Raw genomic sequence first — 55,061 nt, 5'->3', positions numbered from 1 at the left:
CCTCTGGCGCGGCTGCCGAGACGGTGCTGGACTTCTACAAGCAGGCCATCCCGGCGGCATCGGTGGCGCGTGCTATCGCGTTCGCTGTCGAACAACCTGATGACGTCGACGTCAACGCGATCGTCATCCGGCCGACCGCACAGCAGTTCTGATTTCGACGAGGAGGCGGGGCCGCGTGTGCTTCGCCTCATGGGGAACCTACCGGCCCGCTCGTCCGTTACTTTGCAGAATAATATTTGTCCCTTTCACTTGAGGAGTCATTCATGCCCAAACTTGCCCTGTATGTACCTCTGAAGGCCAAGCCCGGAAAAGAGCGTGATGTCGCCAATTTCCTGACCTCGGCATTGCCGCTCGTTCAAGCTGAGGCGGGCACTCTGACCTGGTATGCGATCGAGGAAGGTCCCGGTGCGTACGCGATCTTCGATACGTTCGACACAGAGGAGGATCGGCAGGCCCATCTTGACGGCAAGGTTGCCGCCGCACTGATGGGCAAGGCAGAAGAACTGTTTTCTGAACCGCCGCAGATTCACAAGTTCACCCTGCTGGCCGCGAAATAGCGGAGCGGTCGGCACCCTAGCGCGTCGCTCTCATCGCCCGCGTGCAGAATACCGCCGTGAATCGATCCCAGGACGGGACGGCCCTACGGGAAGGAACCTCTCAGGTAGCAGAGGGTTCAGTAAACTGAGATCACTCGGAAGGGTGCGATGTCCTCCGCCGTTGCGATGGAGCAAATCATCATTAAGCTCTCGATTTGATGACGCGTCGAGAAGAGCTGCGAAAGGAGAAGATCCATGAAAGCTGTCGTGTACAACGGGCCCAAAGATGTTTCTGTCAGTACCATCGATGATCCCAAGATCGAAAAGCAGACCGATGTTATCATCCGGCTGACCACGACCAATATCTGCGGGTCGGACCTTCACATGTATGAGGGCCGCACCAGCTTCGAGAAGGGCAGGGTCTTCGGTCACGAAAACCTTGGCGAGGTCATCGAAGTTGGCGCTGCCGTAGATCGTATCAAGAAGGGCGATCGCGTGTGCATGCCGTTCAATGTCGGTTGCGGTTTCTGCGAAAATTGCGAACGCGGTTTGACGGGGTTTTGCCTCACGACCAACCCCGGAACCGCCGGCGCAGCGTATGGCTTTGCCGAGATGGGGCCGTGGCAAGGCGGACAGGCCGAATTGATGCGCGTTCCTTATGCGGACTTCAATTGTCTGAAGCTGCCCGAGGACGCCGAAGAGAAGGAGGACGACTATGTCATGCTCTCCGACATCTTCCCGACAGGTTGGCATGGCGTCGAACTGTCCGGTTTCCTGCCCGGCGAAAGCATCGCGATCTACGGCGCTGGTCCGGTCGGTTTGATGGCCGCGCACTCAGCCCAAATCCGCGGTGCCGCTCAGATCTTCGTGGTCGATTCTCACGATGACCGCCTGAAACTGGCCGAGGCGGTGGGCGCGATTCCGATCGACATGCGCAAGGGCGATCCCGCCCAGCAGATCCTTGACGCAACCGGCGGCCTCGGGACCGACCGTGGGGTCGAGGCGGTAGGTTACCAGTGCTGCGATCGCCACGGCAAGGAGCGCAGCAATTACACGATGAACTGCCTCGTCAAAAGCACGAAGGCCACTGGCGGAATCGGCGTCGTCGGCGTGTTCATTCCGGAAGACCCGAACGCGCCCGACGATCTTCAGAAGGAAGGCAAGATGGCGTTCGACTTCGGCAACTTCTGGTTCAAGGGCCAGAAGATCGGCACCGGCCAGTGCAATGTAAAGCACTACAACCGGCGATTGATGAAGCTTATCGAGCAAGGCCGGGCCAATCCTGCCCAAATCATCTCGCACCGACTGCCGCTTGATCAGGCACCAGACGCCTACAAGCATTTCGACGAGCGCGATGCTGGTTGGACGAAGGTCGTGCTCAAGCCGGGCACCTGACCTTAGTCTTCGACGGAATAGGAAATAAATTATGCCTTTGGAAGGCAAATCAGTTGCCATTCTGATCGCACCTCGCGGAACGGAAGAGCCAGAATTCTCGAAGCCCAAGCAAGCTATCGAGGAGGCTGGCGGCAAAGTGACCGTGGTCAGTTTTGAAACGGGCGTGGCTCGTACGGTCAATAGCGACCTTGACGAGGGCGGCAGCTATACTATCGACAAGACGTTTGCCGAGGTCAAAGCCGACGATTTCGACGGCCTTGTCGTGCCCGGAGGGACTGTCGGCGCCGACAAGCTGCGCGGCAGCGGCGAGGCAATTGGTTTCATCCGGGCCTTCTTCGATCAAAAAAAAACCGGTTGCGGCTATATGCCATGCACCCTGGACATTGATTGAGGCTGACGTGCTTAAGGGGCGTTCCCTGACGTCCTACCCAACGCTGAAGATCGATATCGAGAACGCCGGCGGTACATGGATCAATGAGGAAGTGGTAGTCGACAACGGCCTTGTCACAAGCCGCGACCCCAACGATTTACCCGCCTTCTGTGCCAAACTCGTGGAGCAAGTCGCGGCAGGTGTGGCGCTGGGCTCGCAGCCGGGAATTAAAGACTGGGCGTTTCGACGAACCATGTGAGGGCCCTCTCCCTGGAGAAGGTCTGCACAAAGCAAGCGTGGCGGATGGCCAGCGATTGGCCGTCCGCCACGCCGCGTATCACACGAACACGGCGCACCTGACGGGCACTCAAACCCTAAGCCGCGTCAACCGCGGTGACACATCGCCGGCTCCCGCTTCCAGATTCGACCCATTCCAACGTGTGGTTGAGATGCACCTGATCGAACGTGCGTTTCCAACGTGTGGTTGAGATGCACCTGATCGAACGTGCGTTCGGCCAGATTTACGACCTACAGTGCCGCTTTAAGATAGGGGGCGGTGAGACTGCCTTCCGCTTCCGCAACGACGCCAGGGACGCCGCTGGCAACGATACGGCCACCATCTTCCCCGGCCCCCGGTCCCAGATCGATGATCCAATCCACCTGTGTGATGGCGCGCATGTCATGTTCGACGACGACGACCGTATTGCCGGCGTCGACGAGGCCCTGCAGATGTTGCATCAGCCGGTCCGCATCGGAGGGTTGAAGCCCCGAAGTTGGCTCGTCGAGGATGTAGATCGCGTTGCCGCGTTGAGCGCGTTGCAGTTCAGTCGCCAGCTTGATGCGCTGAGCCTCCCCGCCTGACAGCTCGGTTGCCGGCTGTCCGAGCCTCAGATAGCCAAGACCGATCTCCCGCAGCACGTCGAGGGAGCGCATCACAGATGCCTCGCCAGCGAAGAAATCGCACGCATCGTCCACCGTCAGTTCGAGCACCTGGGCGATATTGCGCCCGTTCCATTCGACTTCGAGCGTTTGCGGGTTGTAGCGAGAGCCATGACAGGTCGAGCACGGCGCAAAAACGCTTGGCAGGAACAGCAGCTCCACCATGACGTATCCCTCGCCTTCGCACACAGGGCAGCGGCCTTGCGCGACGTTGAACGAGAACCTTCCCGGGCTGTAGTGCCGCCGGCGGGCGAGCGGCGTATCAGCGAAGATCCTTCGCACATGGTCGAACATGCCGCTGTAGGTGGATAGGTTCGAGCGCGGCGTGCGGCCGATCGGTTTCTGATCGACCCGCACCAGCCTGCGAACATGCTCCATGCCTGCGACAATGCGTCCTTCAGTTTCGTTCTGCGCAACATCGAGCAGCGGATCGATATCCTCCTCCTCGGCCACGGGGGGGGGGCGCCGAGGTGTTCCGTGACGAGCTCGGGCAGCGCCTGACTGACAAGACTGGATTTGCCCGATCCCGAAACGCCGGTGACAGCGGTGAAGCAGCCGATGGGAAACTCGACGTCGAGACCTTGAAGATTGTTACGCCTGATCCCTTCCAGGCGTAGCCATGCCTTGGGATCGCGCGGTGTGCGCTCACTGCGGAGCGGCTCTGCGAACAAGTAGCGGCGGGTGATCGAAATCTCGACGTCGGCAAGAGAAGTGGCCCCGGATATCTGAACAGTCCGGTAGGTGGATTTCCTGCTCACTGAGGCGATGATGATCGCCGCACAAGGAGCAGATGTATGGCAAGACGACCCCGCCGCAACCACTCGCCGGCGTTCAAGGCCAAAGTGGCCCTGGCCGCCATCAAGGGCGACAAGACGCTGGCCGAGCTGGCTCAGCAGTTCGACCTGCACCCCAACCAGATCACGCAGTGGCGCAGTCAGCTGCTGGAGAACGCAGCCGGCGCGTTCGGCGCTGCCGGGCCCTGCCCGCCGCCACCTGGGCCACTTCGCCCTGACCGCGCAGTTGCTTCCGCTGCTGCACAAGGGCGTGGACGCGCGTGTCGTCACGCTGTCGAGCGTGGCCGCCCGGCGCGGCGCCATCGACTTCGACGATCTGCAGTCCGCGCGACGCTACCGCCCGATGGTCGCCTACGGCCAGTCCAAGCTCGCCTGCCTGATGTTCGCGCTGGAACTGCAGCGCCGCAGCGAGGCCGGCGGCTGGGGCATCCGCAGCATCGCCGCGCATCCCGGCGTCTCGCGCACCGATCTCATCCTCAACGGCACCGGCGCGGCCAGCGTCGCCGGGCGCCTGCGCCGGGCGCTGTGGTTCCTGTTCCAACCCTCCGCACAGGGAGCCCTGCCGACTCTCTATGCCGCGACCTCGCCGCGGGCGCGCGGCGGCGGCTACTACGGCCCCGACCGGCTCGGCGAGACGCGCGGACATCCCGTCCGCGCACGCATGCCCCCGCGGGCGCTGGATGCGCGCGTTGCGGCAAGACTCTGGGCCGAGTCCGAAACCCTGACCGGCGTGGCCTTTCCCTGACGCGCGGCGCGGCGCGTCCGTCATCGCCTGCCTCCGCCGGACGCAGGCGTCTTCCCGACCCGAGGTCCCCTCCGATGAACGAGCAGCTCAGCTTCCTCTGCAACTGGGTCATCGCACCGCGGCGCGTCGCCGCGATCGCGCCCTCGAGCAGGGCGCTCGCCGCGCTGATCACCCGCGGCATCTCGGCCGCGGACGCGCCGGTCCTGGAACTCGGCGCGGGCACGGGCGTGTTCACGCGCCGGCTCGTCGCCGTTGGCGTGCCGCAGGACCAGCTCGTCCTGGTCGAGTCCGGCCCGGGATTCGCACGCCGCCTGCGTCACGAATTTCCGTCGAGCCGGGTCCTGCAGATGGACGCGGCGCGGCTCGGCGGACTGGATCTGTTCGCCGGCACCGGCGCCGGCGCGGTGGTCAGCGGGCTGCCCCTGCTGTCCATGTCGTCCCTGCAGGTCGCGCGCATCCTGAAGGGTGCGTTCTCGCAGCTCCGCGACGGCGGCGCGTTCTACCAGTTCACCTATGGTCCCGGCTGCCCGGTGCCGCGAGCCGTGCTGGAACGTTACGGGCTGCGCGCCCGCCTCGTCGGCCGGACGTTCGCGAACCTGCCGCCCGCCGCGGTCTTCCGGATCTCGCGCAAGGCGGTCGCGACCCGGCTGTTCTGATCGGGGCATCGCTGCGACAGGTGTCTCTGCAGGCTGTCGCAGCGCCGCCCTGACGGCGACAGGTGTCGCATCCTCGCGGCCGCGAGCGCGACCGGCATCGTCTGCATTTCTCCTTTTTTGTCCGTAGCTTGCGATCCGCTCCCCCCGGTAGCGACGAGCTGGCATGTCCGTTGCTGTGAAGAACCCGCAGAAAGTTTCTGATGAAACTGCTGCAGCGCAGCATGACACGACATGACAGCGGCGACGACGCCGCGCTTCGGGGAGGACACCAATGCCTGCAGGGCACACGCACACCCGGCGTCCGCGCCGCCTGGCTCCGGCCGTCCTGGCGCTCGGCGCCGCTGCGGCGCTGCCTGCCGCGCATGCCGGCGTCACCTTCGACGTCATCGGCCCGCACGAGTACGAGCTGCCGGTCGGCTTCGAGCCGTTCAACGTCTTCGTCCAGTACGGCTTCGTGCAGCAGAACGACCGCGTCTACGACGCCGGCGGCGACCGCGTCTCGGGCGACGGCTCGCAGCAGATCGTCGGCCAGTCCAAGTACGTGCGCTTCTGGACGCCGGAGTCCAACCCCGACGTCGGCCTCGCCTGGGAGGTCATCGTGCCGGAGATCGCGGTGCGCAACCGCGAGGCCGCCGAGGGCGAGCGCCGGCGCAGCGGCATCGGCGATCCGCTCACCGGCTTCGCCACCTGGATCAAGCCTGCCGACGGCCTCGTGCTGGGCCTGCAGTCCTTCGCCTCGGTGCCGGTCGGGGCCAGCGAGGTCAGCGACACCAACTGGAAGAACCTCACCAGCGTGTTCTGGGACTGGCGCGGCGAGGCGCTCGGCTGGACCGGCGACGCCGGCTTCGTCTGGCAGGGCGAGCGCGACGACGGCACCCGGCCGGGCCTGACCTGGCACACCAACAACCGCTTCGGCTGGCGCGCCAGCCGGCACCTCGAGCCGTTCCTGGCGCTCGACTACGAGCACACCCGCGCCAGCGACGACTACGACAGCTCCTGGGTCGTCGACGGCGGCGCCGGCCTGATGCTGCACACCTTCGAGAACCAGTCCCTCACCTTCCGCTACTCCACCAGCCTCGACGGCCGCAACCACGTGGTCGCCGACAGCTGGAACCTGAAGTACGCCTACGCCTGGTAGGCGCCCGGCGCGCATGCGCGCCACCCGTTCGCAAGCTAAGGAGTCACACGTTCCATGACGACCACGTACCAGGACTACATCGACGGCGCGTTCGTCGCCGGCCAGGGCGAGACGATCGACGTGCTCAACCCGGCCACGCAGGCGCTCCTGGCGCGCATCCCCGACGGCGGCCAGGCCTCGGTCGATGCCGCGGTCGCCGCCGCGCGCCGCGCGCAGCCGGCCTGGGAGGCGCTGACCAACATCGAGCGCGCGGGCTACCTGCGCCGCATCTCCGCGAAGCTGCGCGAGAAGGTCGACCACTTCGCGTCGATCATCGTCGCCGAGCAGGGCAAGCTGCGCGGCCTGGCCGAGGTCGAGGTCAACTTCACCGCCGACTACATCGACTACATGGCGGAGTGGGCGCGGCGCATCGAGGGCGAGATCATCCCGAGCGACCGCAAGGGCGAGAGCATCTTCCTCGACTACAGGCCGATGGGCGTGGTCGCCGGCATCCTGCCGTGGAACTTCCCGTTCTTCCTCATCGCCCGGAAGATGGCGCCGGCGCTGGTGACCGGCAACACCATCGTCGTCAAGCCCAGCGAGGAGACGCCGATCAACGCCTACGAGTTCGCCAGGCTCGTGGCCGAGACGGACCTGCCGGCCGGCGTCTTCAACCTCGTCGGCGGCCGCGGTGCGACCACCGGCGCGGCGCTCTCCGGCCACACCGGCATCGACCTGGTGACCTTCACCGGCTCGGTCGCCACCGGCGTGCGGATCATGCAGGCCGCCGCGAACAACCTGACCCGCGTCAACCTCGAACTCGGCGGCAAGGCGCCGGCCATCGTGCTGGCCGACGCCGACCTCGATCTCGCTGCCAGGGCCATCGTCGACTCCCGCGTGATCAACACCGGGCAGGTCTGCAACTGCGCAGAGCGCCTCTACGTGGAGCGCCCGGTCGCCGAGGCGCTGGTGGCGAAGATCGCCGAGCGCATGCAGGTGGTGACCATGGGCGATCCGTCCGCGGACGCCTCGGTGGGCATGGGCCCGATGATCAACGAGGCCGGCCTGAAGAAGGTCGAGGCCATGGTCGAGCAGGCCCGGGCCGACGGTGCCACCGTGGTCACCGGCGGCGCGCGCGGCGACGACGCCCGCGGCTGGTACTACCCGGCGACGCTCGTCACCGGCTGCCGTGCCGACATGGAGATCATGCGCAAGGAGATCTTCGGGCCGGTGCTGCCGGTGCAGGTCGTCGACAGCCTGGACGAGGCCATCGCCCTGGCCAACGATTCCGAGTACGGCCTGACCTCGTCGATCTACACCCGCGATCTCGCCGCCACGATGAAGGCGATGCGCGAGCTCAAGTTCGGCGAGACCTACGTCAACCGCGAGAACTTCGAGGCCATGCAGGGCTTCCATGCCGGGCGCCGCAAGTCCGGCATCGGCGGCGCCGACGGCAAGCACGGGCTGATGGAGTTCGTCGAGACCCACGTCACCTACATCCAGAGCTGACGGCGCCCGCCATCCGCCACCAACACCGGCGGCGCCGGCCCATCCGCCGCGCCGCCCGATTCACGAGAGGGAGGAAACCACCGATGAAGCATCCCACCCAGGCGCCTGCGTCCGCGGACCAGCGCCCAGGCACGTCCCGTCGCCTCGCCGGCCTCGCGCTCGGCGCCTTCGCCCTGGCCCTGGCCACGTCCGCGTGGGCGGCCGACCGCGCCCCGGCCGACGTCGACGGCGCGCGCATCCGCAACGCCGACGCCGAGCCCGGCAACTGGATGAGCCACGGCCGCAACTACGGCGAGACCCGCTTCAGCCCGCTGAAGCAGATTACCGACGAGAACGTCGACCAGCTCGGCCTGGCCTGGAGCTACAAGCTCGACTTCGACCGCGGCGTCGAGGCCACGCCACTGGTCGTCGACGGGGTGATGTACACCACCGGCGCGTTCTCGGTGGTCTACGCCTTCGACGCCCGCACCGGCGAGCTGCTGTGGAAGCACGATCCCGAAGTCGACCGCCTCAAGGCCGGCGAGTTCTGCTGCGACGCGGTCAACCGCGGCCTGGCGGCATGGGAGGGCAAGCTCTACGTCGGTACCCTCGACGGCCGCCTGGTGGCCATCGACGCCAAGACCGGCAAGCGCCTGTGGGACATCGACACCATCATCGACCGCACGCGCAGCTACGGCATCACCGGCGCGCCGCGCGTGGTCGGCGACAGCAAGGTGATCATCGGCAACGGCGGCGCCGAGTTCGGCGTGCGCGGCTACGTCACCGCCTACGACGCCGAGACCGGCGAACAGGCCTGGCGCTTCTTCACCGTGCCCGGCGATCCGGCCAAGCCGCAGGAGAACGCGGCGCTGGAGATGGCGGTCAAGACCTGGCACGGCGACAACTGGGTCGCGCAGGGCGGCGGCGGCACGGCGTGGGACTCCTTCGCCTACGACCCGGAACTCAACCTGCTCTACATCGGCGTCGGCAACGCCTCCTACTGGAACTACGGCACGCGCAGCGAGGGCAAGGGCGACAACCTGTTCCTGTCGTCGATCGTCGCGGTCGATGCCGACACCGGCGAATACGCCTGGCACTACCAGACCACGCCCGGCGACGCCTGGGACTTCACCGCCACCCAGCACATGATCCTGACCGAGCTGGAAATCGACGGGCGCACGCGCAAGGTGCTGATGCAGGCGCCGAAGAACGGCTTCTTCTACGTCATCGACCGCACCGACGGCGAGCTGATCTCGGCCGAGGCCTACGTGCCGATGAACTGGGCCGACGGCGTCGACCTAGAGACCGGCCGCCCGAACTTCACCGAGCAGGGCAAGTACTGGCTCGAGGAGAACGGCAAGAAGTACGTGCAGCCTGGCTTCTGGGGCGGCCACGACTGGCAGCCGATGTCCTACAACCCGCAGACCGGCCTGGTCTACATCCCCGCGCACATCTTCGGCGTGGTCTACGAGAACGTGAAGGATCCCGGCTACTCGCCGCGCAAGCACTTCTACCAGCTCGGCGTGGCCGCGGCAGGCATGGAGGACGATGCCGACGACATGAAGCGCTGGGCCGACCAGTGGAAGGGCATGCTGATCGCCTGGGATCCGGTCAAGCAGGAGAAGGTCTGGGAGCAGCCCTACATCACCATCTTCAACGGCGGCACGCTGACCACCGCCGGCAACCTGGTGTTCGAGGGCACGGCCGACGGGCGGGTGGTGGCCTACGCCGCCGACAGCGGCCGCAAGCTGTGGGAGTCGCCGGCGCACACCGGCGTGATGGCGGCGCCGGTGACCTACACCGTCGACGGCGAGCAGTACGTCACCTTCATGGCCGGCTGGGGCGGCGCGTTCTCGACCTTCGCCGGCGGCGCCTCGCTCAATGCCGGCGTGCGGCCGTGGGCGCAGGTGCTGACCTACAAGATCGGCGGCGACGCGGTGCTTCCCGAGCCGGACTTCCCGGACCTGGCCGATCCCGAGCCGCCGGAAGCCACGGCCGACACCGCCACCGTCAACGCCGGCCGCGGGCTCTACAACGACAACTGCTCGCAGTGCCACGGCATCAATGCGGTCAGCGGCGGCATCGTGCCGGACCTGCGCCGCCTGTCGGCCGAGAACCACGTCGCCTTCCCGGGCATCGTCTACGGCGGCCGCGCGAACAAGGGCATGCCGTCCTACGCCGAGACGCTGACGATGGACCAGGTGCAGACCATCCACGCCTACCTGGTCAAGCGCGCCTGGGACCTGAAGAAGGACCTGGCCGCCGGCCGCGTCGAGGGTGCCGAGCGCGAGGTCGAGGGCGATGCGCTGCCCAGCGGGCTGACGCCCGAGGCGCTGGAGACGCTGAACGGGCCGGCCCGCGGCACCAAGCTGGCGCCGCAGGCGGACGACAAGCTCTGACGTCTCGCAGCACAGGCGGCAACCAGAAGGCCCGGCTCGCGCCGGGCCTTCTTCTTTGCGCCGCCGTCGCGACGCGCGTGCGCAGGGGTGCGCTGCGCCTCAGTGCACCTGGTCGATCGGCGACACGATGCCGAGGCGCTGCATGCGGCGGTACACGGTGGCGCGGCACAGACCGAGCTCGCGGGCGGCCGCGCTGACGTTCCAGCGGTGCCGGCACAGCGCCGCATGCAGGCGCGCACGCGGGTCGGCGTCGGGCCGTGCGACAGCTGCCGCTTCGCCCGCCTGCACCGCGGGTTGCGCCGCGCGCGGCGGCTCGGCAGGCATCGACGGTGCCGACAGCACACCCGCCTCCGTCGACGGCGGCAGGTCGGCGACGCCGATGCAGGCGCCGTCGCACATGGTCAGCGCGAAGCGCAGCGCGTTGCGCAGCTCGCGCAGGTTGCCCGGCCAGGGGCGCCGCGCCAGGTCGGCGCGCGCCGCTGGATCCAGCGCCACCTCGCGCCCCAGGGCCGCGCATTCCTGCGCGAGCTGGCGCTCGACGAGGCGGTCGAAGTCGCGCCGGGCGCGCAGTGGCGGCAGGGTCAGCGTGGCGCCGCCGAGGCGGAAGTAGAGGTCCTCGCGGAAGCGACCCTCCGCGACCAGTTCGCGCAGGTCGCGGTGCGAGGCCGAGACCACCTTCAGGTCGACCCTGACCGGGCGGTCCGCGCCGAGCGGCAGCACCTCGCCCTCGGCCAGCACGCGCAGCAGGCGCGTCTGCAGGGCGAGCGGCATGTCGCCGATCTCGTCGAGGAACAGGGTGCCGCCGTCGGCGCGCTGGACCAGGCCGGTCATGCCGCGGCTGCGCGCGCCGGTGAAGGTGCCGGCGGTGTAGCCGAACAGTTCGCTCTCGATCAGCGACTCCGGGATCGATGCGCAGTTCACCGCCACGAACGCCGCCTGCGCACGCCGGCCGCTGTCGTGCAGGGCGCGCGCGAGCACCTCCTTGCCGGTGCCGGTCTCGCCCTGGACCAGCACCGGCAGCGGCGCGTCCGCCAGGCGTGCCGCCTGGGCGAGCACCCGCGCCATGTGCGCGTCGTCGCCGGCCAGCAGGGCGAGCGGCTCCGGCAGCGCGCTGCCGCAGGCCGGTACCTCGGCGACCACGCGCGTGGCGGCGCGCGGCGCCGTCGCCAGACGCGGCGCGAGCACCGCCCCGCACCAGTCCTCGCCGTCCCAGGTGGACACGCGCAGCTGCTCGCGGTTGCGCAGATGCGCCATGAGGAGGGGGACGGGCGTGCGGAAGATCCCGCTGAGATGGCCGCCGACCGGGGCATCCGCGCCGGTGCCGGCGCCGGCGAGCGTGCGCAGGCGCGCGCGCGCCTGCCGGTTGGCGCCGACCACCACGCCGTCGTCGTCCACCGCCAGCAGCAGCTCGCCGGCGACCTCGATCAGCGCGGGCGCGGCGCCCAGCCGCAGGATCCAGCGGTCGGCGAAGGCCTGCAGGAAGTTCGCCTCCTCGATCATGCCGCCGTAGAGCTGCACCAGGTGCCGCACCATGTGCTGGCTCTCGCGGGCGTCCGGCGCCATCACCGCGGAGACGTCGAGCGCGCCGAGGAGGCCGCCGTGCGGGTCGAACAGCGGCGTGGTGGTGCAGCTCAGGCCGATGGTGTCGGGGAAGAAGTGGTCGTCGCGATGGCAGGTCAGCGGCCTGCGGTCGGCGATGCAGGTGCCGATGCCGTTGGTGCCGGCGAAGCGCTCGCTCCAGTTGGCGCCGGGGGCGAGGCCGATGCGGCGGAACAGCGAGCCTGGCGCGCTGTCGCCGAGGTAGTCGACGGTGATGCCGTCCGGGTCGGTCAGCATCGCCACGTAGCCGAGGTCGGCGACGTGGGCGAACAGCTTCTCCATGCCCGCGCGCGCGGTGCGCAGCCAGCCGCCGCCGCGGTCGCGGCTCTCGCGCACGCGCCCCGCGCTCTCGACCTGGATCACCGCGCTGCCGCCGGGATCGAGGCCGTGGCGCTGCGCGCAGCGGCGCCACGAGCGCGCGATGAGCGCGTTCTCGCTGGCGTCGGCGGCCTGCGCATGCGCGGGTTCGGCGACGACGCGCAGCACGCGCTCGATGTGGTGTCGGGCAGTTGCCATGGAATCTCCTCGCCGCCGCGGCGGCCGCTGTCCGGTATGGGCCCGCTCAGCCGGCCCTGGTGCGCGCCGAGTCTACGCGTGCCTCCGCGCGCGCCCGCAGTCGTTCCCGCAGCGGCCGCGCCGCGGGGCGGATCGGCACGCGCGAGCGGGTCCAGCCCGCCTGCCGCGGCGGCGCGAGCGCGCGGAAGGTCGAGGCCAGGCGGACGAAGGCGCGGTACAGGCGCGGGTGCACGTTGAGCGTCCGCCATGCCTTCCAGGTCATCCGTTCGCGCCAGGAGGCGACGCTGCCCTGGCCGGCCAGCGGGGCGTCCTGGCCCGGGGCGGGGCGGTCGTGGCGTCCGGCCTCGCGCAGCCTGGTCAAAAGCTCCGGGATCGGGATGCCGACCGGGCAGACCTCGCCGCAGGCGCCGCACAGGCTCGAGGCCGTCGGCAGGTGGCGGGTCGCGTCCAGGCCCATCAGGTGCGGCGAGATGATCGATCCGATCGGGCCGGGATAGGTGGTGCCGTAGCTGAGCCCGCCGACGCGTGCGTACACCGGGCAGTGGTTCATGCAGGCGCCGCAGCGGATGCACTGCAGCGTCTCGCGGAAGCGCGCCTCGCGGTAGGCCTGGGTGCGGCCGTTGTCGAGGAGCACCAGGTGCAGCTCGCGCGGGCCGTCGCGCTCGCCCGTGCGGCGCGGGCCGGTGATGACGTTGAGGTAGGTGGTCACCGCCTGGCCGGTCGCGGAGCGGGTCAGCAGGGTGTAGAGCGGGGCCACGTGCTCGAGCTTCTCGATCACCTTCTCGATGCCGGTGATCGCGACATGGACGTCGGGCACGCTGGTCGCCATGCGCCCGTTGCCCTCGTTCTCGACCAGCACCAGCGACCCGGTCTCGGCGACCAGGAAGTTGACCCCGGACACGCCGATCCGCGCGTCCTTGAAGCGGCTGCGCAGGCTGCGGCGGCCGATGGCGATCAGTTCGTCGACGTCCTCGGTGTAGCCGGCGCCCGGGAGGTGGGTGTCGAAGATCGCGGCCACGTCCTCCTTGGTCTTGTGGATCGCCGGCATGATGATGTGGCTGGGGCGGTCCCCGTCGAGCTGCAGGATGTACTCGCCCATGTCGGTCTCGACGCACTCGACGCCGCGCTCGGCCATGCGGTGGTTGAGCTCGATCTCCTCGCTGACCATGGACTTGCCCTTGACCATCGTCGCCGCGGCGTGGCGCTCGGCGATGGCGGCGAAGATGCGGTTGGCGTCCGCCGCGTCCTCGGCCCAGTGCACCTGCACGCCGTTGGCGGCCAGCCGCTCCTCCAGGCGCTCGAGCAGGGCGGGCAGGTTCGCCAGCGCGTGCTGGCGGATCGCGCGGCCGAGGTCGCGCAGCGCCTCGAAGCCGGCGCGCTCCGGGAACTGCGCGGCGCGCTTGTCCATCAGGAAGTCCATCGCCCCGCGGAAGCTGCCGCGCAGGTGCGGGTCGGCCACCGCGCGGCGGGCGTTGCGGTGGAAGGCCGCGGGATCGGCGAGCGGCAGGGTGTCGGTCATGACGGGTCGTTCCGGATCAGGACGATGGCCAGCCGCTTCGGGCCGTGCGCACCGTAGACGAGCAGGCGCTGGATGTCGGCGGTCTTGGAGGGGCCGGTGACGAGCAGGGCGTTGGTCGGCAGGGCATCGGCCCAGCGCTGGCCCGTCATCGCCTCGTGCAGGGTGTCGACCAGGGCGTCGGCGTGGAGCACGGCGATGTGCATCGGCGGCACCAGCGACAGCGTGCGCGGTTCACGTGCGTCCGGCCACAGCACCAGGCTGCCGGTCTCGGCGATACCGCCGCGGGCGGTGGTGACGCCGCAGTCGACGGTGTCGAACAGCAGGTCCTTGTCCGTCTCCAGGTCGCGCGCATACCAGTGCAGGCGCGCGGCCGTCCGCGCCAGGCGCGCGTCGAGCGCGGCGGCGATGGCGGTGTCGGGGCCGGCCATGGGATTACGGATGCCGTGTTCGGCGACGAGATCGGCCACTGCGTCGGCCCAGGCGGTCGGCGTCGTCTCGACCACCTGCGCGTGCCAGGCGGTCGCGGCCGCCACGAAGCGCGCGACGCGGTCGGTGCCCGTATGCGCGGCGGCCTGCGCCGCATACCAGGGTGCCAGCGCCGGCGCGGGCTTCGGCACCGGCGGCGTCGCGTCGCCGAGCCGGTCGAAGATGGCCGCACGGGCGCGGCGGCCGTGGGCGGCGAGGTCGCGGCTCATGCGCGCGTCCCCCCGGCGGCATCCATGCGCTCGCGCAGGAAGCTGGCGACGTGGCGGCCGCGCAGCGGCGCGCCGCGCTTCTCCAGCGTGCCGTTGAGGTTGAGCAGGCAGCCGCAGTCGCCGCTGACGAAGCCGTCGCTGCCGGTGGCCAGCAGGGCGTCGGTCTTGTCCTGCGCCATCGCCGCCGAGATCTCCGGGTGCTTGACCGAGAAGGTGCCGCCGAAGCCGCAGCACTCCGGCTCGTGGTCGTGCACCGCAAGCTCCACGCCGGGCAGCGAGCGCAGCAGCTCGCTGCCGGTGCGGTGCGCGCCCATCTCGCGGCGCGCGGTGCAGGAGGTATGCAGGCACACCCGGGTCGGCGGCGCCTCGGCGAGCAGGCCCGGGTCGAGCCGCGGCGCGACGAAGGCCATGAACTCGACCACGCGCGCGGCGATCGCGTCGGCCTTCGGGCCGCGCACGGGATCGCCGGCGAACAGGCGCGGCCAGTGATGGACCATCATCCCGCCGCAGGAGCCGGAGGGCACCACGATCGGCCAGGGCTCGGGGAACAGGTCGAGCTGCGCCGCCGCCACCCGGCGCGCCTCCTCCGGGTAGCCGGTGGTGTAGGCGGGCTGGCCGCAGCAGGTCTGGTCCTGCGGGAAGTGGACGCGGACGCCGAGCCGCTCCAGCACCTCGACCGCGTCCTCGCCGGCATCCGGGCTGACGAGGTCGATGACGCAGGTCGCGAACAGGTAGACGTCGCCGGGGGTGTCGGGGCTGGGCATGAGGGGCAGCCTTGCTGCGGGACCGGTGCAGCCTGCCGCGCGCGGCCGCGGGCGTATCATTGGTCCGACCAATCCGGGAAGCGCCGCCATGTCGCCTGCGTCCATCGCTGCCATCGCCGATCCCGCGCCGCCCCCCGAGCGCGCGGCACGGCTGGTTGCCGCGCTGGAGGCGGAGATCGCCGCCGGACGCTTCGGCGCCGCGCAGCGGCTGCCCTCCGAGCGCGCGCTCGCGGCGCTGCACCGGGTGTCGCGCGCGACCGTCCGCGATGCCGTCGCAACCCTGGTGGCCCGTGGCATGCTGGTGCGCCGCCGCGGCGCCGGGACCTATGTCGCCTCGCGCGACGAGCGGCATGCGGCGCAGGTATGGAGCGACATGGCGATGCGCCATCCGGCGCTGCAGGGCGACCTGATCGAGTTCAGGCACATGCTCGAGCGTCGCGCCACCGGCCTGGCCGCGATCCGCCACACCGAGGCCGACCTGCCGGTGCTGCGGCAGGCGTTCGAGGCGGTCGACGCCGCGTACCGCGGCAACGACCGGCGCGGGCAGATCGAGGCCGACATCGGCTTCCACCGGGCGATCGCCGGCGCCAGCCACAATCCGGTGTTCGTGACCCTGATGAACTCGCTGCTGACGCTGCTGCACGACCACATCCAGCTCAGCCTGGCCGGTCTGGAGCCGCAGTCCGAGGCCGCCGCGGCCCTGCGCGTCCAGCATCGGGCGATCCACGAGGCCATCGTCGCGCGCGATGCGCCGCGGGCGCGCGAGCTGGCCGGGCGGCACATCGACTTCGTCGCGGTCCGCCTCAACGCCCTGCCGCGGACGCCGCTGGCCGACCAGTTCTGAGGGTCGCCCGCGCGCGGGCGAACGGGCGCGCAGTCCGTCCGGCGGGCGTCGTGGCCATCGGCGGTCTTCGCGGAGGGCTGTGGCAAACTCGTTCGATGGGGAGCAGGGGGCAGGGCGCCGGGATGCGTGGCCCGAACGAAATGGTGATCAGCGAGCGTTACCTCGGGTCGATCGTCGAGGTGCGGCTGGTCCACGTCGGCGGCGGGACGCCCTGGGGCGCCCGCGTGGCGGTGCTCGACGAGGCGATGCGTCCGTTGGCCGCGGTCGACGACGAGCTCGACTACTTCCCGACCCTGGCCGCCGCGGTCGACGCCGCGATGGAGGTCGGCAGGCGCCGGGCCGAGCAGCGCAGCATCGCGAGCCGGTCCCTTGGCGGCGCCACGGGTCCTGTCTCGCCCTGAGCGACGTCGCGCTCCTAAGCTGCGCCTCTTCCTTCGACCCGAGTCCGCCATGGCCAAGGCCAAGACCGCCTACGTCTGCTCCGAATGCGGGGCCAGCTTCAACAAGTGGCAGGGCCAGTGCGGCGAATGCGCGGCCTGGAACACGCTGTCGGAATTCGTCGTCGAGCCGGCTGCCTCGGCCAAGGGCGGCGCCGCGCCGGCGCGGCACGCCGGCTGGGCGGGGCGCGTGGACGAGGCGCGGATCACCTCGCTGGCCAGCGTCAGCCAGGCCGCCGAGGTGCGGGTGTCGACCGGCATCGGCGAGCTCGACCGCGTGCTCGGCGGCGGCCTGGTGGAGGGCTCGGTGGTCCTGGTCGGCGGCGACCCGGGCATCGGCAAGTCCACGCTGCTGACCCAGGCGCTGGCCTCGATCGGCCAGGCCCTGCCCAGCCTCTACGTCACCGGCGAGGAGTCGCTCGGCCAGATCGCCGGTCGCGCGCAGCGCCTGGGCCTGCCGCTGGACAGCCTGCAGGCGCTGGCCGAGACCTGCATCGAGAAGATCATCGCCCGCTGCGTCGAAGGCGGGCCGCGGCTGATCGTGGCCGACTCCATCCAGACCCTGTGGAGCGAGCAGCTCACCGCCGCGCCCGGCTCGGTCAGCCAGGTGCGCGAGAGCGCGGCGCGGCTGGTCCGTTTCGCCAAGGAGACCGGCACCAGCGTGCTGCTGGTCGGCCACGTGACCAAGGAGGGCGGCATCGCCGGGCCGCGCGTGCTCGAGCACATGGTCGACGCGGTGCTGTACTTCGAGGGCGAGTCCGGCAGCCGCTTCCGCGTGCTGCGTGCGTTCAAGAACCGCTTCGGCGCGGTCAACGAGCTCGGCGTGTTTGCCATGGGCGACAAGGGCCTGCGCGAGGTGCCGAACCCCTCGGCGATCTTCCTCTCCGGCGCCGCGGCCAATCCGGGCAGCGCGGTGATGGTGACCCGCGAGGGCACGCGCCCGCTGATGGTCGAGGTGCAGGCCCTGGTCGACCAGTCGCCGCTGGCCAATCCGCGCCGCGTGGCGCTGGGCCTGGAGCAGAACCGCATGGCGATGCTGCTGGCGGTGCTGCACCGGCACGGCGGGGTCGGCGTGTTCGACCAGGACGTCTTCGTCAACGTGGTCGGCGGCATCCGCGTGCAGGAAACCGCCGCCGACCTGCCGGTGCTGCTGGCGGTGCTGTCGAGCCTGCGCGACGCGCCGCTGCCGGAGAAGACGGTCGCCTTCGGCGAGGTCGGGCTGTCGGGCGAGATCCGCCCGGTGCCCAACGGCGAGGAGCGGCTCAAGGAGGCCGCCACCCACGGCTTCCGTCGCGCGATCGTGCCGAAGGCGAATGCGCCGAAGAAGAACGCGTTCAAGGGCCTCGAGGTGATCGCGGTCGAGCGCCTGGCCGAGGCGCTGGAGGCGGCGGTATGAGCGCGGCCCGGCTGCCGCTCGCCTTCGGCGCCGGCTGCCGGATCCGGCCCTGGGCGCCGGCGCGCGACGCCGCCGACCTGCTGCGCCACGCCGACAACCCGAACGTGCCGCGCTTCCTGTCGACACGTTTCCCGCACCCCTACACGGCGGCGGACGCGCAGGCCTGGTTCGACTTCGTCGCCGTGCAGGCGCCGGCGACGAACTGGGCGATCGAGGTCGACGGCGCGGCGGCCGGCGGCATCGGCCTGCGCCTGGGCCGCGACGAGTTCGCGCATTCCGCCGAGCTGGGCTACTGGCTGGGCGAGGCCCACTGGGGACGCGGCATCGTCAGCGCGGCCGTGGCGGCCCTGCTGCCGTGGGCGGAGCAGTCCTTCGGGCTGCGCCGCGTCGCGGCCTACGTCGCCACCGGCAATCCCGCCTCGCTGCGGGTGCTGGAGAAGAACGGCTTCCAGCGCGAGGGGCTGCTGCGCATGCGCGCGATCCGCGACGGCATCGCCCAGGACCACGTGGCGCTGGCGCGCATCCGTTGACCGCTCAGGCCTGCGCCAGGACCAGCTCCTGCACGAACTTGCTGCCGAAGAAGGCCAGCAGCAGCAGCGCCATCGCCAGCAGGGTCAGGCGCACGGCCTTGGCGCCGCGCCAGCCGTAGCGCCAGCGCCCGACGAGGAGCACGCCGAACACGATCCACGACAGCACCGACAGCACGGTCTTGTGCCACAGGTGCTGGGAAAACAGGTCGTGCACGAACAGCGCGCCGGTCAGCAGGGTCGCCGAGAGCAGGGCGAAGCCGACGCCGAGCGTGTCGAACAGCAGGGTCTCGGTCTGGGTCAGCGGCGGCAGGGCGCGCAGCCACGGCCCGAACCGGCGCCGGCGCAGGGCGCGTTCCTGCAGCCACAGCAGGATCGCGAGCAGGGCCGCGATCGCGAGCGTGGCGTAGGCCAGCAGGGCCAGCCACGCGTGCAGCAGCAGACGCCAGTCGAGCTCGAGCTCGCGCCCGTGGCCGAAGTGGTGGTAGAGCAGCAGCATCACCGCGGCCAGCGGGTAGATGATCACCCCCAGCGCATCGAGGTTGCGCAGCCGCGCCAGCGCCGTGCTCAGCGCCGCCATCCCCAGGCCGACCAGCGACAGCGCCGAGAAGAAGTGCAGGTCGGCGCCGTGTGCGCGCGGCCACACCAGCAGGTGGTCGGTCGCGTGCAGGACCACCGCGACCACCGCCAGCGCGGTCGCCACCGGCGGCAGGCGACCCTCGCCCCCGGCCACGGCGCGCACGCCGAGGACGGCCGAGACGAGGTAGGCGACGGCGGCGAGGTAGGGCAGGAAGGGCATCGCGGCAGTGTCGCACAGCGCCCGGAAGCCGAGAATCGTTCTCGCGGCCGGCGCCGGGCCGGCAGCGGCGAACCGCTATAATGGGCGGCCCTCCTGCCTGCACCCGTTGCCATGTTCGAGTCCCTGACCCAGCGCCTGTCCGGCACCATCGAGCGCCTGCGCGGGCGCGGCCGCCTGAGCGAGGAGAACATCCGCGAGGCCCTGCGCGAGGTGCGCATCGCGCTGCTGGAGGCCGACGTCGCCCTGCCGGTGGTGCAGGCCGTGGTCGAGCGCATCAAGGTGCGCGCGGTCGGCCAGGAGGTGCTGAAGAGCCTGACCCCGGGCCAGGCGCTGATCAAGGTCGTGCGCGACGAGCTCACCGCGGTGATGGGCGCGCAGAGCGCGGAGCTCAACTTCAACGTGCCGGCGCCGGCGGTCATCCTCATGGCCGGCCTGCAGGGCGCGGGCAAGACCACCACCGTCGGCAAGCTCGCCAAGCACCTCAAGGAGCGCCGCAAGAAGAAGGTCATGGTGGTCAGCTGCGACGTCTACCGTCCGGCGGCGATCCAGCAGCTCGAGACCCTGGCCAGGCAGGTCGACGTGCTGTTCCACCCCTCGCTCGGCAGCGACAGCCCGGTGGCGATCGCGAAGTCGGCGATCGACGCGGCGCGCAGGAACCACGTCGACGCGCTGATCGTCGACACCGCCGGCCGCCTCGCCATCGATCAGGCGATGATGGACGAGATCAAGGCGCTGCACGCCGCGATCGACCCGGTCGAGACCCTGTTCACCGTCGACGCGATGACCGGCCAGGACGCGGCCAACACCGCCAAGGCCTTCGCCGAGGCGCTGCCGCTGACCGGCGTGGTGCTGACCAAGACCGACGGCGACGCCCGCGGCGGCGCGGCGCTGTCGGTGCGCTACATCACCGGCAAGCCGATCAAGTTCATCGGCACCGGCGAGAAGGTCGACGGGCTCGACGTCTTCCATCCCGACCGCATCGCCACCCGCATCCTCGACATGGGCGACGTGCTGTCGCTGGTCGAGCAGGTCGAGCGCGACGTCGACCAGGACAAGGCGCGCAAGCTCGCCGAGAAGGTCGCCAAGGGCAAGAAGTTCGACCTCAACGACATGCGCGACCAGCTCCAGCAGATGCAGGGCATGGGTGGCATCAATGCGCTGATGGACAAGCTGCCCGGCATCGGCCAGGTGCCCGAGCATCTCAAGCAGCAGGTCACCGGCAGGGAAGTGCCGCGGATGATCGCGATCATCGACTCCATGACCAAGAAGGAGCGCCGCCATCCGCAGCTCCTCAACGGCTCGCGCCGCGCGCGCATCGCCAAGGGCTCGGGCATGACGCCGGCCGACGTGAACAAGCTGATGAAGCAGTTCATGCAGATGGAGAAGATGATGAGCAAGCTCTCCAAGGGCGGCATGAAGGGCCTGATGCGCAGCATGCGCGGCATGGCCGGGATGATGGGCGGGGGCGGCGGCGGGATGCCGTTCCGCTGAAGCGCGCGCCGGCGTGGAGCGGATCCGGCTCAACGGCGGCGCGGCCACGCCCGCGGCGCTCGCGCAGGCGGCGCTGGTCAACTACGGACACTTCACCACCCTGCGCGTCGCCGGCGGCGCGGCGCGCGGCCTCGGCCTGCACCTGGCGCGCCTGGCCGCGGCCACGCAGGCGCTGTTCGGTTGCGCGCTGGACGTGGGCCGGGTGCGCGACTGGATGCGTGCGGCGATGGCCGGCATCGACGGCGAGCGGATGCTGCGCGTGACGGTGTTCGCCCGCGCGTTCGACCGCCGCGACCCGCTGCGCCCGGTCGTGCCCGACGTGCTGGTCTCGGTGCATCCAGCGCCGGCCGCAGCGGCGGCTCCGCTGCGCGTGCGCAGCGTCGTCCATGGGCGCGCGCTGCCGGCGATCAAGCACGTCGGTGCCTTCGACCTGCTGTACCGGCTCAGGCAGGCGCGCCTGGCCGGCGCCGACGACGCGCTGTTCGTCGACGCCGACGATCGCATCGCCGAGGGCACGACCTGGAACATCGGCTTCTGGGACGGCGCGACGGCGGTGTTCCCGGATGCGCCGGCGCTGCCCGGCATCACCGCGCACCTGGTCCGCGAGGGACTGGCGCGGCGCGGCATGGCCTGCGCCGAGCGGACGATCCGGCTGGACGAGCTGGGCGATCTCGACGGCGCCTTCGCCATGAACGCAGGCGGCATCCGGGCGATCGTCGGCATCGACGACCGCGCCTGGCCGGCGGCCGGTGCGCGGATCGGAGCCGTGGAGGCGGCCTGGGCGGCGGCACCGCCCGAGCCGCTGTAGCCCTTCGTCGCCCGGGCTTTCCTCCACTGGCCCGGTGGCCTACACTACGCGGCTTACCTCGCCATCCTGGCGACTGGGCAACACGGGAAGCAGAGCACCATGGTCAAGATCCGACTGACCCGCGGCGGCGCCAAGAAGCGTCCGTTCTACCACATCATCGTGACCGACCAGCGCAGCGCGCGCGACGGCCGCAACATCGAGCGCGTGGGGTACTTCAACCCGATCGCCGCCGGTGCCGAGAAGCGCGTCGAGATCGACGTCGAGCGCGTGCAGCACTGGATCAACAACGGTGCGCAGATGTCGGACAAGGTGCGTGGCCTCCTGAAGGAAGCCGCCGCCCAGACTCCGGCCGCGGCCTGAGGCGCTCGGTCGCGTCCCGTACGCGGCCGGTCTTCGCGACATGACCGACGAACGCCGACTCCTGCTGGGCAGGATCGTCGGCGTGTTCGGGCTCCGCGGCGAGCTCAAGCTCGAATCGAGCACCGAGCCCCGCGACGCCATCTTCCGCTACCAGCCCTGGACCCTGCGTGCCGGCACCGCCGAGCGCGAGGTCTCCGGCGTGCGCGGGCGCGACACCGGCAGGAACGTGGTCGCCCGGTTCCCGGGCGTCGACGACCGCGATGCCGCCGAGGCCCTGATCGGGCACGAGATCTGGGTGCCGCGCTCGGCGCTGCCCGCGGCGGCGCCCGACGAGTACTACTGGGTCGACCTCGAGGGGATCGAGGTGGCGACCGTCGACGGCATCGCCCTGGGCCGCATTTCCCATCTCTTCGCCACCGGCGCCAACGACGTGATCGTGGTGCGCGGCGACCGCGAGCGCCTCATCCCCTTCGTCCGCGACCAGGTCGTGCGCGAGGTGGACCTGGCGGCCGGGCGGATGGTGGTGGACTGGGATCCGGAGTTCTAGAGCCGGGAAGAGGGAAGGGTGGAGCGGGAATCGGGACCTGCGGGCGGCAATGATCCGCCGGCTTCCGTCGCAGTCCTAAGCCTCCGCGCGGCCCCGCCATTCCCGATTCCCCATTCCCGCCTCACCCTTCCCGCTTCACCCCCCACCCATGCGCCTCGACGTCGTCACCCTGTTCCCCGACTTCATCCACGCCAGCGCCGCGCTGGGCGTGGTCGGGCGTGCGTGCGAGCGGGGGCTGCTGGAGGTCGTGGCGCACAATCCGCGCGACTTCGCCGCGGGCAACTACCGGCGCGTGGACGAGCGGCCGTTCGGCGGCGGGCCGGGCATGGTCATGCTGATCGACCCGCTGCGCGCCACGCTGGCCGCGGCGCGCGCCGCCGACCCGCGGCCGGCGCCGGTGGTGCTGCTGTCGCCGCAGGGCGAGCGCCTGACCCAGCGCCGGGTGCGCGCGTTCGCGGCGATGCCGCGTCTGATCCTGGTGTGCGGGCGCTACGAAGGCCTGGACGAGCGCTTCGTCGAGGCCGAGATCGACCACGAGCTCTCGATCGGCGACTACGTGCTGTCCGGCGGCGAGCTCGGCGCGGCGGTGGTGATCGACGCGGTCGGCCGCCTGCAGGAGGGCGCGCTCAACGACGCCGAGTCGGCCGCGCAGGACAGCTTCGAGGACGGCCTGCTGGACTGCCCGCACTACACGCGCCCGGAACGGCACGAACTGGGCGAGGTGCCCGCGGTGCTGCACGGGGGCGATCATCGCGCCATCGCACGCTGGCGGCGCCGTCAGTCGCTGGGCCGGACCTGGCTGCGGCGGCCCGACCTGCTGGCGCGCATGCAGCTCGACAGGGTCGACCGGACGCTGCTGGAGGAATTCCAGCGCGAGTGGCGGGCCGCGCGAGGCAGGGACACAAACCCCTAGCGCGACAGTGATTTCCCGCGCTATACTGCGCGACTTTCCGACGCCCCGGCACGCTGGGCGCAACAGAACAACTCCAGGTCGGTGACCGTCATGAACAAGCTCATCCAGGAATTCGAAGCCGCTCAGATCCAGCGCCAGCTGCCTGATTTCGGCCCCGGCGACACCGTCGTCGTCAACGTGAAGGTGAAGGAAGGCAACCGCGAGCGCGTCCAGGCCTACGAGGGCGTGGTCATCGGCAAGAAGAACGCCGGCCTCAATTCCGCCTTCACCGTGCGCAAGATCTCGCATGGCTTCGGCGTCGAGCGCGTATTCCAGGTCCACAGCGCGCTGATCGACTCGGTCGAGGTCAAGCGCCGCGGCAAGGTCCGCGCCGGCAAGCTGTACTACCTGCGCGGCCTCGAGGGCAAGAAGGCGCGCATCAAGGAAGACCTGGCCGCCACCGCGCGCGCCTCGGCCGCTGCACAGGCCGCCGCCGCTGCCGCCGAATAATCCGGCTCCAGCGCGTCGCCGAACGGCCACCTCCGGGTGGCCGTTCGCGTTTCTGCGGGATGGCCCCGGGCGTGCCGGTAGTCGGCCTCCTGTAGGAGCGGCTTCAGCCGCGACCGGGCGGGGGCACAGGGCTCAGGGCACCCGGGGGCATGGGGACATGCGGCGGCGGCTGGAGGTGGGAGGGGCTTCAGCCCCGACTGCGTGGCGTCGAGGCCCGTCGGCGTTGAAGCCCTTCTCCACAGGTCGCGGCTGAAGCCGCTCCTACGGATCGACGTCCGGCGCCGGGCTCGAACCCGAGCCACTCGCACTGGCCCGTGCGCTTGAAAACGGCACCCGTGCGTCCCACCTCCGGCTGCAGTCTTCCACTCCATCCGACTGCCACCATGACCGTCGAGACCCATGCCTTCCAGGCCGAGGTGAAGCAGGTTCTGCACCTCGTCATCCACTCGCTGTACTCCAACAAGGACATCTTCCTGCGCGAGCTGGTGTCCAACGCCTCCGACGCCTGCGACAAGCTGCGCTTCGAGGCGATCAGGCAGCCGGAGCTGCTCGGCGACGACAGCACGCTGGCCATCGACATCCGCTTCGATGCGGATGCCCGCACCGTCACCATCGCCGACAACGGCATCGGCATGAGCCGCGACGAGCTCGCCGAGCACCTCGGCACGATCGCGCGCTCGGGCACGAAGAAGTTCCTCGAGAACCTGAGCGAGAACGACAAGTCCAACGCCCAGCTCATCGGCCAGTTCGGCGTCGGCTTCTATTCCGCCTTCATCGTCGCCGACCGGGTCAGCGTGACCTCGCGCCGCGCCGGCAGCGACGAGGCCTGGACCTGGGAGTCCTCGGCCGACGGCGAGTTCACCCTGGCCGGCGCCGACAGGGCGACCCGCGGCACGACCATCGTCCTGCACCTGCGCGAGGGCGAGGACGAGTACCTCAACGGCTGGAAGCTCAGGAGCCTGGTGCACAAGTACTCCGAGCACATCGACTTCCCGATCCGCCTGCCGGCGGAGAAGGCGGGCGAGGAGGGCGACGGGGACGAGAGCGACGAGCTCGAGACGGTGAACGAGGCGACCGCGCTGTGGACGCGCGCGCGCAGCGAGATCAGCGACGACGAGTACAAGGCCTTCTACAAGCACGTCTCCGGCGACTTCGGCGACCCGCTGGTGTGGACGCACAACCGGGTCGAGGGCAACCAGAACTTCACCTCGCTGCTGTACGTGCCGGCCAAGGCGCCGTTCGACTTCATGGGCGGCGGCCGCGACGAGCGCAAGGGCCTGAAGCTCTACATCAAGCGCGTCTTCATCATGGACGCGGCCGAGCAGATGCTGCCGCCCTACCTGCGCTTCGTGCGCGGCGTGGTCGACTCCGACGACCTGCCGCTCAACGTCAGCCGCGAGCTGCTGCAGTCCAGCCGCCAGGTCGAGCGCATCAAGGGCGCGCTGACCAAGCGCGCGATCGACCTGCTCGAGAAGCTGGCGCGCGAGGAGCCGGAGCGGTACGCCGGCTTCTGGAAGGAGTTCGGCGGCGTGCTGAAGGAGGGCGTCGCCGACGATCCCTCGTCCGCCGAGCGCCTGATGAAGCTGCTGCGCTTCCCGTCGACGCAGAGCGCGGGCCCCGACGAGCTGGTCGCGCTGGAGCAGTACGTCGAGCGGATGAAGCCGGGGCAGGACGCGATCTACTACCTCACCGCCGACGGCTGGAACGCGGCCAGGAACAGCCCGCAGCTCGAGGCGCTCAAGGCGCGCGGCATCGAGGTGCTGCTCATGCACGAGCGCATCGACGAGTGGATGGCCGGCTACCTGACCCGCTTCGCCGACAAGCCGTTCCGCAACGTCGCCAAGGGCGAGCTCGACCTCGACGCGCTCGAGGGTGCCGACGACGCCGGGACCAGGGCGAAGCGCGAGGAAGCGGCCAAGGCGGCGGAGCCGGTGGTGGAGAAGATCAAGGCCGCGCTCGGCGAGCGGGTGAAGGAGGTCAAGGTCTCCAGCCGCCTGACCGATTCCGCCTCCTGCCTGGTGCTCGGCGAGTACGACATGGCCCTGCACATGCAGCGCCTGCTCAAGGCCGCCGGGCAGATGGTGCCGGGCACGCAGCCGTCGCTGGAGATCAATGCGCAGCATCCGCTGGTGCAGCGGATCGGCACCGCGGACGAGGCGACGGCACAGGATCTGTCCCTGCTGCTGTTCGAGCAGGCGCAGATCGCCGAGGGTGCGCAGCTGGAGGACCCGGCGGCCTACGTGCAGCGCGTCAACCGCCTGCTGCTCGGCTGAGCCCCGCGGGGCGCAAGCCGCATCGCCGCCAGGACGGCGCACATCGCAGGATGTGCGCCGTTTCCGTATCCGCGGGTGCGTTCAGCCGCGCGGAGGCGTTCGCGCCGTGCCACCCGCGTCCGGCTCCGGCGGTGGGTCGGCCAGCACCGTCGTCGGTTGCGTTCCCAGTTCCGCGGGCGCCGCGACCGGCTCCGCCTGGTCCGGCCCGAGCATGCGCGCCCGCCGCCAGCCGCCCCAGCGGTAGTAGGCCAGCGACAGTCCCATCGACACCGCGGAACTCACCGGAAACGCCCACCACAGCGCGTCGGCGCCGAGCCAGGGCTGGGCGAACTTCGCGAACGGCACGCGCACGCCCCACAGCGCCAGGCCCAGCATCAGCAGCGGCGGCACCACGGCGCCGGTCGAGCGCACCACGCCGGAGACGACGAAAGTCACGCCGAAGAACAGGAAGGACCAGATCGCGATGTGGTTGAGGTGCCGCGCGATCTCCACCGCCTCGCTGCCCGGCGGCAGGAACAGGCGCAGCGCGAGCCGGTCCAGCAGCACGATCGCCACGACCAGCGTGCCGGTCATCGCGAAGTTGCAGGCGACGCCGGCGCGCGCGGTGGCATGCACCCGCGGCCAGCGGCCGGCGCCGACGTTCTGCGCGGCCATCGACGAGGCGGCCGCGCCGATCGCCATCGCCGGCATCTGCACGTAGGTCCACAGCTGCAGGGCGGCGCCGTAGCCGGCCGCGGTCCCGCTGCCGAAGCCGTTGACCATCGAGATCAGCGCGATCATCGACAGCGAGATCAGCACCATCTGCAGGCCCATCGGCACGCCCTTGACCACCAGCGCGCGCAGGATCTTCGGGTCCGGGACGAGCAGGCGGCGCTCGCCGCGCCCGATCCACAGCGGATGCCGGCGCCGGCGCAGGTGCGCCAGCAGCGCGGCGAGGCCGATCACGTTGGCCAGCAGCGTGGCCGTGGCCGCGCCGGCGATGCCGAGCTCCGGGAACGGGCCGAGGCCGAACAGCAGCAGCGGGTTGAGCGCGATGTCGAGCACGACCACGCCCGCCAGGAACAGGAACGGCGTGCGCGCGTCGCCGGCGCCGCGCAGCACTGCCGAGACGAAGGTGAAGGCGAACAGCACCGGCACCGCGAGGAAGATCACCCGCAGGTAGGCCTCGGCCAGCGGCAGGGCGTCCGCCGGCGTATCCATCCACACCAGGATGTGCCGCGCCAGCGGCAGGCCCACGGCGGCGATGGCGACCGCGGTGCCGATGAAGAAGGTCGCGCTGGTGCCCATCACCCGCCGCGCCTGTGCGAGATCGCGCGCGCCCATGGCCTGCGCGACCAGGATGGTCGCGGCCATGCCCACGCCGAACACCGAGCCGAGCAGGAAGAACAGGATGTTGTTGGCATTGGTGGTCGCGGTCAGCGCGGCCTCGCCGAGGAAGCGGCCGACCCAGACCGCATTGACCGAGCCGTTGAGCGACTGCAGCACGTTGCCGGCGAGGATCGGCAGGGCGAAGACGACGAGCGTGCGCGCGACCGGGCCCTCGGTAAGGCGGCGGTCGCGCTGCGGCGGGCGTGCGGGCATCGATGGCGGCGGCTGCGGACGGCCGCCCATGATGCGCGGAGCGGATGCGGCAGGCGTGAGCGCAGGCGTATCCTGACCGCCCACCGTCCCTCGTCGTGTGCGATGCGCGCATCCTTCCCCATCGCGGTTTCTTCCGGCGCCCCGCAAGCCGGCTGCGGCAGCACGCCGCGCGGATCCGACGCCGCCGCGCAGCCTCGCGCATGAGCGACGAGCTCGTCCCCAGCGTCCGCCTCGACGTGTGGCTGTGGGCCGCGCGCTTCTTCAAGACCCGCGCGCTGTCCAAGCAGGCGATCGAGAACCACCGCGTCGAGGTGGCCGGCGCCGCGGCCAAACCGTCCCGCGCCGTGCGCGTGGGCGACCGCGTCGCGGTGACCCGCGGCAGCGAGCGCTACGAGATCGACGTCCTCGGCCTGTCCGACACGCGCGGCCCGGCGCCGGTGGCGCAGGCGCTGTACGCCGAGACCGCCGCCTCGGTCGCCGCGCGCGAGGCCGAGCGCGAGCGCCGCCGCGCCGAGGGCGGCCCGGTGGCACCGCCGAAGCGTCCGGACAAGAAGGCGCGGCGCCAGATCAAGTCGTTCAAGGGCGACAACGACGGCCTGCCGCCGTGGTTCCCGCGCTGAGCCGACGCCGCCTCAGCCGGCGCGCCGCCGCGCACCCGCCCTGGCGATCCAGCCCACGCCGACGAGGCACGCCAGCACCGCGGCGCGCACGTCCGGACGGATCAGCAGGGCGACCAGTCCGATCGCGGTGGCGACCAGCAGCAGCCCCAGGAAACCACGGCCGGCCAGGGGACTGCCGTTGTAGCGCAGCGGTCCGGTGCCGCTCGCGCCGCCGCCGTAGACGTGCCGGTCCAGGCGCGGGATCAGCGTCCGGCAGAATTCGAGGTAGGACGCATCCGGCAGGACCTGCCGGTAACCCAGGCGGCGGCCGTCGGCGAGGTGCAGGCCCAGGACGGGACCGCTGCGGAAGTCGTCGTGGATCGAGTAGCGCCTGATCGCATCGAACGGCACCGCACCATGCAGCGCGGAGACGAATCCGTCCGCGCCGAGCTCGATGCGCTCGGGGCGGAGGATCCACCGGCGCACGGCGATCGCCACGGCGACACCCGGGGCCAGCACCAGAAGCACGATGAGGGCGATGCCCGACGGCGCGTCCAGCGCCCGAGGGACGACGAGCAGCAACACACCGCTGCCGAGCAACATGGCCACCGTCATGCCCGCGACGGCGGCGAGCAGGCGCCGCGCGTCGACGCAGCGGAAACGGAACACGTGGGGCGTGGTCATCCTGGAAGCGGCCGCCAGGGCGCGGCCCCGCTGAAGACGAGCTCCTCATGCTAACGCCCCCGCGGCGCGGGTCGAGCGCGCGCCGCGGGGGCGTTGCGTGTCAGTGGAGGTCGAAGCGGTCCAGGTCCATCACCTTGCACCAGGCCGCGACGAAGTCGCGCACGAACTTCTCCTGCGCGTCCTCGCTCGCATAGACCTCGGCGAGCGCCCGCAGCACGGCGTGGGAGCCGAACACCAGGTCGGCGCGGGTGCCGGTCCACTTCACCTCGCCGGTGCCGCGGTCGCTGCCCTCGAACACCTCCTGCGCATCCGACGTCGCCCGCCACACCGTGCCCATGTCGAGCAGGTTGACGAAGAAGTCGTTGCTCAGGACCCCGGGACGCGCGGTGAACACGCCGTGCGGCGACTGGCCCGCGTTCGCCCCGAGCACGCGCAGGCCGCCGAGCAGCACGGTCATCTCCGGCGCGGTCAGGGTGAGCAGCTGGGCGCGATCGATCAGCAGCGCTTCGGCCGGGACCGACCAGCGGCGCCTGCTGTAGTTGCGGAAGCCGTCCGCCGCGGGCTCGAGCACCGCGAACGACTCCACGTCGGTCTGTGCCTGGCTGGCATCGGTGCGGCCGGGGGCGAAGGGCACGGTGACCGCTACGCCCGCCGCGCGCGCGGCCTGCTCCACGCCGGCCGCGCCGCCGAGCACGATGAGGTCGGCCAGCGAGATCTTCCTGCCGTCCTCGCGGGCGTTGAACTCCGCCTGGATGCCCTCCAGCACCGCCAGCACCTTCGCCAGCCGCGCCGGTTCGTTGACGTCCCAGTCCTTCTGCGGAGCGAGCCGGATGCGCGCGCCGTTGGCACCGCCGCGCCTGTCGGAGCCGCGGAAGGTCGAGGCCGAGGCCCAGGCGGTGGCGACCAGGTCGGCCACGTCCAGGCCGGAGCCGAGGATCTTCTCCTTGAGCGCCGCGATGTCCTGCTCGTCGGCCAGCGCGTGGTCGACCGCCGGCACCGGGTCCTGCCAGATCAGTTCCTCGGCCGGCACCTCGGGGCCCAGGTAGCGCGCGCGCGGTCCCATGTCGCGGTGGGTGAGCTTGAACCAGGCGCGGGCGAAGGCGTCGGCGAACTGCTCCGGGTGCTCCAGGAAGCGCCGCGAGATCGCCTCGTAGGCCGGATCGAAGCGCAGCGCGAGGTCGGTGGTGAGCATGGTCGGCCGGTGCTTCTTCGATGCGTCGTGGGCGTCGGGAACGACCGGCGCCGCGTGCTTGGCCACCCACTGGTGTGCGCCCGCGGGGCTGCGGGTCAGCTCCCATTCGTAGCCGAACAGGTGTTCGAAGAAGTCGTTGCTCCAGCGCGTGGGCGTGCGGGTCCAGGTCACCTCGAGGCCGCTGGTGACGGTGTCGCCGGCTTTGCCGGAGCCGAAGCCGTTGCGCCAGCCCAGGCCCTGTTCCTCCATGCCTGCGGCCTCGGGCTCGGCGGCGACGTGCGCGGCATCGCCGGCGCCGTGGGTCTTGCCGAAGGTGTGGCCGCCGGCGATGAGGGCGACGGTCTCCTCGTCGTTCATGGCCATCCGCGCGAAGGTCTCGCGGATGTCGTGCGCGGCCGCCACCGGGTCGGGATTGCCGTCGGGGCCTTCCGGATTCACGTAGATCAGGCCCATCTGCACGGCCGCCAGCGGGTTCTCGAGCTCGCGGCCGGCGTCGGTGCGCGAGGTCTCGCTGCCGTGCAGGTCGGCGTCGGCCACGAGCACGCCGGTGTCCGCCTCGGGCTTGCCCCTGCCGTAGCGGATGTCGCCGCCGAGCCAGGTCGTCTCCTTGCCCCAGTACACGTCCTGGTCCGGCTCCCAGGTGTCCTCGCGGCCGCCGGCGAAGCCGAAGGTCTTCAGGCCCATCGACTCCAGCGCCACGTTGCCGGTCAGGATCATCAGGTCGGCCCAGGAGATCTTCTGGCCGTACTTCTGCTTGATCGGCCACAGCAGGCGCCGCGCCTTGTCCAGGTTGACGTTGTCCGGCCAGCTGTTGAGCGGGGCGAAGCGCTGCTGCCCGCGGCCGCCGCCGCCGCGGCCGTCGCCGACGCGGTAGGTGCCCGCGCTGTGCCAGGCCATGCGGATGAAGAGCGGACCGTAGTGGCCGAAGTCGGCCGGCCACCACTCCTGCGAATCGGTCATCAGCGCGTGCAGGTCGCGTTTCACCGCGTCGAGGTCGAGGCTCCTGAAGGCCTCGGCGTAATCGAACGCCGGGTCGAGCGGGTTCGACCTGGCCGAATGCTGGCTGAGCAGGTCGACGCGCAGCTGCTGCGGCCACCAGTCGCGGTTGGTGGTGGCCTCGCCGACGACGGCGTGGTTGAAGGGGCACTTGGCGGGAGCGTTCATGGCTGTCTCCGGAGGAGTCGTGTGCTTCGATGCCGTGCAAGCGGCGGCGGCCGCAGGGTGTCGTGCGGGTCTGGGAACGCTAAGAGCCTGCGATCAGAAAGTGAATTTCAATTGTTCTACGCAATCGATAGTGCGCAGCTATCGCCGATCGAATCCTGATCATGGGGTGCCTGGGTTGTCGCCGTGCCGGGCGCCCAATCGGCCACGATGCAGACTCCGGCGCTGAAGAAGTAGGCCGATCGTGCCGATCCGACGCCTTGCCCGCACATCGGATGCTGCGCTACAAGGTCGCCATGGCCGCCGCCCGCATCTCCGCTTCTGCCGCCCCGTGCATCGCGCACGGGCCGGACACGCGTGGCAGCGTCCCCGTCGTCGTCCGCACCACCACCATCGGCGGTACCGGTACCACCGGTAGGCCGGGGTGCGTGCGGTCGGGAGCCTGAAGATCCCCCACCGCCGCACCCGGAACGGGGTGCGGCGACGACGATCGCGGCCCCACCGGCGCGGCCTTGCAGAAGGTCCACGCCATGTCGCTCGTCACCGCTGCTCCAGATCCCTCCGCTCCCGTCGCTGACGCCGTGCCCGGCCTGCGCTGCCGTGCGCACAAGTTCGGTGGATCGAGCCTTGCCGATGCCTCGCGCATCGCGGCCGTGGCGGTGATCCTGCAGGAGGACGCGATCGCTCCCCGGCTCGTGGTCGCCTCGGCCATGCGTGGCGTCACCGACGCCCTGGTCGACCTGGCGGCGCGGGCCTGCGCCGGCGACGACGGGTGGACGGTCGCGCTCGACGCACTGCGCGCCCGCCATCGCCAGGCGGCCGAGGCGCTGGGTGCGAGCGCAATGCCCGGGGCCTGGCTGGACGAGGCCTTCGACGCCCTCGCAAGGCAGGCGTCGGCACTGGCAGGCGCCGCGCCGGCGCCTGCGGACGTGCTCGCCGCGATCCACGGCAGCGGCGAACTGTGGTCGTCGCGCCTGCTGCACGCGGCGCTCGGCGGCGAGGCCGCAGGCTGGGCGTGGCTGGATGCGCGCGAGGTGCTGGTGGTCGCCCACGGCGAACTCGGCGCGACCGTCGACTGGGCACGGAGCGCGGCGCAGCTCGCGGCCTGGCGCGCGGCGCATCCGCAGCGCGACGTGGTGGTGACCGGCTTCCTCGCCTGCGACGACGGCGGGCGCACCACCACGCTCGGCCGCAACGGCGGCGACTATTCGGCGGCGATCTTCGCCGCGCTGTTCGAGGCCGAGGCGCTCACCATCTGGACCGACGTCGACGGCGTGCTCTCGGCAGACCCGCGGCGCGTGCCCGACGCCGTCTGCCTGCCCGGCCTGTCCTATGCCGAGGCCTGCGAGCTCGCCTACTTCGGCGCCAAGGTCATCCATCCGCAGACGCTGGCGCCGGTGATGGCGCGCGGCATGCCGCTGTGGATCCGCAACAGCCTGCGGCCCGGGGCGCCGGGCACGCGCATTGGACCGGACGCGGTGGCCGCGACCAGCCCGGTGAAGGGCATCAGCCTGGTCCACGACCTCGCGGTGCTGGAGGTCAGCGGCGCCGGCATGATCGGCGTGCCCGGCACCGCCGAGCGCGTGTTCTCGGCGCTGCACGCGGTCGCCGTGTCGGTGGTGATGATCTCGCAGGGCTCGTCCGAGCATTCGATCTGCTGCGTCGTGCGCGCCGCCCAGGCCGCCCGCGGCGAGGCGGCGGTGCGCGATGCGTTCGCGGCCGAGATCGCCAGCGGCCAGATCCAGGGCGTGCGCGTGGATCCGGACATCGCCGTCCTCGCCGCGGTCGGCGACGGCATGGTCGGCACGCCGGGGGTGGCCGCGCGCCTGCTGGGCGGGCTGGCGCGGGCGCACGTCAATGCGCGCGCGATCGCGCAGGGGGCATCCGAGCGCAGCATCTCGGTGGCGATCGCCGCGGCCGATGCCGAACGTGCGCTGCGCGCCGCGCACGCCGCCTTCTGGCTGTCGCCGCACACGCTGTCGATCGGCGTGGTCGGCGTCGGCAACGTCGGCCGCGCCCTCGTCGCCCAGCTCGCCGCGGCGGCGCCGCGGCTGCGCGAGGAGCGCGGCATCGACCTGCGCGTGCGCGCGCTCGCCACCAGCCGGCGCATGCGCCTGGCCGCCGGTGCGCTGGAGCCCGCGGCGCTGGCGCGCGATCTCGGCGACGCCGACGCGGAGGCCGACCTCGACCTGCTTGCCGCGCACGTGCGCGGCGGCGACCTGCCGCACGCGGTGATCGTCGACTGCAGCGCGAGCCCGCAGGTGGCCGCGCGCTACGCCGACTGGCTCGCCGCCGGCATCCACGTGGTGACGCCGAACAAGCAGGCCGGCAGCGGCGACCTCGCGCGCTGGCGCGGCATCCGTGCGGCCGCGGCCGCGGGCAACGCGCGCTTCCGCTACGAGGCGACGGTCGGCGCCGGCCTGCCGGTGATCCAGACCCTGCGCAGCCTGCTCGACACCGGCGACGAGCTGGTCGCGATCGAGGGCCTGCTGTCCGGCACGCTGGCCTGGCTGTTCAACCGCTTCGACGGCAGCCGTCCGTTCTCGGAGCTGGTGCGCGAGGCGCATGCGCAGGGCTATACCGAGCCCGACCCGCGCGACGACCTCGGCGGCATCGACGTCGCGCGCAAGGTGGTGATCCTGGCGCGCGAGGCCGGCTGGCCGCTGTCGCTGGACCAGGTCGAGGTCGAGGGCCTGGTGCCGGCGGCGCTGCTCGAGGTCGAGCGTGCGACCTTCCTCGCGCGGCTGGAGGAGCTCGACGCGCCGATGGCCGCGCGGCTGTCCGCGGCGCGTGCGGAGGGGCGGGTGCTGCGCTATCTCGCGCGCCTGGAGCGCGACGGGACCGCCCGGGTCGGGCCGGTCGCGATCGACCCCGCGCACGCCTGCGCGCACGGGCGCCTGACCGACAACCTGGTGCAGTTCACCACCCGCCGCTACGCCGAGAATCCGCTGGTGGTGCAGGGGCCGGGCGCCGGTCCGGACGTGACCGCGGCGGGCGTCTTCGGCGATCTTCTGCAGGTCGCGCACGGCCTGGGAGCCTCGCTTTGAGTTCGATCGTCCGTCCGGCGCCGCCGCGCGCCGCGCTGCGCACCGAGGCGGTGGCGCGTGCGCCGGCCAGCGTCGGCAACATCGGCGTCGGCTTCGACCTGCTCGGGCACGTCTTCGACGGTCCCGCCGACCGCGTGCGGGTCCGCCGCATCGACGCGCCCGAGGTGGTCATCGCCGGGATCGGCGGCGTCGTCGAGGCGCTGCCGCTGGAGGCGGCGCGCAATACCGCCGGATCCGCCCTGCTGGCGATGCGCCAGGCGCTGGGGCTGCCGTTCGGCTTCGAGCTTTGGATCGACAAGGGCATCGCGCTGGGCTCCGGGCTCGGTGGTTCGGCGGCCTCGAGCGTGGCCGCGGTGGTCGCCGCCAACGCGCTCCTGGACACGCCGCTGCCGCGCGAGGCGCTGTATCCGTTCGCCCTCGCAGGCGAGGCCGTGGCCAGCGGCAGCGTGCACGGCGACAACGTCGCGCCGATGCTCCTCGGCGGCGTGGTGCTGGCGACGCCGACGCGCCTGCTCAGGCTGGACGCGCCCGACTGGCTGCACTGCGCGGTGGTGCATCCGGACCTGGTGCTGGAGACCCGCCGCGCCCGCGCGGTGCTGGCCGAGCCGTATCCGCTCGCCGATGTCGTCACGCAGACCGCGCACCTGGGGCTGTTCCTCACCGGCCTGGCGCGCGGCGACCGCGCCCTGCTCCGCGAGGGGCTGGTCGACGTGCTGGTCGAGCCGCGACGCAGGGCGCTGATCCCGGGCTTCGACGCGGTCAAGGCCGCGGCGCTCGACCACGGCACCCTCGGCGCCAGCATCTCCGGCGCGGGACCGAGCGTATTCGCCTGGTTCGACGACGCCGCGCGTGCCGCGGCGGCCGGCGCGGCCATGCGCGCGGCCTTCGCCGAGGCCGGGCTTGCCGCCCGGGCGTGGAGCGCCCCGGTCGCCGGCCCGGCAGCGGAGCTGGTGGCATGAGCGCGATGCGCTACGTGAGCACCCGCGGCGGCGTGGCGCAGACGCCGCTCGCCGATGCCCTGGCCGCAGGGCTGGCGTCGGACGGCGGCCTCTTCGTGCCGGCGCGGCTGCCGCGCTGGACCGGCGGCGACGCACCGCCGGAGACGCTCGCCGGGACCGGCCTGCGCCTGCTGGCTCCGTTCTTCGAGGGCGACATCCTCGCCGATGCGCTGCCGGCGATCTGCGCCGAGGCGTTCGCGATCCCGCTGCCGCTGGTGCCGCTGCATGGCGAGGGTGATTTCGTGCTCGAGCTGTTCCACGGCCCGACCGCGGCGTTCAAGGATTTCGGCGCGCGTTTCCTCGCCGGCTGCCTGCAACGCCTGCCGCGTGCGGACGGGCGCGAGGTGACGATCCTGGTCGCCACCTCCGGCGACACCGGCGCGGCGGTCGCGGGCGCCTTCCACCGGCGGCCGGGCTTCCGCGTGCTGATCCTCTACCCGGACGGACGCGTCTCGCCGCGGCAGGCGCACGGGCTGGAGGCCTGGGGCGACAACGTCGAGGCGCTGCGCGTGGCCGGCAGCTTCGACGACTGCCAGCGCATGGTAAAGGCCGCGCTCGGAGACGCCGCGCTGCGCGCGCGGCATCCGCTGGCCGCGGCCAACAGCATCAGCCTCGGGCGCTGGCTGCCGCAGGCGGTCTACTACGCCGACGCCGCGCTGCGCCATCGCGCCGCCAGCGGGCGCACGCTCAACCTGGTGATCCCGACCGGCAACCTCGGCAATGCCATGGCCGCGCTGCTGGCGCGCGCGATGGGCATGCCGATCGGCGAGGTGGTGCTGGCGAGCAATGCCAACCGCGCGCTGCCGGATTTCCTCGCCGGCGCCGATTACGCGCCACAGCCGACCGTGGCCACCCTGGCCAATGCGATGGACGTCGGCGCGCCCAGCAACATCGAGCGCCTGCGCTGGCTGGAACCGGACGACGCCGCGCTGCGCGCCGACCTGCGTGCGCAGGCGGTCGCCGACGACGCCATCCGCGCCACCATCGGCGCGGCCGCGTCGCGGCACGGCATCGTCCCGTGCCCGCACACCGCCTGCGCGCTGCATGTGCTGGAACGGCTGCGCGCCGACGGCGCGACGGGCGACTGGGCGGCGGTCGCCACCGCGCACCCCGCGAAGTTCGAGGGCACCGTCGAGCCGCTGGTGGGCCATGCGGTCGAGGTGCCGGATGCGCTCGCGCATCTGCTGGCGCGCCCGGCGCGGGCGCGACGGATCGAGGCGACCGATGCGGCGCTGCACGGCGTACTCGACCTGGCGGGCGCGACGCCCTGAGCGCAGGTCCGCGCCGGTGGATCCTCTCCCCGACCGGCGCGGCGGACGCGCGCTACAGCAGCCCCTTGAGCCGATACAGCGCCTCCAGCGCGGCGCGCGGGGCGAGGCTGTCGGGGTCGAGTTCCGCCAGCGCGGCCAGGGCGGGCGAGGGCGGGGCGGCGAACAGGCCCATCTGCTGCGGAGGCGGCCCGGCCGGCGCCGCGCCGGCCTGCTGTTCGCCGCGGCGCTCGAGGTCGGCCAGCGTGTGCCGCGCATCCTCGATAACCGCCGGCGGCAGGCCGGCCAGCGCCGCGACCTGCAGGCCGAAGCTGCGGTTGGCGGGGCCGTCCTTGACCGCATGCATGAACACCAGCTTCTCGCCGTGCTCGACCGCGTCCAGGTGCACGTTGCCGATCCCGCTGCCGGCCTCGGCCAGCGCGGTCAGCTCGAAGTAGTGGGTGGCGAACAGCGTCCAGGCGCGGTTGTGGCCGGCGAGGTGGCTGGCGCAGGCCTGGGCCAGCGCGAGGCCGTCGTAGGTCGAGGTGCCGCGTCCGATCTCGTCCATCAGCACCAGCGACTGCGCCGTGGCGTGGTGGAGGATGTAGGCGGTCTCGGCCATCTCGACCATGAAGGTCGACTGCCCGCGGGCGAGGTCGTCGCCGGCGCCGATGCGGGTGAGGATGCGGTCGATCGGGCCGATGCAGGCGCTGGCCGCCGGCACGAAGCTGCCGATGTGGGCGAGCAGCACGATCAGCGCGTTCTGGCGCATGTAGGTGCTCTTGCCGCCCATGTTCGGGCCGGTGATGACCAGCATCCGGCGCGCGTCGTCGAGGTCCAGGTCGTTCGGTTCGAAGGGCTCGTCGCGCACCGCCTCGACCACCGGATGGCGGCCGCGCTCGATGCGCAGCACCGGGTGTTCCGACAGCTCCGGACGCGACCAGTCCAGCGCCTCGGCCCGCTCGGCGAAGGCGCACAGCACGTCGAGCTCGGCCAGCGCCTGCGCGGCGCGCTTGAGCGCCTCCAGCACCGCCGCGAGGCTGTCGAGCAGCTCCTCGTACAGGCCGCGCTCGCGCGCGAGCGCGCGCTCCCGTGCGGAGAGCACCTTGTCCTCGAAGGCCTTGAGTTCCTCGGTGATGTAGCGCTCGGCGTTGGTGAGCGTCTGCCGCCGCGTGTAGTGGGTCGGCGCCTTCGCCGCCTGCGCCTTGCCGAGCTCGATGTAGTAGCCGTGCACGCGGTTGTAGCCGACCTTGAGCGTCGTCACGCCGGTCGCCTCGCGCTCGCGCCGTTCGAGGTCGACGAGGAACTGGTCGGCATGGGTCGACAGCCGGCGCAGCTCGTCGAGTTCGGCGTCGAATCCTTCGGCGATGGCGCCGCCGTCGCGCAGCAGCGCCGGCGGCGTCGGCGCGACGGCGGAGGAGAGCAGCTCGCAGGTCGCGGCATGCTCGCCGAGTTCGCGGGAGAGCGCGTCCAGGCGCGGCGAGTCCAGCGGCGCGAGCAGGTCGCGCAGCTCCGGCAGCGCGCGCAGGCCGTCGCGCAGGGTGGAGAGGTCGCGCGGCCGCGCCGAGCGCAGGGCGACGCGGGTGAGGATGCGCTCGACGTCGCCGATGCCGCGGAAGCGTTCGCGCAGGTCGTCGCCGGCGCGCGATTCGACCAGCGCGGCGACGGCGTGGTGGCGTTCTTCCAGAGTGCGCCGGTCGCGCAGCGGGCGATGCAGCCAGCGCCGGAGCAGGCGGCCGCCCATCGGCATCACCGTGGCGTCGAGCACGCCCAGCAGGGTGTGGCGGGTCTTGCCGTCGACGCGGGTGTCGAGTTCGAGATGGCGGCGGGTGGCCGCGTTCATCGCGATGGTCTCCGCCGTCGACTCCACCGCGATCGCGGTCAGGTGCGGCAGGCGCTGCTTCTGCGTCTCCTCCACGTAGCCGAGCAGGGCGCCGCAGGCGGCGACGGCGGCCGGCAGCTCCTCGATGCCGAAGGCGGACAGGTCCTGCAGGCCGAAGAAGCGCAGCAGCTGGCGGCGCGCGCTGTCGGCGTCGAACAGCCACGGCGGGCGCCGGCGCACGCCGCTGCGCGCCAGCGCCGGCTGCGGCCAGCCGTCCTCGTCGGGCACCAGCAGTTCGGCGGGCTCCAGCCGCGCGAGTTCGGCGGCCAATGCGTCCTCGTCGGCGATCTCGCAGCACAGGAAGCGCCCGCCGGCGAGGTCCGCCCAGGCCAGCCCGTAGCCCGAGCGGCCTCGCGCCACCGCCATCAGCAGGGTGTCGCGGCGCTCCTCGAGCAGGGCCTCGTCGGTCACCGTGCCCGGCGTGACGATGCGCACCACCTTGCGCTCGACCAGGCCCTTGGCCTGCGCCGGGTCGCCGATCTGCTCGCAGATGGCGATCGACTCGCCCAGCGCCACCAGCCGCGCGAGATAGCCCTCGACCGCATGTACGGGCACGCCCGCCATCGGGATCGGCGCGCCGCCGGAGCTGCCGCGCTGGGTCAGGGTGATGTCGAGCAGCTCCGCCGCTCGCCGTGCGTCGTCGTAGAACAGCTCGTAGAAATCGCCCATCCGGAAGAACAGCAGGATGTCCGGATGCTCCGCCTTGGCGGCGAAGAACTGCTTCATCAGCGGCGTGTGTTCGGCCGGCTTGCTCACGGGCGGGTCGGGGGTCGGAAGGTGACCCGCCATTGTGCCCCCTCGACCGGCGGGCGTGGGCCTGCCGGCGGGCGCAGCCGTTCCATGGGGCGCGGCGTTGCAGCCTCTGCGCAGGCATGAAAGAAGGGCGCGCGCCTCGCGGCGCGCGCCCTCGTGTGCGGACGAGGCCGCTCGTCAGACCATGCTGCCCGGTCGGTCCGGGTTGGTCTGCGACCGCGTCTGCGGGGGCGCGGAGGAACCGCTGCCGCCGTCGCCACGATGGGCGACGCGCTCCTGCGCGCGCTCGACGGCGCGGCTGCCGGCCTCGGCGGCGCGGCCGAGACCTTCCTGGGCCGAGCGGCGGGCGCGATCGCCGGCGCGATCGCTGTACTCGCCGAGCAGCCGATCCTCCTGTTCCGTGGACGGCAGCAGTGCGCCGAGCAGCGCACCCGCGGCGATGCCGACCGCGCCGAGCGCCAACGGGTTCGAGCGGAACGCGCTCTGCACGCTGTCGGCGGTGCGGCGGCTGCCGTCGCGGATCGCGCGGCCGGTGTCGTGCATGGTGTTGCCGGCGCGGTCGCGCGCGTCGTTCCAGCGTGCCGACGCGTTTTCGCCGAGGCGGTGGGCGCGGTCGCCGAGGTCGTGGGCGCGACCGGAGGCGTCCTCGCGCAGGTGCCGCGCGCGTTCGGAGAGGTCGTGCCCCGCCTGGCCTGCACGCTCGCCGACGCTCGGTCCCGTGTTAACGCCGGACGCGGCGCCCCGATAGGGCACCGGCGGCGCGCGGTCGCTGCCGGCGTACAGCCAGAGCAGGCCGGCGGCAGTGAGGATGGTCGGGACCGGATTGGCTTTCACCGTGTTGCCGAGGTTCTGGGCGAAGTCGCGGCCGTGCCCGCGGGTGTAGCCGAGGACGCGCTCGAACATCTCGCCGGGGGAGAGCTTGTTCTCGAGTGCGCCGACGAGTTCGCCGATGTGGTCGCGCTGCGCGTCGATCTCGCGTTCCAGCTCCTCGGGCGACTTCTGCGACTGGCTCTGGAATCGGTGCTGGGCGTTCATGTGGTCCTCCGGGTCACGGCGTCGGCGTCCTTGTGCAGGGAATCGATGGTGTGCCTGGGCTTGAGCGAGCGCACCTCGAACTTCTTCTTGCCGGCCTGGACCATGCCGAGGCCGATGACGAGCACCACCGCGCCGACGATCAGCGCCGCCAGCCAAGGCGCGACCACCGTGCTCAGGCCGTAGACTGCGGCCAGCAGCAGCATCAGGAAGCCGCCCAGGGCGACCACGCCGCCGGTCGCGACGGCGCCGGCGCCGGCCTTGGTCGCGCTCAGGTTCTCCTGCATCTCGCTCTTGGCCAGGGCGAGTTCGTTGGTCATCAGCGCAGGGACCTCGCGCGCGAGTTCGCGCAGCAGGCTGCCGACGGAGGCGTTGCCGTCCGCGGCGCCGGTGTAGGTGGTCTCCGCGTAGCGGGTTTCATGGAAGTTGGGCTGGGCGCTCATGGACGGAGGTCTCCCTGGCTGCGCGCGGAGCTGTCGCCGCGCTCTTCGGACGTGCTGAAGGGGTAGGTGGTGGAGCTGCGCGGGGTGGAGCCTGCCGTCGCCTCGCCGTGCAGCCCGCCGGTGGCGAAGGAGGATGTCTGCGATGCCGCGTGGCTCGGCTCGCCCGTAGCCGATCCCTGCGCGCCGGGAGACGTGGTGGCGGCGGCGCCGTAGCGGGCGTCGCCCACGCCGTCGTCGCGGCTGCCGGCGCTGTCGCGGGCGGTATCGGCGTAGGGATTGCTGTGGCGCTCGGTGTCGACGGCGTCGTGGTCGTGGGTGTGCCGGTTCGAGGCGCGCGCAAAGCGCGCCAGGCCAAGGCCGAGGGCGACGCTGCCGCCGATGAACAGCGCGGGGTGCTCGCGGGCGATGCGACGCACGTCGCGGATCAGTTCGTCGCCGCTCTTCTCGCGCAGCGTCCGCGAGAGGCCCGAGATGCGGTCCGCGACGTCGGAGATGTACTCCGAGGCGTGGCCGATGTCGTCGCCGGCCAGTTCCTCGGCGGCGGCGCGCGCGCCGTCGGCGACGCGCTCGAGGCGATCGGCGGCCTGGCCCTGCACCTGCTCGGCGCGGGCCCGGCCTTCGTCCTTCGCCTGCTGCTTGGCCTGCTGCGCGGCCTCGCCGGCATGCTGCTTGAAGTCCTGGACGCGCTCGTCGCCGGACGGATCATTTCCTGATCCGAAGCGATCGCGTGGGGAGTCGTGGGAGATGCTCATGGCGTTGCTCCGTGGCTGATGGGTGGACGGCTTGCGCACCGCCTCGGATGGAACGATGCCGGGCGTCGGACGCTGCCCGGGTGTGTCCATCGTCGGAACGAAGCAGTGACCCGGCCGTCAACCTCGGGTGGGGACGATGCGAAACGGGCCGTGTGCGTCACCGGGCATTCAAGAAGCCGTGCGGCACCCGGAACGACTGCGCGCGGCGGGCCGCCCTGCCGCCGGCGGTCAGCCGTTCGCGTCGCCACGCCCCTGGACACGGCCGGAGTCGCCCGCTGCGTACGACGCGCCCTCGGCTCGGCGCGCCTGCTCGTCGCGGGCCGGGCGTCTCTCCTGGCGTGCGGCGGCGCGGTCGGGCGGCAGGGCCGACATCGGGGTGTCCATCTCCGACATCGCCCCGACCTGACGTCGCGCCCGCCCCTCGTCGCGGCCATGGGGATCGCGCGGGCGACCGTCGCGGGCCCAGCATCGGCGTCGGCAGCTTCGTTCGGAGTCGAGGTGGTTGCGCGCGTTCTCGGGGCAGGGCGTGTCGACGGCGGTGGACTGGATGAGGGTGACGGAGATCGCTACCCCGTCGACGTGCTCCTGCTCGATCCGCAGCGCTTCGGTGAAGCCCTTCACCGCATGCTTCGAAACGGAATACATCCCCTGCAGCGGCAGCGCCGCCTCCGGGGCTTCGCTGCCGAGGTTGATCAGGGCGCCACCGCTGGACTCGAGGGTTGGGCGGGCGACATGGGGAGGCTCCAACGGGCGCGGGCTTTCGTGCCTACACCGCGCGCGGTTCGGGAGCGCTGAAGCGCACGGGGGCCTATGATCGGCGGATGACACCTGCCGACCTGCCGACCGACGCCGCGCTGCTCGCCGCCGCCGAAGCCCTGGGAGCGCGCCTGCAGGCCGGACACCATCGGCTGGTCACCGCGGAGAGCTGTACCGGCGGCTGGATCGCCAAGGCGGTCACCGACGTGGCCGGCTGCTCCGGCTGGTTCGACTGCGGCATGGCCGCCTACAGCTACGAGGCCAAGCAGGCGTTGCTGGGCGTGCGACCGCAGACGCTGGAGACGCACGGTGCGGTGAGCCGCGAGACGGCGATCGAGATGGTTTCCGGCGCACTGGCCAATTCCGGCGGCACCATCGCCGTCGCCGTCACCGGGATCGCAGGGCCGGGAGGCGGCACCGACGACAAGCCGGTCGGTTCGGTCTGGATCGCCTGGAAGCTGCGCGGCGGCTATCCGCGCGCCACGCTGTTCCGCTTCGACGGCGGTCGCGAGGCGGTCCGGCGGCAGACGGTGGCGGCGGCGCTCGCCGGGCTCGGCGAAATGCTCGATCACGCCGCCAAGGACATTCGTCCCTCAGCGTGAGCGCAGGGCGGCGGAGGCCGCCAGCACGGCGTCGGTCAGTCGCTCCATGGTCTCCGACTGCATCCGCCAGTGCTGCCAGTACAGCGCCGCTTCCTCGCGCATCCGCGGGCGCAGCACCACCAGCTCACCGCGATCGATGTGGTCCTGCACGAGGGGCAGGGGATTCATGGTCCAGCCGAGCCCCGCCAGCGCCGCACGCACGAACGCCCGTGCCGACGGCAGCCACCACACCGGCGGCTGCCAGGGCGCGTCGCCGAGGATCTTCTGCACGAAACGGGCCTGCATCGCGTCCTTGCGGTTGAACACCAGCACCGGCGCCTGCGCCAGCGAGGTAGCGTTGACCCCGCGCGAGAAATAGCGCTCGAAGAAGGCAGGACTGCACGTGGCCGCGTAGTCCATGCTGCCGAGGGGATGGATGCGGCAGCCCTGCACCGGCTCGGCGCGCGCGGTCACCGCGGCGAGCACCGCTCCGGAGCGCAGCAGGCCGATGGTGTGGTCCTGGTCCTCGGACTGCAGGTCGAGGGTGGCGCTGCCGTCGGCGGCGAAGCGCACGATCGCGTCCAGGAACCAGGTCGCCAGGCTGTCGTGGTTCACCGCCACCGCGATGCTGGCGAGGGCGAGGCTCTCCCCGCCGACGCCCAGGCGCGCTAGCGCGTCGTGCTCGAGCAGCGCGGTCTGCTCTGCGAGCTGGACCAGGATCTGGCCGTCGGGTGTCGCCGTGGTCGGCGTGCCCCGCTGCAGGAGCAGGCGTCCGATCCGGCTCTCCAGCGCCTTGATCCGCTGCGAGATCGCCGAGGGGGTGACGTGCAGCGCAGCGGCCGCCTTGTCGAAGCTGCCCTCGCGCACGACCGCGGCGAGGGCCCGCAGATGGGCATGGTCCACGATTTATAAATCCTTAGGTTGGTTTAGGAAAATTAGCTCCACTTTATCCTTGCTGCATTGCAGGATGACGGCCCTTCCCGAGGTTCCCGCCGCGCGCCCTTCCGGCCGCGCGGCCCCGCACACGAGTTCCGCCATGTTCACCGCCTCCATCGCTTCTCCCGCGCTCGCCGCCTGGGCGAGCGGCATCGCCACCGGCCTCGGCCTGTTCGCCGTGGTGGGCGCGCAGAGCGCGTTCATCCTGCGCCAGGGACTGATGCGCGCCCACCTCAAGAGCATCATCGCGGTCTGCGCGCTGACCGACGCGCTGCTGATCACCGCCAGCGTGCTCGGCCTGCAGATGCTCACCGGCGTGGTCCCCTGGCTGACGCAGGGCATGCTCTGGTTCGGCGTCGCCTTCCTGTCCTGGTATGGCGTGCAGTCCGGACTGCGCGCGCTGCGCGCCGAGAGCGGTCTGGCCGCGGCGAAGACCGCCGTGCCCTCGCGCCGCGCGGCGCTGCTGGCGGCGCTGGGCTTCACCCTGCTCAACCCGCACTTCTGGCTCGACATGGTCGTCATCGGCGCGCTGGCCGACGGCTTCGCGGAGACGCGGATGCTGTTCGCCGCCGGCGTCATCTGCGCCAGCGTGCTGTGGCTGATGGTGCTGGCGATCGGCTCGCGCCTGTTCGCGCCGTTCTTCACCCGGGCCGTGGCATGGCGCGTGCTCGATGCCCTGATCGCGGTGGTGATGGTGGCCCTGGCCGCCGGACTGCTGGCCAAGGGCATCTGACCGCGAGGCGTCTTGCCGTGGGCGGCTGTTAGTAGTAATACTACTCACATGCCGCTTTCGTCGACCCAGAACGCCGTCCTCGGCCTGATCGCCGCCCGCATCGAGGCCGACGGCGTGCCGCCGTCGCAGGCCGAGATCGCCGCCGCGCTCGGCTTCAGGGGCGTGCGTGCGGCGCAGTACCACCTGGAGGCGCTCGAGCGGGCCGGCCTGATCCGGCGGGTCCCCGGCCAGGCCCGTGGCATCCGCCTGGTGCGGCCGGCCGGGCCGGCGGCCACTGGGCCCGCGCCCGACGACGCGCTGCGCCTGCCGGTGCTGGGTCGGGTCGCGGCGGGTGTCCCGATCGGCGCCGACATCGGCAGCGACGAGGTCGTGCTGCTCGACCGCGTGTTCTTCTCGCCCGCGCCCGATTACCTGCTGCGCGTGGAAGGCGACTCCATGCGCGACGAAGGCATCTTCGACGGCGACCTCATCGGCGTGCATCGCACGCGGGAGGCGCGTTCCGGGCAGATCGTGGTGGCGCGGATCGACGACGAGATCACGGTCAAGCTGCTGAAGATCGGCCGGGACCGCATTCGGCTCCTGCCACGCAATCCCGACTACGCGCCGATCGAGGTGCTGCCCGGCCAGGACTTCGCGATCGAGGGCCTGTACTGCGGTCTGGTGCGGCCGAACCGATGATGCCGCCGGGCAAGGGCGGACGGGGAATTCCTACTCCGACCGTCGGCCCTGTCGGAGGTCGCGGCGCATCGCCGACAATTAGCATCCTGCCCCGGCGCCGCGTCGCAGCCCCTGCGACGCACCGCACCTAGAGTGCGCGCCATCCGCCACACGCATCCACCCGAGGAATCCCCGATGGACGACAACAAGAAGCGCGCCCTGACCGCGGCGCTGTCCCAGATCGAGAAGCAGTTCGGCAAGGGCGCGGTCATGCGCATGGGCGACAAGTCCGCCGAGGCGGCCGAGGTCATCGGAACCGGATCGCTGATGCTCGACATCGCACTGGGCATCGGCGGCCTGCCGAAGGGGCGCGTGGTCGAGATCTACGGGCCGGAATCCTCGGGCAAGACCACGCTGACGCTGCAGGCGATCGCCCAGTGCCAGAAGGCCGGCGGCACCGCCGCCTTCGTCGACGCCGAGCACGCGCTCGACCCGGTCTACGCGCAGAAGCTCGGCGTCAACGTCGACGACCTCCTGGTCTCGCAGCCCGACACCGGCGAGCAGGCGCTGGAGATCGCCGACATGCTGGTGCGTTCGAACGCGGTGGACATGGTGGTGGTCGACTCGGTCGCCGCGCTCACGCCGCGCGCCGAGATCGAAGGCGAGATGGGCGACCAGCTCCCCGGCCTGCAGGCCCGCCTGATGAGCCAGGCGCTGCGCAAGCTGACCGGCAACATCAAGCGCTCCAACTGCCTGGTGATCTTCATCAACCAGCTGCGCATGAAGATCGGCATCATGATGCCGGGCCAGAGCCCCGAGACCACCACCGGCGGCAACGCGCTGAAGTTCTACGCGTCGGTGCGCCTGGACATCCGCCGCATCGGCGCGGTCAAGAAGGGCGACGAGATCATCGGCAACCAGACCAAGATCAAGGTCGTCAAGAACAAGCTGGCGCCGCCGTTCAAGCAGATCGTCACCGAGATCCTCTACGGCGAGGGCATCAGCCGCGAGGGCGAGCTGATCGACATGGGCGTGTCGGCGAAGCTCGTCGACAAGGCCGGCGCCTGGTACAGCTACGGCTCCGAGCGCATCGGCCAGGGCAAGGAGAACGCGCGCCAGTGGCTGAAGGAGAACTCCGATGCCGCGGCCGAGCTGGAGCGCAAGCTCCGCGAACTCTTCGTGCCCGATCTGGTGATCGGCGAGGAGAACGCCGAGGAGGCCGAGGCCTGATCGGCGTGTCCGGCAGCTCGGTCCTGCAAGCCCACGTGCCGCCGTCGCGGCACGTCGAACCGGCCGCGCGAAAGGCCGGTTCCGCTTTCCGGCTGCCGGCATGACGCGCGGGACCACCGACGCCAGGTCGCGCGCCGTGGCGCTCCTGGCGCGGCGCGAACATTCCCGCCGCGAGCTGGAGCGCAAGCTGCGCAGCAAGGGCTTCGAGAGCGGCGAAGTGACCGCAGCGATCGAGGATCTGGCGGACAGGGGCTGGCAGGGCGACGCCCGCTTCGCCGACACGCTGGTGCGCACCCGTGTCGCCGGCGGCTACGGGCCGCTGCGCATCCGCATGGAACTCGAGCAGCACGGGGTCGAGGCCGCGGCGGGCGAGGCCGCCATGGCGGACGTCGCAGACTGGCGCGGGCTCGCCTGCGATGTCGCCCGACGTCGCTGGTCCGCCGGACTGCTGCGCAGCGACCACGCGCAGCGGCGCAAGGCCGTGGAGTTCCTCGTCCGGCGCGGGTTCGCGCCCGACGATGCCCACGCCGCGATCGCGGACCTCTCCGATCCGGCCTGAGCCGTCGCCGTCGGCGCCGAGGCTATCCCGGCGCCCGGGGTGGCGATGCTAGGCTTGCCGGCCCGGACCTTCCGTGCGCAGGTGCCTGCGGTCCCGCCTCGCCGGCGGTCGACGCGGCGCCGCCTCGCGCGTCGTTCCTCCTTCTGCCAGCCGTACCGCTCGCCCCCATGAAAACCACGCAAGAGATCCGCCAGGACTTCCTCGACTTCTTCCGCGACCGCGGCCACACCGTGGTGCCGTCCGCGACGCTGGTGCCGGCCAGCGACCCGACGCTGCTGTTCACCAACTCGGGGATGGTCCAGTTCAAGAACGTCTTCCTCGGCAGCGAAAAGCCGAACTACGTGCGCGCGGTGGATGTCCAGCGCTGCCTGCGCGCCGGCGGCAAGCACAACGATCTCGACCAGGTCGGCTACACCGCCCGCCACCACACCTTCTTCGAGATGCTCGGCAACTGGTCGTTCGGCGACTACTTCAAGCGCGATGCCATCCTGTGGGCGTGGGAGCTGCTGACCGGGGTCTGGGGCCTGGCGCCGGAGCGCCTGCTGGTGACGGTCTACCACACCGACGACGAGGCCTTCGGCATCTGGCGCGACGAGGTCGGCGTGCCGGTCGAGCGCATCGTCCGCATCGGCGACAACAAGGGAGCGCCCTACGCCTCGGACAACTTCTGGCAGATGGCCGATACCGGCCCCTGCGGCCCCTGTACTGAGATCTTCTACGACCACGGTGCGCACGTGGCGGGCGGCCCGCCGGGCTCGCCCGACGAGGACGGCGACCGTTTCATCGAGATCTGGAACCTGGTGTTCATGCAGTTCGACCGCCAGCCCGACGGCACGCTGCTGCCGCTGCCGGCGCCCTGCGTGGATACCGGCATGGGGCTGGAGCGCCTGGCCGCCGTGCTCCAGCACGTGCATTCGAACTACGAGATCGACCTGTTCCAGCACCTGATCAAGGCGGCCGCCGCGCTCACCGCGACCGATGACCTGGCCCACGGTTCGCTGCGCGTGATCGCCGACCACATCCGCGCCTGCGCCTTCCTCGTCGCCGACGGCGTGCTGCCCTCGAACGAGGGGCGCGGCTACGTGCTGCGCCGGATCATCCGTCGCGCGCTCCGGCACGGCTGGATGCTCGGCGTGCGCGGCGCGTTCTTCCACCGCATGGTGGAGCCGCTGGTCGCGGAGATGGGGCAGGCCTATCCCGAACTCGTCACCCGGCGCGACACGATCGAGGCCGCGCTCGGCGCCGAGGAGGCGCGCTTCGCGGAGACCCTCGATGCCGGCATGAAGGTGTTCGAGGAGGTGGCCGCGCGCGCCGGCGACACGAGGACGCTGGCCGGCGAGGAGGTGTTCCGCCTCTACGACACCTACGGATTCCCGGTCGACCTCACCGCCGACATCGCGCGCGAGCGCGGGCTCGGCGTGGACATGGCCGGATTCGAGTCGGCGATGCAGGCGCAGCGCGAGCGTGCGCGCGCCGCCAGCCAGTTCGGCGGCGCGATCACCCTGCCTTCGGAGCTCGCGAGCTCGTTGCCGCCGACCCGCTTCGAAGGCTACGACAGCCACGTGGGACAGGCGCGGGTGCTGGCGATCCTCAGCGAGGGCAGGGCGCTCGACGTGCTCGACAGCGGCGACGCCGCGGTGCTCATCCTGGACGCGACCCCCTTCTACGCCGAATCCGGCGGCCAGGTCGGCGACCACGGCGTGCTGCTGGCCGACGGCGTCCGCTTCGTGGTCGAGGACACGCAGAAGCTGTCGGGCACCTTCCACGGCCATGTCGGGCGCCTGGAGAGTGGCGTGCTCAAGGTCGGCGATGCGGTGTCGGCGCGGATCGACCTCACGCGTCGGCAGGCGGTGGTGCTCAACCATTCGGCCACGCATCTGCTGCACGCCGCGCTGCGCAAGGTGCTGGGCACGCACGTGCAGCAGAAGGGGTCGCTGGTGGCGCCGGAGCGGCTGCGCTTCGACTTCTCGCACTTCCAGCCGATCGGCCATGCCGAACTGCTCGAGATCGAGCGGCTGGTCAACGCCGAGATCCGCCGCAACGCCGCCGCCGAGATCCACCACATGGCGATGCAGGACGCCCTGGATTTCGGCGCGATGGCGCTGTTCGGCGAGAAGTACGGCGACGAGGTGCGCGTGCTGCGCATGGGCGAGTTCTCGACCGAGCTCTGCGGTGGCACCCACGTCGGCCGCACCGGCGACATCGGCCTGTTCAAGATCATCTCGGAAGGCGGCATCTCGGCGGGAGTTCGGCGCATTGAGGCGGTGACCGGCGAGAACGCCCTGAATCACGTCGCCGAGGAGGAGCGCCGGCTCGCGGAGGCCGCACACCTGCTCGGTACCACCGGCGACGGCATGACCGAGAAGCTGCGCCAGCTGTTCGAGCGCCAGAAGCGGCTCGAGAAGGAACTCGAGGCGATCAAGGCCAAGGCCGCGGCGGGTGCCGCCGGCGAGCTGGCGCAGGGCGCCGTCGACTTCGGTGACTTCAGGCTCGTGGCGGCGCGGCTGGACGGACTGGATCCGAAGGCCCTGCGCGAGGCCGTGGACCGGCTCAAGCAGCAGCTGGGCGATGCGGTGGTCGTGCTTGCGTCGGGCGAGGGCGGCAAGGCGGCGCTTGTGGCCGGGGTGAACGGGGCGGCAATGGGGCAGGTCAAGGCGGGTGAACTCGTTGCCCACGTGGCCGGTCAGATCGGCGGCAAGGGTGGCGGACGGCCGGACCTGGCGCAGGGTGGAGGCAGCGATGGGCCGGAGCTCGACCGTGCGCTTTCACAGGTGGCGGACTGGCTGTCTGCGAGGCTTGCCAAGGCCTGATTCACGCTGAACGTCGTGACCTCCGGCGCATTGCGCCTGCTGTTACGCGTTCGTTACGATTTGGCCCTTTATGGCCGCGTTGGTGCGCGGTTCCCGGGGGAGTCCGGCCTGCGAAGCGGGATGCGGAGCAGACGGATCCGACGCAGGGACGCGTCGGTGAGGAGAGTGAACAATGTTGATACTGACCCGTCGGGTCGGCGAGACCCTGATGATCGGTGATGCCGTGACGGTGACCGTTCTCGGGGTGAAGGGCAACCAGGTGCGCATCGGCATCACCGCACCGAAGGACGTCGCCGTCCACCGTGAGGAAATCTACGACCGCATCCATCGCGAAGACGACGGTGCGGATGCGGAGAAGGGGCCGGTCTCCGGCTGAAGGTTTACCCGTCCGCGCGGAGCCGCTATCCTAGGCGGCCGCCGTTCGAGCGAGGCTAGGCAAGCGGCCTCGACGAACCCGCGGGTGGGGCGATCAGCTTCCACGCGACAACCCGGAGAGTTGCCCGAGAGGCCGAAGGGGCTCCCCTGCTAAGGGAGTATGGGGTCAAAAGCTCCATCGAGGGTTCGAATCCCTCACTCTCCGCCAGTTTCACGACGCCGCGTCCGCGCGGCGTCTTCGCTTCACGAAGCGACGGCGCATCGTGCGGGGCTTCCCGCAGGATCCGCCGGACGAGGCGAACGAAGTCGTTGACGAAGGTCGCGCCGAACGTTCATAATCTCGCTTCTGCGCCCGTAGCTCAGTTGGATAGAGCACCAGGCTACGAACTTGGGGGTCGGGAGTTCGAATCTCTCCGGGCGCGCCATACAGGCAGAAGGGTGCTTAGGCACCCTTTTTGCTCTGTCCGAAGTGGAGACCGGCATCATGCGCCGGGTCGCTGCCGAGGGCAGAACGTGTTGCAAGTGGAAGTACGCAGGGTACAACCGAACGTCGGGGTATAGCTCAGCCTGGTAGAGCGCCAGCTTTGGGAGCTGGACGTCGAGAGTTCGAATCCCTCTACCCCGACCACTTCCGCGCATGGCCAGCGGTCGCGCGCGGGGTGTCGGAAGGTGCGAAGATCCGTCCGGGCGCCTGTAGCTCAACCGGATAGAGCATCGGCCTTCTAAGCCGACGGTTGCAGGTTCGATTCCTGTCGGGCGCGCCATCCGCTTGCAGCGCAGTACGAGTTGTTCCGTGGTGGATGTAGCTCAGTTGGTTAGAGCATCGGATTGTGATTCCGAGGGTCGCGGGTTCGAGTCCCGTCTTCCACCCCACCCGCGCGATAGGGCATAATGCCCATTCGCAGCCGCCGCGGCGGCAGGTCTTAGATGGGCCGTTAGCTCAGTTGGTAGAGCAGCTGACTCTTAATCAGTAGGTCCAAGGTTCGAATCCTTGACGGCCCACCATCTACAGACCGCGACTTCGTCGCTGAACGCGCGAGAGTGGCGGAATTGGTAGACGCGCTGGATTTAGGTTCCAGTACCTACGGGTGTGCGGGTTCGACTCCCGCCTTTCGCACCAGCATAACCCCCTGATTATCCTCTAGTTCGCTCGGGTTGAATGTCCGTGGATTGCAGTCGTGGGACGATTGCAGTCGTGCAAGCGAGGATCAGGCCCCTCTCGAGCCGTCACCTGCACCCGTTGGGCGTCCAGCAGCGCCGCGGCACCCTGGAGCTTGTGCGTCAGGACGTGCGCGTAGACCTTCGAGGTCGTCGCGATGTCCTTGTGACCCAGCCACTCCTGCACGAGCTTGATGTCGCCCGTCAGCTCCAGCAGCCGAGTTGCACAAGTGTGACGGAGCGCATGAATCACGCATTCCTTGTCCTCGATCCCGGCGCGGTCGCGCGCTGAGTTCCAGTGGTGCTCGGCCCGGCGCTTGTTGAGCGTCTTGAACGGCCCGCCCTTGATCCCGGCGAGCCTCCGGCCCTCCAGGACGCCCTTGGCGCGCTCGGTGAGGGGCAGGGTGCGGGGACGGCCGTTCTTCAGCTCCTCGGCCCTCCAGAGCCGCAGCAGGCCCTCCTCCCAGCGGATGTCGCCCCACCGGATGTTGAGCGCCTCGCTCAAGCGCAGGCCGGACTCGACGAGGAACTCGAACAGGGTCAGGTACTCGGCGCCGTCGCGCCGTCGCGGGTGGCCGCCTTCGGGCGCGGCCTCGAGACCATCCCACGCCAGGACCTCGGCGAAGATCGCCTGCTCGGTGGCCCGGTCCAGGATGAAGGTGCGCGCAGTGCCGCGCTCGCTGAAGTGGGGCATCTCCGGCAGCGCGCCGATCTCCTTCCGCCTCTTGCACTCGGCCAGGACGATCCGCAGCGCGATCAGCTTGCGGTTGATCGTGCTCGGGGAGTTCCCGCGCTTGTCGAACGCCTTCACCAGGTCCTCGATCACGTCGTCGGTGATCGCGGCCACGGGGCGGTTGTCGCCCAGCTCGCGGCACAGCTCGCCGCAGTTGATCTTGTAGGTCGCCCGGCTCTTGGCCTTGGCCCACTGGCCGTCGAGTACGCGGACGCACGCTGCGCGCAGGGTCATGCCCTGGACGCGCACGGCGGCCACCTTTGCGCCTCGAGCGCGGCCGCGGACTACCTCCAGCAGCTCGGCCTGCGTGATGTCCGGGTGCTCCCGGAGGGCGTCGAGGACGGCCTGCTCCTTCTTGAGGGCGGCGTCCTTCTGCCGGGTGCCGGAGGAGACGCGGACACGGCGTCCGCCCTCCTGCACGTCGATCATGTAGTAGCGACGGTCGGCCTCTCCCGGCTTCGGGGAGGCTCCCTTCAGCCGTAGAGGCATGACGGTGCTCCTGTTGCGCTAGTCGCGCGTGGTGAAGAAGCCCTCGTCCTGGCGCGGCTTCAGGGAGCGACGCAGGGACGCGAGCGTGGAATCGATGTCTTGCTTCTGGAAGGCGCGTTCAGCGGCCTTCCGGTCGAACCGGGTACGGCGGAGGCCGTCGAGGACGCATAGGGCGAACCCGAGGATCGGCAGGGCGAACATCGCGATCTCGGCGAGCATCACTTGCCCCTCGAGAGGGCCTTGGTGACGGCCTCGGCCATCGCAGCGGAGACGGCCTGGCCGCGGCGGGTCAGGACGTACTCGCGGCGGCGGTGGTCCATCGGGTTCGCGTGGGACACGACCAGGCCGAGTCCCTTCTTTCCGAGCCTGCCGGCCTCCGTGAGCATCTGGAGGTGCCTGCTGACTGCCGAGGCGGAGGTCTCGCCCACTTCCTTGTCCAGCCCGTACTGCTCGATTCCGTTGTTCTCGGCGACTGCGAGGAACACAGCGATGAGGGTGGCGGGAGCGTCCTCATAGACGTTGGTTCGGAAGTAGCGGATGCCGGCGGAAAGGGCGGCCATTGCTTCGGCCGGGGTGAGGGTGGGGGACATGGGTGGGTTCCTGTTGTGCGGGCCTCTCGCCCGCGGACATTAGCGCGCGCTAAGTCTCCCACTTGTGGGATTGATTATTCAATAATCACCAGGAAGTAGCGCACGCAGACGACGGTGAGACCGGGGCGAACTCGGTCGATCCAGAGCCCCCTGTGAACTTTCCGCTGCTCCTTCGCAGCGGGATGCAAGCTGATTCTCTTCACGACATTTCCCAATGGATGCAAGGTCTTAGGTGCGCCGCCCGGCGTTCAACGGGGCGAATTGTGGGTGCCCCCTCTGGCACCCCGCAATGCGCAAAAAGCGTCAGTCACGGTTCGTTCACAAGACGGTTATTTGACGCGGTGCAACCGTCCCGGATGGGAGAGTGATGATCCCGGCCCCCTGTCTCATGGATCGAGAGACTCGACGGGATCACACGGCGGAAGTTCACGGATGGCTCGGGCGACCGCAGGCCAATGGACCGCCTCGGGGTCGTCCGGAGGTGCAACACGAAGGAAGAAGGCGCGCGCATCAGGCGCGAAGACCCGGCCGCGCTTCTCGCGCACCAGATGCTCCGCAGCTCGGCAAATCCCGTAGTCCTCTTGAAGCAGCCGGATGCACGCCGCCGTCTCCCCGTTGGAGGGAGCGCGGGGCATGGTGACTTTCCAGGAAGAGAGGCGCCCTCAGCAGGGCGCGTGGTGGTCCAGCGGCGCGTTGCGCACCGAGGTCTCGATGAGTGCCGCGGTGGCCTCTGCGATGGTCGCGAAGCCGTGGCGGGTGAAGCGGCGGGCCTGCTCGACCCGAGGTCCTGTCTGCACCCAGGCGACGAAGCCGTAGGCGCCATCGCGGGTCGTCAGGTACCCGCGGAATCCGTACTCGACCCGGCGGAACACGCGGATGCGGTCCACCTCGAGCACCTTGTTGATGACCCGGCCGACGTACAGACCAGGCGCGTTCACCGGATCGGGTTCGTAGGGGTCGTCCAGCACGATGCCGGCGACCTCCACGAAGGAGGAGTAGTCAGGCATTGGGAGGCTCCAGGAACGACAAAGGCCGCCCGAAGGCGGCCTCTGTGCGTGGAGGGAGGATCAGGCGGGGAACTCTTTCAGGCCGCGGCGGAGAGGTGGCAGCGATGGGCTACTCGAGAGAGGCCCGCGCGCCATCGGGGCAGAACCTCCGACGTAGGGATGCCGCGTGCCGAGTCGTGGACTGTCTGGAGGCGCTCGATCAGGCCGACGTGTGCTTCCGGCGCGCCTCGCCTCGTGGCGCTATCCCAGGAGCGACCTTCCCAATCCGTCCTCATCTCCTCCGGAGCGATCAGGCAGCCCGCGGCGCACATCAGGCCGTCTGCGGCGTGGTAGACGCAGCTACTGCCGTCTGCGTTCATCGCAGGCTCCCCCTGCGTCATCAGGTGCCTTGCGACCTGATCGAACACCTCTTGCGCCGTGGCGGCCGGCAGGGTGGCGAGGGTGATCTTGGAGGTCATGCGGAGGCCTCCAGGAAGCGAAGGGTGCTGACCCGTGAGCCGTCGTACAGCGAGACGACTCGGAGAATGTCAGGGGCGACGTCCCCCCGCCTTTGAGTAGCACTGCGATCTGGAGTCCAATCCGCAACGACAAGGAGATTGGACGTGAAGAAGCGCTTTTCCGAAGAGCAGATCATCGGCTTCCTGCGCGAGGCCGAGGCCG

Annotated in this window: 52 protein-coding genes, 7 tRNA genes and 2 pseudogenes (1 of these 61 running past the window's edge); 40 read left to right on the top strand and 21 right to left on the bottom strand. The window is 70.9% G+C overall.

Annotated features, from left to right (window positions below; all coding sequences use genetic code 11):
- The 5 genes from KB893_RS17300 to KB893_RS18470 all read left to right on the top strand — a co-directional run.
- A protein-coding gene (locus KB893_RS17300) for an SDR family oxidoreductase (protein ID WP_211928143.1) crosses the window boundary here: on the top strand, window positions 1-152 show its end. Its footprint begins 589 nt before the window's first position; only the last 152 of its 741 coding nucleotides appear in the window; the start codon falls outside the window, past its left edge; it ends in the stop codon at window positions 150-152.
- A gap of 111 nt (window positions 153-263) precedes the next feature.
- Window positions 264-557 (top strand): putative quinol monooxygenase, encoded by a 294-nt coding sequence (locus KB893_RS17295; RefSeq protein ID WP_211928142.1) that lies wholly within the window; start codon window positions 264-266, stop codon window positions 555-557.
- A 234-nt stretch (window positions 558-791) separates the two neighbouring features.
- Complete coding sequence (locus KB893_RS17290; RefSeq protein WP_211928141.1) at window positions 792-1,931, top strand: glutathione-independent formaldehyde dehydrogenase; 1,140 nt, start codon at window positions 792-794, stop codon at window positions 1,929-1,931.
- A gap of 31 nt (window positions 1,932-1,962) precedes the next feature.
- Entirely contained in the window at window positions 1,963-2,322 is a 360-nt protein-coding gene (locus KB893_RS18475; RefSeq protein WP_246505761.1) for a DJ-1/PfpI family protein, read from the top strand.
- Window positions 2,315-2,560: a DJ-1/PfpI family protein gene (locus tag KB893_RS18470; RefSeq protein WP_246505760.1), complete on the top strand. Its 246-nt coding sequence runs from the start codon at window positions 2,315-2,317 to the stop codon at window positions 2,558-2,560. Before KB893_RS18475 ends, KB893_RS18470 begins: the two co-directional genes overlap by 8 nt.
- A gap of 269 nt (window positions 2,561-2,829) precedes the next feature.
- On the opposite strand, the pseudogene KB893_RS17280 reads toward KB893_RS18470, so the two are convergent.
- Window positions 2,830-3,947, bottom strand: a pseudogene (locus KB893_RS17280) (excinuclease ABC subunit UvrA); the annotation flags it as partial.
- Window positions 3,948-4,034: 87 nt separating this feature from the next.
- Here KB893_RS17280 and KB893_RS17275 point away from each other — a divergent pair.
- From KB893_RS17275 to KB893_RS17250, 6 genes and pseudogenes are all read left to right on the top strand, one after another.
- Window positions 4,035-4,214: pseudogene (locus KB893_RS17275) on the top strand (transposase); the annotation flags it as partial.
- 46 nt (window positions 4,215-4,260) lie between these two features.
- The gene (locus KB893_RS17270) at window positions 4,261-4,779 is read left to right on the top strand and encodes an SDR family NAD(P)-dependent oxidoreductase (protein ID WP_211927639.1); all 519 of its coding nucleotides are present in this window, start codon (window positions 4,261-4,263) and stop codon (window positions 4,777-4,779) included.
- Window positions 4,780-4,853: 74 nt separating this feature from the next.
- Window positions 4,854-5,435, top strand: a complete 582-nt coding sequence (locus KB893_RS17265) for a class I SAM-dependent methyltransferase (RefSeq protein WP_213173935.1) — start codon at window positions 4,854-4,856, stop codon at window positions 5,433-5,435.
- A gap of 271 nt (window positions 5,436-5,706) precedes the next feature.
- Window positions 5,707-6,573: a transporter gene (locus KB893_RS17260; protein WP_211927635.1), complete on the top strand. Its 867-nt coding sequence runs from the start codon at window positions 5,707-5,709 to the stop codon at window positions 6,571-6,573.
- Window positions 6,574-6,627: 54 nt separating this feature from the next.
- A complete protein-coding gene (gene aldA / locus KB893_RS17255) occupies window positions 6,628-8,061 on the top strand; it encodes an aldehyde dehydrogenase (RefSeq protein ID WP_211927636.1) in 1,434 nt (477 codons plus the stop codon).
- 83 nt (window positions 8,062-8,144) lie between these two features.
- A complete protein-coding gene (locus KB893_RS17250) occupies window positions 8,145-10,439 on the top strand; it encodes a PQQ-dependent dehydrogenase, methanol/ethanol family (RefSeq protein WP_213173932.1) in 2,295 nt (764 codons plus the stop codon).
- A 99-nt stretch (window positions 10,440-10,538) separates the two neighbouring features.
- Here the strand turns inward: KB893_RS17250 and KB893_RS17245 are convergent, their stop codons facing one another.
- The 4 genes from KB893_RS17245 to KB893_RS17230 are packed head-to-tail and all read right to left on the bottom strand — an operon-like array spanning window position 10,539 to window position 15,532.
- Complete coding sequence (locus KB893_RS17245) at window positions 10,539-12,554, bottom strand: sigma-54-dependent Fis family transcriptional regulator (protein WP_213173931.1); 2,016 nt, start codon at window positions 12,552-12,554, stop codon at window positions 10,539-10,541.
- A gap of 46 nt (window positions 12,555-12,600) precedes the next feature.
- The gene (locus KB893_RS17240) at window positions 12,601-14,073 is read right to left on the bottom strand and encodes a LutB/LldF family L-lactate oxidation iron-sulfur protein (RefSeq protein ID WP_211927964.1); all 1,473 of its coding nucleotides are present in this window, start codon (window positions 14,071-14,073) and stop codon (window positions 12,601-12,603) included.
- Window positions 14,070-14,768 (bottom strand): LutC/YkgG family protein, encoded by a 699-nt coding sequence (locus tag KB893_RS17235; RefSeq protein ID WP_211927963.1) that lies wholly within the window; start codon window positions 14,766-14,768, stop codon window positions 14,070-14,072. The genes KB893_RS17240 and KB893_RS17235 overlap by 4 nt, the downstream gene beginning before the upstream one ends.
- Window positions 14,765-15,532 (bottom strand): (Fe-S)-binding protein, encoded by a 768-nt coding sequence (locus KB893_RS17230; RefSeq protein ID WP_211927962.1) that lies wholly within the window; start codon window positions 15,530-15,532, stop codon window positions 14,765-14,767. Before KB893_RS17230 ends, KB893_RS17235 begins: the two co-directional genes overlap by 4 nt.
- Window positions 15,533-15,620: 88 nt before the next feature.
- Here KB893_RS17230 and KB893_RS17225 point away from each other — a divergent pair, with 88 nt between their 5' ends.
- The 4 genes from KB893_RS17225 (at window position 15,621) to KB893_RS17210 (ending at window position 18,739) form a co-directional block, all read left to right on the top strand.
- Window positions 15,621-16,376 (top strand): FadR/GntR family transcriptional regulator, encoded by a 756-nt coding sequence (locus tag KB893_RS17225; protein ID WP_213173930.1) that lies wholly within the window; start codon window positions 15,621-15,623, stop codon window positions 16,374-16,376.
- Window positions 16,377-16,498: 122 nt separating this feature from the next.
- Window positions 16,499-16,777 (top strand): hypothetical protein, encoded by a 279-nt coding sequence (locus KB893_RS17220; protein ID WP_213173929.1) that lies wholly within the window; start codon window positions 16,499-16,501, stop codon window positions 16,775-16,777.
- A 49-nt stretch (window positions 16,778-16,826) separates the two neighbouring features.
- Window positions 16,827-18,209 carry a DNA repair protein RadA gene (gene radA / locus KB893_RS17215; RefSeq protein ID WP_211926487.1) on the top strand — a complete coding sequence of 461 codons (1,383 nt, stop codon included), beginning with the start codon at window positions 16,827-16,829 and terminating at the stop codon, window positions 18,207-18,209.
- Window positions 18,206-18,739, top strand: a complete 534-nt coding sequence (locus tag KB893_RS17210) for a GNAT family N-acetyltransferase (protein ID WP_211926486.1) — start codon at window positions 18,206-18,208, stop codon at window positions 18,737-18,739. Before radA ends, KB893_RS17210 begins: the two co-directional genes overlap by 4 nt.
- A gap of 4 nt (window positions 18,740-18,743) precedes the next feature.
- On the opposite strand, the gene KB893_RS17205 is transcribed toward KB893_RS17210, so the two are convergent.
- The gene (locus tag KB893_RS17205) at window positions 18,744-19,535 is read right to left on the bottom strand and encodes a cytochrome C assembly family protein (RefSeq protein ID WP_211926485.1); all 792 of its coding nucleotides are present in this window, start codon (window positions 19,533-19,535) and stop codon (window positions 18,744-18,746) included.
- Window positions 19,536-19,646: 111 nt separating this feature from the next.
- On the opposite strand from KB893_RS17205, the gene ffh reads away from it, so the two are divergent.
- The 7 genes from ffh to htpG all read left to right on the top strand — a co-directional run bounded on the left by ffh (window position 19,647) and on the right by htpG (window position 26,416).
- Window positions 19,647-21,026, top strand: a complete 1,380-nt coding sequence (ffh, locus tag KB893_RS17200) for a signal recognition particle protein (protein ID WP_211926484.1) — start codon at window positions 19,647-19,649, stop codon at window positions 21,024-21,026.
- Between the two features lie 13 nt (window positions 21,027-21,039).
- Complete coding sequence (locus tag KB893_RS17195; RefSeq protein ID WP_211926483.1) at window positions 21,040-21,834, top strand: aminotransferase class IV; 795 nt, start codon at window positions 21,040-21,042, stop codon at window positions 21,832-21,834.
- Window positions 21,835-21,933: 99 nt separating this feature from the next.
- Window positions 21,934-22,194 carry a 30S ribosomal protein S16 gene (gene rpsP / locus KB893_RS17190; RefSeq protein WP_211926482.1) on the top strand — a complete coding sequence of 87 codons (261 nt, stop codon included), beginning with the start codon at window positions 21,934-21,936 and terminating at the stop codon, window positions 22,192-22,194.
- Between the two features lie 40 nt (window positions 22,195-22,234).
- Window positions 22,235-22,741, top strand: coding sequence for a ribosome maturation factor RimM (gene rimM, locus KB893_RS17185; RefSeq protein WP_211926481.1), 507 nt, complete (start codon window positions 22,235-22,237; stop codon window positions 22,739-22,741).
- A gap of 148 nt (window positions 22,742-22,889) precedes the next feature.
- Window positions 22,890-23,654: a tRNA (guanosine(37)-N1)-methyltransferase TrmD gene (gene trmD / locus KB893_RS17180; protein ID WP_211926480.1), complete on the top strand. Its 765-nt coding sequence runs from the start codon at window positions 22,890-22,892 to the stop codon at window positions 23,652-23,654.
- Between the two features lie 90 nt (window positions 23,655-23,744).
- Entirely contained in the window at window positions 23,745-24,143 is a 399-nt protein-coding gene (gene rplS / locus KB893_RS17175) for a 50S ribosomal protein L19 (protein WP_211926479.1), read from the top strand.
- 383 nt (window positions 24,144-24,526) lie between these two features.
- Window positions 24,527-26,416 carry a molecular chaperone HtpG gene (gene htpG, locus KB893_RS17170; protein WP_211926478.1) on the top strand — a complete coding sequence of 630 codons (1,890 nt, stop codon included), beginning with the start codon at window positions 24,527-24,529 and terminating at the stop codon, window positions 26,414-26,416.
- An 81-nt stretch (window positions 26,417-26,497) separates the two neighbouring features.
- Here the strand turns inward: htpG and KB893_RS17165 are convergent, their stop codons facing one another.
- Window positions 26,498-27,997 carry an MATE family efflux transporter gene (locus tag KB893_RS17165; protein ID WP_211926477.1) on the bottom strand — a complete coding sequence of 500 codons (1,500 nt, stop codon included), beginning with the start codon at window positions 27,995-27,997 and terminating at the stop codon, window positions 26,498-26,500.
- Between the two features lie 200 nt (window positions 27,998-28,197).
- On the opposite strand from KB893_RS17165, the gene KB893_RS17160 reads away from it, so the two are divergent.
- On the top strand, window positions 28,198-28,617 hold the full coding sequence (locus KB893_RS17160) for an RNA-binding S4 domain-containing protein (protein ID WP_211926476.1): 420 nt from the start codon (window positions 28,198-28,200) through the stop codon (window positions 28,615-28,617).
- A gap of 12 nt (window positions 28,618-28,629) precedes the next feature.
- Here KB893_RS17160 and KB893_RS17155 read toward each other — a convergent pair whose 3' ends face one another.
- Both KB893_RS17155 and katG read right to left on the bottom strand, forming a co-directional pair.
- On the bottom strand, window positions 28,630-29,280 hold the full coding sequence (locus KB893_RS17155) for a hypothetical protein (RefSeq protein ID WP_211926475.1): 651 nt from the start codon (window positions 29,278-29,280) through the stop codon (window positions 28,630-28,632).
- Between the two features lie 100 nt (window positions 29,281-29,380).
- Window positions 29,381-31,636, bottom strand: a complete 2,256-nt coding sequence (gene katG, locus KB893_RS17150; RefSeq protein ID WP_211926474.1) for a catalase/peroxidase HPI — start codon at window positions 31,634-31,636, stop codon at window positions 29,381-29,383.
- 527 nt (window positions 31,637-32,163) lie between these two features.
- Here katG and thrA point away from each other — a divergent pair.
- From thrA to thrC, 3 genes are read left to right on the top strand one after another with little or no spacing between them, the layout of a single operon-like run.
- A complete protein-coding gene (thrA, locus tag KB893_RS17145) occupies window positions 32,164-34,680 on the top strand; it encodes a bifunctional aspartate kinase/homoserine dehydrogenase I (RefSeq protein ID WP_213173928.1) in 2,517 nt (838 codons plus the stop codon).
- The gene (locus tag KB893_RS17140) at window positions 34,677-35,639 is read left to right on the top strand and encodes a homoserine kinase (RefSeq protein WP_246505759.1); all 963 of its coding nucleotides are present in this window, start codon (window positions 34,677-34,679) and stop codon (window positions 35,637-35,639) included. Before thrA ends, KB893_RS17140 begins: the two co-directional genes overlap by 4 nt.
- 5 nt (window positions 35,640-35,644) lie before the next feature.
- Entirely contained in the window at window positions 35,645-36,949 is a 1,305-nt protein-coding gene (gene thrC, locus KB893_RS17135; RefSeq protein ID WP_213173933.1) for a threonine synthase, read from the top strand.
- A gap of 52 nt (window positions 36,950-37,001) precedes the next feature.
- Here thrC and mutS read toward each other — a convergent pair whose 3' ends face one another.
- The 5 genes from mutS to KB893_RS17110 all read right to left on the bottom strand — a co-directional run bounded on the left by mutS (window position 37,002) and on the right by KB893_RS17110 (window position 42,534).
- Entirely contained in the window at window positions 37,002-39,533 is a 2,532-nt protein-coding gene (gene mutS, locus KB893_RS17130) for a DNA mismatch repair protein MutS (protein WP_246505763.1), read from the bottom strand.
- Between the two features lie 204 nt (window positions 39,534-39,737).
- Window positions 39,738-40,595, bottom strand: coding sequence for a DUF3618 domain-containing protein (locus KB893_RS17125; RefSeq protein WP_211927659.1), 858 nt, complete (start codon window positions 40,593-40,595; stop codon window positions 39,738-39,740).
- Window positions 40,592-41,035: a phage holin family protein gene (locus KB893_RS17120; RefSeq protein ID WP_211927660.1), complete on the bottom strand. Its 444-nt coding sequence runs from the start codon at window positions 41,033-41,035 to the stop codon at window positions 40,592-40,594. The genes KB893_RS17125 and KB893_RS17120 overlap by 4 nt, the downstream gene beginning before the upstream one ends.
- Complete coding sequence (locus tag KB893_RS17115; protein ID WP_211927661.1) at window positions 41,032-41,787, bottom strand: hypothetical protein; 756 nt, start codon at window positions 41,785-41,787, stop codon at window positions 41,032-41,034. The genes KB893_RS17120 and KB893_RS17115 overlap by 4 nt, the downstream gene beginning before the upstream one ends.
- 228 nt (window positions 41,788-42,015) lie before the next feature.
- Window positions 42,016-42,534 (bottom strand): SDR family NAD(P)-dependent oxidoreductase, encoded by a 519-nt coding sequence (locus tag KB893_RS17110; RefSeq protein WP_246505758.1) that lies wholly within the window; start codon window positions 42,532-42,534, stop codon window positions 42,016-42,018.
- Between the two features lie 74 nt (window positions 42,535-42,608).
- On the opposite strand from KB893_RS17110, the gene KB893_RS17105 reads away from it, so the two are divergent.
- Window positions 42,609-43,145: a CinA family protein gene (locus KB893_RS17105; RefSeq protein ID WP_211927662.1), complete on the top strand. Its 537-nt coding sequence runs from the start codon at window positions 42,609-42,611 to the stop codon at window positions 43,143-43,145.
- On the opposite strand, the gene KB893_RS17100 is transcribed toward KB893_RS17105, so the two are convergent.
- Window positions 43,137-44,027 (bottom strand): LysR family transcriptional regulator ArgP, encoded by an 891-nt coding sequence (locus tag KB893_RS17100; protein WP_338026999.1) that lies wholly within the window; start codon window positions 44,025-44,027, stop codon window positions 43,137-43,139. The genes KB893_RS17105 and KB893_RS17100 overlap by 9 nt on opposite strands.
- A 133-nt stretch (window positions 44,028-44,160) precedes the next feature.
- Between KB893_RS17100 and KB893_RS17095 the strand changes: the two genes are divergently transcribed.
- From KB893_RS17095 to KB893_RS17035, 13 genes are all read left to right on the top strand, one after another.
- Entirely contained in the window at window positions 44,161-44,793 is a 633-nt protein-coding gene (locus KB893_RS17095) for a LysE/ArgO family amino acid transporter (protein WP_211927663.1), read from the top strand.
- Between the two features lie 48 nt (window positions 44,794-44,841).
- On the top strand, window positions 44,842-45,471 hold the full coding sequence (lexA, locus tag KB893_RS17090) for a transcriptional repressor LexA (protein ID WP_211927664.1): 630 nt from the start codon (window positions 44,842-44,844) through the stop codon (window positions 45,469-45,471).
- Between the two features lie 174 nt (window positions 45,472-45,645).
- Window positions 45,646-46,680 carry a recombinase RecA gene (gene recA, locus KB893_RS17085; protein WP_211927665.1) on the top strand — a complete coding sequence of 345 codons (1,035 nt, stop codon included), beginning with the start codon at window positions 45,646-45,648 and terminating at the stop codon, window positions 46,678-46,680.
- Window positions 46,681-46,780: 100 nt separating this feature from the next.
- Window positions 46,781-47,239: a regulatory protein RecX gene (locus tag KB893_RS17080; protein WP_213173926.1), complete on the top strand. Its 459-nt coding sequence runs from the start codon at window positions 46,781-46,783 to the stop codon at window positions 47,237-47,239.
- Window positions 47,240-47,406: 167 nt separating this feature from the next.
- Entirely contained in the window at window positions 47,407-50,049 is a 2,643-nt protein-coding gene (alaS, locus tag KB893_RS17075; protein ID WP_213173925.1) for an alanine--tRNA ligase, read from the top strand.
- A gap of 172 nt (window positions 50,050-50,221) precedes the next feature.
- The gene (csrA, locus tag KB893_RS17070; protein WP_211927889.1) at window positions 50,222-50,425 is read left to right on the top strand and encodes a carbon storage regulator CsrA; all 204 of its coding nucleotides are present in this window, start codon (window positions 50,222-50,224) and stop codon (window positions 50,423-50,425) included.
- A 114-nt stretch (window positions 50,426-50,539) separates the two neighbouring features.
- A tRNA-Ser gene (locus KB893_RS17065) sits at window positions 50,540-50,632 on the top strand.
- Between the two features lie 140 nt (window positions 50,633-50,772).
- Window positions 50,773-50,849, top strand: a tRNA-Arg gene (locus KB893_RS17060).
- Between the two features lie 126 nt (window positions 50,850-50,975).
- Window positions 50,976-51,052: transfer RNA gene (locus KB893_RS17055), tRNA-Pro, on the top strand.
- A 59-nt stretch (window positions 51,053-51,111) separates the two neighbouring features.
- Window positions 51,112-51,188, top strand: a tRNA-Arg gene (locus KB893_RS17050).
- A 32-nt stretch (window positions 51,189-51,220) separates the two neighbouring features.
- A tRNA-His gene (locus tag KB893_RS17045) sits at window positions 51,221-51,297 on the top strand.
- Window positions 51,298-51,353: 56 nt separating this feature from the next.
- A tRNA-Lys gene (locus tag KB893_RS17040) sits at window positions 51,354-51,429 on the top strand.
- A 30-nt stretch (window positions 51,430-51,459) separates the two neighbouring features.
- Window positions 51,460-51,544: transfer RNA gene (locus KB893_RS17035), tRNA-Leu, on the top strand.
- Between the two features lie 21 nt (window positions 51,545-51,565).
- Here the strand turns inward: KB893_RS17035 and KB893_RS17030 are convergent.
- From KB893_RS17030 to KB893_RS17005, 6 genes are all read right to left on the bottom strand, one after another.
- On the bottom strand, window positions 51,566-52,804 hold the full coding sequence (locus KB893_RS17030) for a tyrosine-type recombinase/integrase (RefSeq protein WP_213173924.1): 1,239 nt from the start codon (window positions 52,802-52,804) through the stop codon (window positions 51,566-51,568).
- 18 nt (window positions 52,805-52,822) lie between these two features.
- Window positions 52,823-53,023, bottom strand: a complete 201-nt coding sequence (locus tag KB893_RS17025; RefSeq protein WP_211928266.1) for a hypothetical protein — start codon at window positions 53,021-53,023, stop codon at window positions 52,823-52,825.
- The gene (locus KB893_RS17020) at window positions 53,023-53,394 is read right to left on the bottom strand and encodes a MarR family winged helix-turn-helix transcriptional regulator (protein ID WP_213173923.1); all 372 of its coding nucleotides are present in this window, start codon (window positions 53,392-53,394) and stop codon (window positions 53,023-53,025) included. The genes KB893_RS17025 and KB893_RS17020 overlap by 1 nt, the downstream gene beginning before the upstream one ends.
- 662 nt (window positions 53,395-54,056) lie before the next feature.
- Complete coding sequence (locus tag KB893_RS17015; RefSeq protein ID WP_211928292.1) at window positions 54,057-54,401, bottom strand: hypothetical protein; 345 nt, start codon at window positions 54,399-54,401, stop codon at window positions 54,057-54,059.
- 77 nt (window positions 54,402-54,478) lie between these two features.
- Window positions 54,479-54,859: a hypothetical protein gene (locus KB893_RS17010; RefSeq protein WP_211928291.1), complete on the bottom strand. Its 381-nt coding sequence runs from the start codon at window positions 54,857-54,859 to the stop codon at window positions 54,479-54,481.
- A partial coding sequence (locus KB893_RS17005) for a hypothetical protein (protein ID WP_213173922.1) occupies window positions 54,856-55,061 on the bottom strand: 206 nt, incomplete at its 5' end. The genes KB893_RS17005 and KB893_RS17010, both read right to left, overlap by 4 nt.

The organism is Coralloluteibacterium stylophorae, assembly GCF_018122625.2.
GTDB lineage: Bacteria > Pseudomonadota > Gammaproteobacteria > Xanthomonadales > Xanthomonadaceae > Coralloluteibacterium > Coralloluteibacterium stylophorae.
The sequence above is the reverse complement of the archived record's forward strand: the minus strand, read 5'-3'. Positions and strand labels throughout refer to the sequence as shown.

Coding starts and splice junctions, on each gene's coding strand:
- KB893_RS17295 (WP_211928142.1), top strand. CDS start 264: ATGCCCAAACTTGCCCTGTATGTACCTCTGAAGGCCAAGCCCGGAAAA.
- KB893_RS17290 (WP_211928141.1), top strand. CDS start 792: ATGAAAGCTGTCGTGTACAACGGGCCCAAAGATGTTTCTGTCAGTACC.
- KB893_RS18475 (WP_246505761.1), top strand. CDS start 1,963: ATGCCTTTGGAAGGCAAATCAGTTGCCATTCTGATCGCACCTCGCGGA.
- KB893_RS17265 (WP_213173935.1), top strand. CDS start 4,854: ATGAACGAGCAGCTCAGCTTCCTCTGCAACTGGGTCATCGCACCGCGG.
- KB893_RS17260 (WP_211927635.1), top strand. CDS start 5,707: ATGCCTGCAGGGCACACGCACACCCGGCGTCCGCGCCGCCTGGCTCCG.
- aldA (WP_211927636.1), top strand. CDS start 6,628: ATGACGACCACGTACCAGGACTACATCGACGGCGCGTTCGTCGCCGGC.
- KB893_RS17250 (WP_213173932.1), top strand. CDS start 8,145: ATGAAGCATCCCACCCAGGCGCCTGCGTCCGCGGACCAGCGCCCAGGC.
- KB893_RS17245 (WP_213173931.1), bottom strand. CDS start 12,554: ATGGCAACTGCCCGACACCACATCGAGCGCGTGCTGCGCGTCGTCGCC.
- KB893_RS17240 (WP_211927964.1), bottom strand. CDS start 14,073: ATGACCGACACCCTGCCGCTCGCCGATCCCGCGGCCTTCCACCGCAAC.
- KB893_RS17235 (WP_211927963.1), bottom strand. CDS start 14,768: ATGAGCCGCGACCTCGCCGCCCACGGCCGCCGCGCCCGTGCGGCCATC.
- KB893_RS17230 (WP_211927962.1), bottom strand. CDS start 15,532: ATGCCCAGCCCCGACACCCCCGGCGACGTCTACCTGTTCGCGACCTGC.
- KB893_RS17225 (WP_213173930.1), top strand. CDS start 15,621: ATGTCGCCTGCGTCCATCGCTGCCATCGCCGATCCCGCGCCGCCCCCC.
- KB893_RS17220 (WP_213173929.1), top strand. CDS start 16,499: ATGCGTGGCCCGAACGAAATGGTGATCAGCGAGCGTTACCTCGGGTCG.
- radA (WP_211926487.1), top strand. CDS start 16,827: ATGGCCAAGGCCAAGACCGCCTACGTCTGCTCCGAATGCGGGGCCAGC.
- KB893_RS17210 (WP_211926486.1), top strand. CDS start 18,206: ATGAGCGCGGCCCGGCTGCCGCTCGCCTTCGGCGCCGGCTGCCGGATC.
- KB893_RS17205 (WP_211926485.1), bottom strand. CDS start 19,535: ATGCCCTTCCTGCCCTACCTCGCCGCCGTCGCCTACCTCGTCTCGGCC.
- ffh (WP_211926484.1), top strand. CDS start 19,647: ATGTTCGAGTCCCTGACCCAGCGCCTGTCCGGCACCATCGAGCGCCTG.
- rpsP (WP_211926482.1), top strand. CDS start 21,934: ATGGTCAAGATCCGACTGACCCGCGGCGGCGCCAAGAAGCGTCCGTTC.
- rimM (WP_211926481.1), top strand. CDS start 22,235: ATGACCGACGAACGCCGACTCCTGCTGGGCAGGATCGTCGGCGTGTTC.
- trmD (WP_211926480.1), top strand. CDS start 22,890: ATGCGCCTCGACGTCGTCACCCTGTTCCCCGACTTCATCCACGCCAGC.
- rplS (WP_211926479.1), top strand. CDS start 23,745: ATGAACAAGCTCATCCAGGAATTCGAAGCCGCTCAGATCCAGCGCCAG.
- htpG (WP_211926478.1), top strand. CDS start 24,527: ATGACCGTCGAGACCCATGCCTTCCAGGCCGAGGTGAAGCAGGTTCTG.
- KB893_RS17165 (WP_211926477.1), bottom strand. CDS start 27,997: ATGCCCGCACGCCCGCCGCAGCGCGACCGCCGCCTTACCGAGGGCCCG.
- KB893_RS17160 (WP_211926476.1), top strand. CDS start 28,198: ATGAGCGACGAGCTCGTCCCCAGCGTCCGCCTCGACGTGTGGCTGTGG.
- KB893_RS17155 (WP_211926475.1), bottom strand. CDS start 29,280: ATGACCACGCCCCACGTGTTCCGTTTCCGCTGCGTCGACGCGCGGCGC.
- katG (WP_211926474.1), bottom strand. CDS start 31,636: ATGAACGCTCCCGCCAAGTGCCCCTTCAACCACGCCGTCGTCGGCGAG.
- thrA (WP_213173928.1), top strand. CDS start 32,164: ATGTCGCTCGTCACCGCTGCTCCAGATCCCTCCGCTCCCGTCGCTGAC.
- thrC (WP_213173933.1), top strand. CDS start 35,645: ATGCGCTACGTGAGCACCCGCGGCGGCGTGGCGCAGACGCCGCTCGCC.
- mutS (WP_246505763.1), bottom strand. CDS start 39,533: ATGAAGCAGTTCTTCGCCGCCAAGGCGGAGCATCCGGACATCCTGCTG.
- KB893_RS17125 (WP_211927659.1), bottom strand. CDS start 40,595: ATGAACGCCCAGCACCGATTCCAGAGCCAGTCGCAGAAGTCGCCCGAG.
- KB893_RS17120 (WP_211927660.1), bottom strand. CDS start 41,035: ATGAGCGCCCAGCCCAACTTCCATGAAACCCGCTACGCGGAGACCACC.
- KB893_RS17115 (WP_211927661.1), bottom strand. CDS start 41,787: ATGAGCATCTCCCACGACTCCCCACGCGATCGCTTCGGATCAGGAAAT.
- KB893_RS17105 (WP_211927662.1), top strand. CDS start 42,609: ATGACACCTGCCGACCTGCCGACCGACGCCGCGCTGCTCGCCGCCGCC.
- KB893_RS17095 (WP_211927663.1), top strand. CDS start 44,161: ATGTTCACCGCCTCCATCGCTTCTCCCGCGCTCGCCGCCTGGGCGAGC.
- lexA (WP_211927664.1), top strand. CDS start 44,842: ATGCCGCTTTCGTCGACCCAGAACGCCGTCCTCGGCCTGATCGCCGCC.
- recA (WP_211927665.1), top strand. CDS start 45,646: ATGGACGACAACAAGAAGCGCGCCCTGACCGCGGCGCTGTCCCAGATC.
- KB893_RS17080 (WP_213173926.1), top strand. CDS start 46,781: ATGACGCGCGGGACCACCGACGCCAGGTCGCGCGCCGTGGCGCTCCTG.
- alaS (WP_213173925.1), top strand. CDS start 47,407: ATGAAAACCACGCAAGAGATCCGCCAGGACTTCCTCGACTTCTTCCGC.
- csrA (WP_211927889.1), top strand. CDS start 50,222: ATGTTGATACTGACCCGTCGGGTCGGCGAGACCCTGATGATCGGTGAT.
- KB893_RS17030 (WP_213173924.1), bottom strand. CDS start 52,804: ATGCCTCTACGGCTGAAGGGAGCCTCCCCGAAGCCGGGAGAGGCCGAC.
- KB893_RS17025 (WP_211928266.1), bottom strand. CDS start 53,023: ATGCTCGCCGAGATCGCGATGTTCGCCCTGCCGATCCTCGGGTTCGCC.
- KB893_RS17020 (WP_213173923.1), bottom strand. CDS start 53,394: ATGTCCCCCACCCTCACCCCGGCCGAAGCAATGGCCGCCCTTTCCGCC.
- KB893_RS17015 (WP_211928292.1), bottom strand. CDS start 54,401: ATGCCTGACTACTCCTCCTTCGTGGAGGTCGCCGGCATCGTGCTGGAC.
- KB893_RS17010 (WP_211928291.1), bottom strand. CDS start 54,859: ATGACCTCCAAGATCACCCTCGCCACCCTGCCGGCCGCCACGGCGCAA.